This is a genomic window from Roseibium sp., from assembly GCF_048260565.1.
Lineage (GTDB): Bacteria > Pseudomonadota > Alphaproteobacteria > Rhizobiales > Stappiaceae > Roseibium.
This window is the reverse complement of the sequence record NZ_JBLXGP010000006.1, coordinates 113396-171066: the sequence shown is the minus strand read 5'-3', so window position 1 is coordinate 171066 and position 57671 is coordinate 113396. Positions and strand designations below refer to the sequence as shown.

48 protein-coding genes (2 of these 48 running past the window's edge) are annotated in these 57671 nt (G+C 63.1%); 27 read left to right on the top strand and 21 right to left on the bottom strand.

All coding sequences use genetic code 11. The features are described 5' to 3' along the window. Positions 1-601 carry the 5' portion of an acetamidase/formamidase family protein gene (locus tag ACN0SO_RS15045; RefSeq protein ID WP_417679110.1) on the bottom strand. The gene continues 353 nt to the left of window position 1, outside the view, so 601 of the gene's 954 nt are visible here — the first part of the coding sequence; the start codon lies at positions 599-601; the stop codon falls past the left edge of the window. 457 nt (positions 602-1058) lie between these two features. Here ACN0SO_RS15045 and ACN0SO_RS15040 point away from each other — a divergent pair, with 457 nt between their 5' ends. The 8 genes from ACN0SO_RS15040 to ACN0SO_RS15005 all read left to right on the top strand — a co-directional run bounded on the left by ACN0SO_RS15040 (position 1059) and on the right by ACN0SO_RS15005 (position 9920). Further along, positions 1059-1775: a FadR/GntR family transcriptional regulator gene (locus ACN0SO_RS15040; protein WP_417679108.1), complete on the top strand. Its 717-nt coding sequence runs from the start codon at positions 1059-1061 to the stop codon at positions 1773-1775. Next, positions 1765-2790, top strand: coding sequence for an ABC transporter ATP-binding protein (locus ACN0SO_RS15035; RefSeq protein WP_417679106.1), 1026 nt, complete (start codon positions 1765-1767; stop codon positions 2788-2790). Before ACN0SO_RS15040 ends, ACN0SO_RS15035 begins: the two co-directional genes overlap by 11 nt. Continuing rightward, positions 2787-3923: an ABC transporter ATP-binding protein gene (locus ACN0SO_RS15030; RefSeq protein ID WP_417679104.1), complete on the top strand. Its 1137-nt coding sequence runs from the start codon at positions 2787-2789 to the stop codon at positions 3921-3923. Before ACN0SO_RS15035 ends, ACN0SO_RS15030 begins: the two co-directional genes overlap by 4 nt. Next, a complete protein-coding gene (locus ACN0SO_RS15025; RefSeq protein WP_417679102.1) occupies positions 3910-5421 on the top strand; it encodes an ABC transporter substrate-binding protein in 1512 nt (503 codons plus the stop codon). Before ACN0SO_RS15030 ends, ACN0SO_RS15025 begins: the two co-directional genes overlap by 14 nt. Before the next feature lie 63 nt (positions 5422-5484). Continuing rightward, the gene (locus ACN0SO_RS15020) at positions 5485-6432 is read left to right on the top strand and encodes an ABC transporter permease (RefSeq protein ID WP_417679100.1); all 948 of its coding nucleotides are present in this window, start codon (positions 5485-5487) and stop codon (positions 6430-6432) included. After that, a complete protein-coding gene (locus tag ACN0SO_RS15015; protein ID WP_417679097.1) occupies positions 6429-7307 on the top strand; it encodes an ABC transporter permease in 879 nt (292 codons plus the stop codon). The genes ACN0SO_RS15020 and ACN0SO_RS15015 overlap by 4 nt, the downstream gene beginning before the upstream one ends. A 45-nt stretch (positions 7308-7352) precedes the next feature. After that, positions 7353-9140, top strand: coding sequence for a gamma-glutamyltransferase family protein (locus tag ACN0SO_RS15010; protein WP_417679095.1), 1788 nt, complete (start codon positions 7353-7355; stop codon positions 9138-9140). An 18-nt stretch (positions 9141-9158) separates the two neighbouring features. Next, positions 9159-9920: a DUF1028 domain-containing protein gene (locus ACN0SO_RS15005; protein ID WP_417679093.1), complete on the top strand. Its 762-nt coding sequence runs from the start codon at positions 9159-9161 to the stop codon at positions 9918-9920. Positions 9921-9938: 18 nt separating this feature from the next. Here ACN0SO_RS15005 and ACN0SO_RS15000 read toward each other — a convergent pair whose 3' ends face one another. The 3 genes from ACN0SO_RS15000 to ACN0SO_RS14990 all read right to left on the bottom strand — a co-directional run bounded on the left by ACN0SO_RS15000 (position 9939) and on the right by ACN0SO_RS14990 (position 14940). Beyond that, positions 9939-10673: a hypothetical protein gene (locus ACN0SO_RS15000; RefSeq protein WP_417679091.1), complete on the bottom strand. Its 735-nt coding sequence runs from the start codon at positions 10671-10673 to the stop codon at positions 9939-9941. A 72-nt stretch (positions 10674-10745) separates the two neighbouring features. After that, positions 10746-12764, bottom strand: a complete 2019-nt coding sequence (locus ACN0SO_RS14995) for a CHASE2 domain-containing protein (protein WP_417679089.1) — start codon at positions 12762-12764, stop codon at positions 10746-10748. Beyond that, a complete protein-coding gene (locus ACN0SO_RS14990) occupies positions 12751-14940 on the bottom strand; it encodes a caspase family protein (RefSeq protein WP_417679087.1) in 2190 nt (729 codons plus the stop codon). The genes ACN0SO_RS14995 and ACN0SO_RS14990 overlap by 14 nt, the downstream gene beginning before the upstream one ends. 258 nt (positions 14941-15198) lie before the next feature. Between ACN0SO_RS14990 and ACN0SO_RS14985 the strand changes: the two genes are divergently transcribed. Continuing rightward, positions 15199-15651 carry a methyltransferase family protein gene (locus ACN0SO_RS14985; protein ID WP_417679085.1) on the top strand — a complete coding sequence of 151 codons (453 nt, stop codon included), beginning with the start codon at positions 15199-15201 and terminating at the stop codon, positions 15649-15651. 11 nt (positions 15652-15662) lie between these two features. Continuing rightward, a complete protein-coding gene (locus tag ACN0SO_RS14980; RefSeq protein ID WP_417679083.1) occupies positions 15663-15869 on the top strand; it encodes a hypothetical protein in 207 nt (68 codons plus the stop codon). A gap of 31 nt (positions 15870-15900) precedes the next feature. Here ACN0SO_RS14980 and ACN0SO_RS14975 read toward each other — a convergent pair whose 3' ends face one another. The 3 genes from ACN0SO_RS14975 to ACN0SO_RS14965 form a co-directional block, all read right to left on the bottom strand. Further along, positions 15901-17604: a thiamine pyrophosphate-requiring protein gene (locus tag ACN0SO_RS14975; RefSeq protein WP_417679081.1), complete on the bottom strand. Its 1704-nt coding sequence runs from the start codon at positions 17602-17604 to the stop codon at positions 15901-15903. A 169-nt stretch (positions 17605-17773) separates the two neighbouring features. Then, positions 17774-18685, bottom strand: coding sequence for a lipid kinase YegS (gene yegS, locus ACN0SO_RS14970; protein ID WP_417679079.1), 912 nt, complete (start codon positions 18683-18685; stop codon positions 17774-17776). Between the two features lie 18 nt (positions 18686-18703). Next, positions 18704-19627 carry a LysR substrate-binding domain-containing protein gene (locus ACN0SO_RS14965; RefSeq protein ID WP_417679077.1) on the bottom strand — a complete coding sequence of 308 codons (924 nt, stop codon included), beginning with the start codon at positions 19625-19627 and terminating at the stop codon, positions 18704-18706. Positions 19628-19806: 179 nt separating this feature from the next. Here ACN0SO_RS14965 and ACN0SO_RS14960 point away from each other — a divergent pair, with 179 nt between their 5' ends. Continuing rightward, entirely contained in the window at positions 19807-21024 is a 1218-nt protein-coding gene (locus tag ACN0SO_RS14960) for an acyl-CoA dehydrogenase (RefSeq protein ID WP_417679075.1), read from the top strand. Between the two features lie 62 nt (positions 21025-21086). Then, a complete protein-coding gene (locus ACN0SO_RS14955) occupies positions 21087-22268 on the top strand; it encodes an NAD(P)/FAD-dependent oxidoreductase (protein ID WP_417679073.1) in 1182 nt (393 codons plus the stop codon). 25 nt (positions 22269-22293) lie between these two features. Here ACN0SO_RS14955 and ACN0SO_RS14950 read toward each other — a convergent pair whose 3' ends face one another. Both ACN0SO_RS14950 and ACN0SO_RS14945 read right to left on the bottom strand, forming a co-directional pair. Then, on the bottom strand, positions 22294-23133 hold the full coding sequence (locus ACN0SO_RS14950; RefSeq protein WP_417679071.1) for an N-formylglutamate amidohydrolase: 840 nt from the start codon (positions 23131-23133) through the stop codon (positions 22294-22296). Positions 23134-23302: 169 nt separating this feature from the next. Further along, positions 23303-24295, bottom strand: a complete 993-nt coding sequence (locus ACN0SO_RS14945; RefSeq protein ID WP_417679069.1) for an NAD(P)H-binding protein — start codon at positions 24293-24295, stop codon at positions 23303-23305. 111 nt (positions 24296-24406) lie between these two features. On the opposite strand from ACN0SO_RS14945, the gene ACN0SO_RS14940 reads away from it, so the two are divergent. Both ACN0SO_RS14940 and ACN0SO_RS14935 read left to right on the top strand, forming a co-directional pair. After that, a complete protein-coding gene (locus tag ACN0SO_RS14940; RefSeq protein ID WP_417679067.1) occupies positions 24407-25306 on the top strand; it encodes a LysR family transcriptional regulator in 900 nt (299 codons plus the stop codon). A gap of 130 nt (positions 25307-25436) precedes the next feature. Continuing rightward, a complete protein-coding gene (locus ACN0SO_RS14935; RefSeq protein ID WP_417679065.1) occupies positions 25437-26615 on the top strand; it encodes a pyridoxal-phosphate-dependent aminotransferase family protein in 1179 nt (392 codons plus the stop codon). A gap of 24 nt (positions 26616-26639) precedes the next feature. Here ACN0SO_RS14935 and pap read toward each other — a convergent pair whose 3' ends face one another. Next, entirely contained in the window at positions 26640-28133 is a 1494-nt protein-coding gene (gene pap, locus ACN0SO_RS14930; protein ID WP_417679063.1) for a polyphosphate:AMP phosphotransferase, read from the bottom strand. Positions 28134-28291: 158 nt separating this feature from the next. Here pap and ACN0SO_RS14925 point away from each other — a divergent pair, with 158 nt between their 5' ends. Next, positions 28292-30352: a VTT domain-containing protein gene (locus ACN0SO_RS14925; RefSeq protein ID WP_417679061.1), complete on the top strand. Its 2061-nt coding sequence runs from the start codon at positions 28292-28294 to the stop codon at positions 30350-30352. Here ACN0SO_RS14925 and ACN0SO_RS14920 read toward each other — a convergent pair. Further along, positions 30309-31442: a DUF1176 domain-containing protein gene (locus tag ACN0SO_RS14920; RefSeq protein ID WP_417679059.1), complete on the bottom strand. Its 1134-nt coding sequence runs from the start codon at positions 31440-31442 to the stop codon at positions 30309-30311. The genes ACN0SO_RS14925 and ACN0SO_RS14920 overlap by 44 nt on opposite strands. A 235-nt stretch (positions 31443-31677) precedes the next feature. On the opposite strand from ACN0SO_RS14920, the gene ACN0SO_RS14915 reads away from it, so the two are divergent. The 6 genes from ACN0SO_RS14915 to ACN0SO_RS14890 all read left to right on the top strand — a co-directional run bounded on the left by ACN0SO_RS14915 (position 31678) and on the right by ACN0SO_RS14890 (position 38208). Next, positions 31678-32106 carry a YeeE/YedE family protein gene (locus tag ACN0SO_RS14915; protein ID WP_417679057.1) on the top strand — a complete coding sequence of 143 codons (429 nt, stop codon included), beginning with the start codon at positions 31678-31680 and terminating at the stop codon, positions 32104-32106. A gap of 3 nt (positions 32107-32109) precedes the next feature. Then, the gene (locus tag ACN0SO_RS14910; protein WP_417679055.1) at positions 32110-32553 is read left to right on the top strand and encodes a DUF6691 family protein; all 444 of its coding nucleotides are present in this window, start codon (positions 32110-32112) and stop codon (positions 32551-32553) included. Positions 32554-32613: 60 nt separating this feature from the next. Beyond that, a complete protein-coding gene (locus ACN0SO_RS14905; RefSeq protein WP_417679053.1) occupies positions 32614-33507 on the top strand; it encodes an MBL fold metallo-hydrolase in 894 nt (297 codons plus the stop codon). A 44-nt stretch (positions 33508-33551) separates the two neighbouring features. After that, positions 33552-35228, top strand: a complete 1677-nt coding sequence (locus ACN0SO_RS14900; RefSeq protein WP_417679051.1) for a TIGR01244 family sulfur transferase — start codon at positions 33552-33554, stop codon at positions 35226-35228. Positions 35229-35310: 82 nt separating this feature from the next. Next, positions 35311-37068 (top strand): SulP family inorganic anion transporter, encoded by a 1758-nt coding sequence (locus tag ACN0SO_RS14895; protein ID WP_417679048.1) that lies wholly within the window; start codon positions 35311-35313, stop codon positions 37066-37068. 60 nt (positions 37069-37128) lie between these two features. Further along, positions 37129-38208 (top strand): hypothetical protein, encoded by a 1080-nt coding sequence (locus tag ACN0SO_RS14890; RefSeq protein WP_417679046.1) that lies wholly within the window; start codon positions 37129-37131, stop codon positions 38206-38208. Here the strand turns inward: ACN0SO_RS14890 and ACN0SO_RS14885 are convergent. Next, positions 38186-38686, bottom strand: a complete 501-nt coding sequence (locus tag ACN0SO_RS14885) for a hypothetical protein (protein WP_417679044.1) — start codon at positions 38684-38686, stop codon at positions 38186-38188. The genes ACN0SO_RS14890 and ACN0SO_RS14885 overlap by 23 nt on opposite strands. A 252-nt stretch (positions 38687-38938) precedes the next feature. Between ACN0SO_RS14885 and ACN0SO_RS14880 the strand changes: the two genes are divergently transcribed. After that, positions 38939-39448, top strand: a complete 510-nt coding sequence (locus ACN0SO_RS14880; protein ID WP_417679042.1) for an MmcB family DNA repair protein — start codon at positions 38939-38941, stop codon at positions 39446-39448. Between the two features lie 79 nt (positions 39449-39527). Here the strand turns inward: ACN0SO_RS14880 and ACN0SO_RS14875 are convergent, their stop codons facing one another. The 8 genes from ACN0SO_RS14875 to xylF all read right to left on the bottom strand — a co-directional run bounded on the left by ACN0SO_RS14875 (position 39528) and on the right by xylF (position 49803). Next, positions 39528-40913, bottom strand: a complete 1386-nt coding sequence (locus ACN0SO_RS14875) for an alpha,alpha-trehalose-phosphate synthase (UDP-forming) (RefSeq protein ID WP_417679040.1) — start codon at positions 40911-40913, stop codon at positions 39528-39530. Positions 40914-40957: 44 nt separating this feature from the next. After that, complete coding sequence (locus tag ACN0SO_RS14870; RefSeq protein ID WP_417679038.1) at positions 40958-42766, bottom strand: glycoside hydrolase family 15 protein; 1809 nt, start codon at positions 42764-42766, stop codon at positions 40958-40960. Between the two features lie 3 nt (positions 42767-42769). Further along, on the bottom strand, positions 42770-43507 hold the full coding sequence (otsB, locus tag ACN0SO_RS14865; RefSeq protein ID WP_417679036.1) for a trehalose-phosphatase: 738 nt from the start codon (positions 43505-43507) through the stop codon (positions 42770-42772). Positions 43508-43657: 150 nt separating this feature from the next. After that, complete coding sequence (gene xylA, locus ACN0SO_RS14860; RefSeq protein WP_417679034.1) at positions 43658-44977, bottom strand: xylose isomerase; 1320 nt, start codon at positions 44975-44977, stop codon at positions 43658-43660. A 14-nt stretch (positions 44978-44991) separates the two neighbouring features. Further along, positions 44992-46443, bottom strand: a complete 1452-nt coding sequence (gene xylB, locus ACN0SO_RS14855; protein ID WP_417679032.1) for a xylulokinase — start codon at positions 46441-46443, stop codon at positions 44992-44994. Positions 46444-46553: 110 nt separating this feature from the next. Beyond that, complete coding sequence (locus ACN0SO_RS14850; RefSeq protein WP_417679030.1) at positions 46554-47342, bottom strand: ATP-binding cassette domain-containing protein; 789 nt, start codon at positions 47340-47342, stop codon at positions 46554-46556. Positions 47343-47347: 5 nt separating this feature from the next. After that, positions 47348-48643 (bottom strand): sugar ABC transporter permease, encoded by a 1296-nt coding sequence (locus tag ACN0SO_RS14845; protein WP_417679028.1) that lies wholly within the window; start codon positions 48641-48643, stop codon positions 47348-47350. A 128-nt stretch (positions 48644-48771) separates the two neighbouring features. Then, on the bottom strand, positions 48772-49803 hold the full coding sequence (xylF, locus tag ACN0SO_RS14840) for a D-xylose ABC transporter substrate-binding protein (protein WP_417679025.1): 1032 nt from the start codon (positions 49801-49803) through the stop codon (positions 48772-48774). Between the two features lie 271 nt (positions 49804-50074). On the opposite strand from xylF, the gene ACN0SO_RS14835 reads away from it, so the two are divergent. The 5 genes from ACN0SO_RS14835 to preA all read left to right on the top strand — a co-directional run bounded on the left by ACN0SO_RS14835 (position 50075) and on the right by preA (position 57331). Further along, the gene (locus ACN0SO_RS14835; protein WP_417679023.1) at positions 50075-51331 is read left to right on the top strand and encodes an ROK family protein; all 1257 of its coding nucleotides are present in this window, start codon (positions 50075-50077) and stop codon (positions 51329-51331) included. After that, the gene (locus ACN0SO_RS14830; protein WP_417679021.1) at positions 51328-52746 is read left to right on the top strand and encodes a di-heme oxidoredictase family protein; all 1419 of its coding nucleotides are present in this window, start codon (positions 51328-51330) and stop codon (positions 52744-52746) included. The genes ACN0SO_RS14835 and ACN0SO_RS14830 overlap by 4 nt, the downstream gene beginning before the upstream one ends. Then, a complete protein-coding gene (locus tag ACN0SO_RS14825; protein ID WP_417679019.1) occupies positions 52743-54401 on the top strand; it encodes a CRTAC1 family protein in 1659 nt (552 codons plus the stop codon). Before ACN0SO_RS14830 ends, ACN0SO_RS14825 begins: the two co-directional genes overlap by 4 nt. Positions 54402-54661: 260 nt before the next feature. After that, positions 54662-55999, top strand: coding sequence for an NAD(P)-dependent oxidoreductase (locus ACN0SO_RS14820; RefSeq protein ID WP_417679017.1), 1338 nt, complete (start codon positions 54662-54664; stop codon positions 55997-55999). A 21-nt stretch (positions 56000-56020) separates the two neighbouring features. After that, the gene (preA, locus tag ACN0SO_RS14815; protein WP_417679015.1) at positions 56021-57331 is read left to right on the top strand and encodes an NAD-dependent dihydropyrimidine dehydrogenase subunit PreA; all 1311 of its coding nucleotides are present in this window, start codon (positions 56021-56023) and stop codon (positions 57329-57331) included. Between the two features lie 110 nt (positions 57332-57441). On the opposite strand, the gene ACN0SO_RS14810 is transcribed toward preA, so the two are convergent. Beyond that, positions 57442-57671, bottom strand: partial view of a LysE family translocator gene (locus ACN0SO_RS14810; protein ID WP_417679013.1) — the 3' portion only. It continues 391 nt past the right edge of the window; 230 of the gene's 621 nt are visible here — the last part of the coding sequence; the start codon falls outside the window, past its right edge — the gene reads right to left on this strand; it ends in the stop codon at positions 57442-57444.

Genomic DNA, 57671 nt, shown 5'->3' with positions numbered 1-57671 from the left:
CCTGGGCCGCATGGGTGTCGCCGATGGAAAACAACGCGCCCGCCACTTCGACAGGCAGATAAAGCGTCGTCCCGGCGGCCAGGTCGCGGATATCCATGTTGCCGCCGACACGGCGTGGCGGGATGACCGAATGACGGCCGGCCTCCGCCGGCGCAACGCCGATGGTGCCCGCGAACGGTTTCAGCGGAACCTTTCCGAACGGGGAGAAGGCCGACAAGACGGGATTGTCCTTGTCGTAGGACCAGATATGCAGCGCCGGGTCCTTGAACTGGTCCGCCAGCAATCCGAAGCCCGGGATGTTCGCGGTCCAGCCGAAGCCGGAGGGCTTGTAGTCGAGTATCTTCACAACCAGCGCATCGCCAGGCTCGGCCCCGTCCACATGGATCGGGCCTGTGACCGGATTGATCTTGCCAGGATCCATTGAGGCAAGGTCATTCGCGGTGCTATCGGGCGTCAGCTGGCCGGCGGAACTGTCAATGCATTCGAATTCCAGCACCTTCCCCGGGGCCACTTTTTCGACCGGGGCAATGGAGTTGTCCCAACCGAAATGGTGCTGCGCCGCATGGATCGTATAGCTCGCGGTTCTGCAATTCACGCACATCGTTCGTCCAAACATGGTCGTCGTTGACAGGATGACGGGCCTATTCCGCCCCGCCGCCGGCTTTGGAAGCAAGCATAGGAATTTCCCTGCCGGAGGACCAGTGCCGGATCGAATCCGCAACCAATATGAATCCAATTTCGCAATGGCCCCTCAGCGAGAAACGATTGAACGTTCCGATGCAAGGTCGCCGGAACCCGCGCCCACGCCTTGCGCAGCCCGCCCAAAACAAAGGCAGGCGAGCTCCCTGGAAAGTGCCGGATTGCCAACGGAAACCCAAGCCTATGATGCGTCAAGGTATTTGGAATCAACCGCTTTTCCGAACACTGCAAACCGCGGCTGATCATGACCCGCTCCCATCTCTCCAAAAAAGGAACATTGCCTAAATCAGGATCTTGCCCCTTTTCGGATCATGCTCCAATAATGTGACCAATAGAAATTGGTTCCGCAAAGATTGGCCATGACCGGAAACGACAGACCCGCACAGAGAAATTCCAGTCTTGCGCTGGAGCGCCTGAGGATCATCGTCGATCAGTTGCAGATGGACGGGCGCGACCAGCTTCCGACCGAGCGGGAGCTGGCCGAGGAGATCGGCGTCGGCCGGCGCGCCGTCCGCCGGGCGCTCGAGGTCATGGAAACGGAAGGCCGCATCTGGCGGCGGCAGGGCTCCGGCACGTTTATCGGGCCAGAGCCGACCCATCCGGAACGCCAGATCCGGAAGCTTCCGGAAGTCAGCAACATGCTCGAGGTGATGGAAGTCCGCCTGCGGATCGAGCCGGTGCTGGCGCAACTTGCCGCGCTCCGGGCGACGCCGTCGGACGTGGCCGCCATGCGCGACCTGGCCGAAAAGGTCGCAAGCGCCGACGACCTGGACAGCCGCGAACTCTGGGACGGTGCCCTGCACCGGGCGATTGCGAGTGCGGCCGGCAACACGCTGTTTCTCGCCCTGTTCGATGTGGTCGACCGGGTTCGCCAGAACGACGCCTGGCGCCACGTGCGCGAAGCCATTCGCACCAGCGATGCCCTGTCTCTCTACAAGTCGCAGCATATCCAGGTGATCGACGCAATCGAACGCCGCGATCCGATCGCCGCGGAAAAGACCATGCGCCAGCATCTGCTCGCCCTGCAGGAGCGCCTGCTGTTCCAGTCGTCCGCGGAGCTGACCGATGCCGTCTGACGAGAACGCTGGCCGCGAAGCGGAGACCGCCGACCTATTGCAGGTCCGGGACCTTGCGGTGCGCTTCAAGGGATCGAAAGCCAACGTGGTCGACGGCGTTTCCTTTTCGGTCGCACCCGGATCGACGCTTTGCATTGTCGGTGAAAGCGGCTGCGGCAAGTCGGTGACCGCCCTGTCGCTGATGGGCCTTCTGCCCATGCCGCCGGCCGAAATCGTCTCGGGCACAGCACTTTTCGACGGCATGGATCTGCTGTCCCTTCCGCGCCGGGAAATGGGGGACATCCGCGGCAACCGGATGGCGATGATCTTTCAGGAGCCGATGACCTCGCTCAATCCGGCCTACCGGATCGGCGACCAGATCGCCGAGGTCGTGCTGCGCCACAAGCCGGTCTCCCGTAGCCAAGCCCGCGCCCGGGCCCTTGAAATGCTGGACCGGGTCAAAATCCCGGCGGCAGCCCAGCGGCTCGACGATTACCCGCACCAGCTTTCCGGTGGCATGCGCCAGCGCGTCATGATCGCCATGGCCCTTGCCAACGATCCCGCCCTCCTGATTGCCGACGAGCCGACCACGGCGCTCGACGTCACCATCCAGGCGCAGATCATTGACCTGATCCGGGAGCTGCAATCCGAAACCGGCACGGCGCTGGTCATGATCACCCACGACCTCGGCGTGGTCGCGGAAATCGCCGACAAGGTGGCGGTCATGTATGCCGGGCGCATCGTCGAGGAAGGCACGGCCGAAATGATCTTCGACGATCCGCAGCACCCTTACACCATCGGCCTGATGAGCTCGATCCCCTCCATCGGCAAGCGCTCCGGCCGCCTGACCACGATCACCGGCATGGTGCCGACCATCGACACCATGCCGGCCGGATGCCGGTTCGCGCCGCGCTGCCCCTTTGCGGATACGGCCTGCACCGCGGCCCCGCCGCCGCTGCAGACGGTCGAAGGCGGTCACCGGGTCGCCTGCGTGCATGCGCCGCTTGAGGCCACATTCGCGGAGGCCTGCGCATGAGCGTTCCGACAAAAGACAGGATCCTGGAAACCCGCGCCGTCGCCCGGCACTTCACCAGCGGCGGCAGCCTGTTTGCCGAAAAGAAGGTCGTCCGGGCCGTGGACGGGGTCAGCCTGACCGTCCGGCGCGGTGAGACCCTGTCCATCGTCGGCGAAAGCGGCTGCGGCAAGTCGACCCTGGCGCGCCTTTTGGTCCGGCTGATCAAGCCGACGTCCGGTGAAGTGCTCTATGACGGCAACGACATTTCCACCCTGTCGGAACGGGAAATGCGGCGCCTGCGCGGCGAGCTGCAGTTCGTGTTCCAGGACCCGTTTTCCTCGCTCAACCCGCGCATGACCGTCGGCGCCATCATCGAGGAACCGATGAAGGTGCACACGCGTCTGCCACGCACTGAGCGGCGGCGCAAGGTCGCCGATCTCCTGCAGAAGGTCGGCTTGCGGCCGGAATTTTCCAACCGCTACCCGCACGAGTTTTCCGGCGGACAGCGCCAGCGCATCGGCATTGCCCGGGCGCTCGCCAGCGGTCCGAAGGTGATCATCGGCGACGAGCCGGTGTCCGCGCTCGACGTTTCAGTCCAGGCCCAGGTCATCAACCTCTTGGAAGACCTGAAGGACGAGTTCGAACTGACCCTGATCCTGATTGCCCATGACCTGGCCGTGATCCGCCACATGAGCGACCGGGTGGCGGTCATGTATCTGGGCGAGATCGTGGAACTGGCCGACACGGATGCGCTTTATGACGCGCCGCTGCATCCCTACACGCAGGCGCTGATGCAGGCGATCCCGATCCCCTCGCCCCACAGCCGCGGCATGCTGGCCGATCTGAAGGGTGACGTACCTTCGCCGCTGGCGCCGCCCACCGGGTGCCGGTTCCACACAAGGTGCCCCCATGCGACCGCGATCTGCGGCACCGAAAAACCTCTTTTGAGCGCGGCCGGCGAAGACCGCCAGGTGGCCTGCCACCATTGGCACTCCCTCGCCGGCACCGCGCAAAGCCAGAATAGCGAACCGCCAAGAACCGCAGCGGCGGACCGGCGTTTCGCTCTTTATCGGGACTGGAGTCAAAAAAAGCACAAAGCCCCATCGACGGGCTCCCGGCCTCGAAACACCCAGAGGAGAAGTGAAAATGCGTAAACAACTGCTCGCCGCGCTCTTGCTCGGCGCAAGCTCCGTGTTGACCCCTGCGCTGGCGGCGGACCTCCGCATCGGCCTGCAGGAAGATCCGGACGTTCTCGACCCGGATCAGTCCCGGACGTTTGTCGGACGTATCGTCTATGCGTCGCTGTGCGACAAGCTGGTCGACATCACCCCTGACCTGGAAATCATTCCGCAGCTCGCCACGGACTGGAGCTGGTCCGACGACGGCATGACGCTGACCATGAACCTGCGCGAAGACGCAAGCTTCCATGACGGCACGCCGTTCAACGCGGAAGCGGTGAAGGCGAACATCGACCGCTCCCAGAACCTGCCGGAAAGCCGCCGCAAGAGCGAAGTGAAGTCGATCGCAGGCGTCGAGGTTACCGGCCCCTACCAGGTCAAGTTCACGCTGAAGGCGCCGGATGCGACCCTGCTTGCCCAGTTCGCCGACCGTTCCGGCATGATGCTGTCGCCGACCGCCGCTGCGGCTGCCGGCGCCGACCTTGGTGCCAACCCGGTCTGCTCCGGCCCGTTCAAGTTCGTCGAACGTGTCGCGCAGGACCGGATCGTGCTTGAGAAGTTCGCCGACTACTGGAACAAGGACGCGATCCATTTCGACAAGGTGACCTTCCTGCCGATCCCGGACACCACCGTGCGCCTGGCCAACCTGCGCTCCGGCGATCTGGACATGCTGGAACGCCTGGCGGCAACGGATGCGGCTTCGGTCAAATCGGACAGCGGCCTGCAATATGCGGAAGCCGTCAGCCTCGGCTACCAGGGCATCACCGTGAACCTCAACAACGGCGAGCGCGGCGACAACCCGTTCGGCAACGACCCGAAGATCCGCCAGGCCTTCAGCCTGTCGCTGGACCGTGATGCCATCAACCAGGTCGTCTTCGAAGGCGTGTTTGCGCCGGGCAACCAGCCGTTCCCGCCGACGAGCCCCTGGTATGACAAGGACTACCCGGTCCCCGCCCGCGACGTGGAAAAGGCAAAGGCGCTCCTCAAGGAAGCCGGCTACGACAGCCTGGACGTGGAAGTGCAGGTCGCCAACAATCCCGTCCAGACCCAGCTGATGCAGGTGGTTCAGGCCATGGCCGCCGAGGCGGGCTTCAACGTCAAGCTGAAGTCGATGGAATTCGCCAGCCTGCTCGCCGACCAGTCGGCCGGCAACTACCAGGCAAGCCAGGTGGGCTGGTCGGGCCGCGTGGATCCGGACGGCAACATCCACCAGTTCATGACCTGCAAGGGCGGTATCAACGACAGCAAATACTGCAACCCGGACGTCGACAAGCTGCTCGACGAAGCCCGCCGCAGCACCGACAACGCTGTCCGCAAGGCGAAGTATGATGCGGCAAGGGACATCCTGATCCAGGATATGCCGATCATCTATCTTTACCATCAGACCTGGATCTGGGCCCTGTCCGACAAGATGGAAGGCTTCACCGCCTATCCGGACGGCATGATCCGGCTTGAGAACGTGAAGTTCAAATAACCCACACGAAACAGCCATTGGGACCCGGCTCCGGCCGGGTTCCACTCCATCGGATGTGAGCCCATGCTTTCCTACATCGCCCGCCGGCTGGCGATTGCGATCCCGACCCTGATCCTCGTGTCGATCTTCGTGTTCGTGCTGCAGAAGCTGCTGCCCGGAGACCCGGCGCTGGTGCTTGCCGGTGAGGAACGGGATCCGCAGATGCTGGAGTTCATCCGCCAGAAATATCATCTGACCGAGCCGATCCTTTACCAGTATTTCTATTGGGTCGAGGCCATGCTCCATGGCGATCTCGGCGTTTCGCTGCGCACCAACCAGCCGGTGCTCGACCTGATCGCGGACAAGCTTCCGGTCACGATCCAGCTTGCGATCATGGCGATGATCATCGCCTTCCTGATCGGCATTCCGGCCGGCATCCTGTCCGCGGCGAAGAAAGGCACGCCGGTCGACTACATCGCCAATATCGTCGCGCTGTCCGGTCTTTCCATTCCCAATTTCTGGCTCGGCATCATGCTGATCATGCTCGTCTCGGTGAACCTGGGGTGGCTGCCGGCCTCCGGCTACGAATCGCCCTTCGTCGATCCCGTCCGGTCCTTCCAGACCATGATCATGCCGGCCTTCGTTCTCGGCACCGCGCAGGCCGCCACCTTGATGCGCCACACCCGCTCCGCCATGCTCGGCGTCCTGAAAGCGGATTACGTGCGCACCGCCCGTGCCAAGGGCCTGGGCGAGCGGGTCGTCATCATCAAGCATGCCTTCCGCAATGCCCTGCTGCCCATCGTGACCCTGAGCGCGCTCCTGTTCGGCGAGCTCCTGGCCGGCGCCGTCCTGACCGAGCAGATCTTCACCATTCCCGGCTTCGGCAAGCTGATCGTCGATGCGGTCTTTACCCGTGACTACGCGGTCGTCCAGGGCATCGTCCTGTGCACCGCGGCCGGGTTCATCCTGATGAACCTGATCGCCGATATCCTGTATTTCCTGCTCAACCCGCGCATGAGGAGTGCCCTGTGAGCGTCACGACCGATCATGCCGTCCCGGGCGAGGAAACCATCCGCCGCGAAAGCCGCGCCTGGAAGAAGCTCAAGGCCAACAAGAGTGCGCTTGTCGGCTTCGTCATCGTTGCCTTCTTCATCGTCATCGCCGTGGCCGCTCCCCTGCTGCCGATCGCAGATCCGTCCGCGACGAGCTGGAGCGCGATCCGCAAGGCGCCGTCCGCCGCCCACTGGCTCGGCACCGACGAAATCGGCCGGGATATCCTGTCCCGCATGATCTGGGGGGCGCAGGCCTCCCTTATGGCGGGGGTGGTTTCGGTCTTCATCGCCGTGCTGATCGGCGTGCCCTTCGGGCTGCTCTCCGGCTATTTCGGCGGCTGGATCGACCAGGGGATTTCAAGGGTGACGGATGCGCTGCTGGCAACGCCGTTCCTGATCCTCGCCATCGCGCTTGCCGCCTTCCTGGGTCCGAGCCTGACCAATGCCATGCTCGCCATCGGCCTGTCCGCCATGCCGATTTTCGTGCGCCTGACCCGCGGACAGGTGCTTTCGGTCAAGACGGAAGACTATGTGGAGGGCGCGCGCGCCATCGGCCTGACGGATCTTGCGATCATGACCCGCTACGTGCTGCCGAACGTGTTCGCGCCGGTGCTGGTGCAGGCGACCCTGACGGTGGCGACCGCCATCATTGCCGAAGCCAGTCTTTCGTTCCTCGGACTTGGACAACAGCCGCCCGATCCGAGCTGGGGGTCCATGCTGAACGTTGCCAAGAATTTCATGACACAGGCGCCGTGGATGGCCTGGTGGCCGGGTGCGGCCATCTTCCTTGTCGTCCTCGGCTTCAATCTACTGGGAGACGGCCTTCGCGACGCGCTCGACCCGCGCGAAGGCTGATAATGCAAACAGGTTTCGACAGAGACCGATAATCAAGAGAACACCATGACCGCTTTCACCACCCGTCCCGAAATCAAAGGCACCTTCGGCGTCGTGACATCCACCCACTGGATCGCCACCGCCGTCGGAATGAGCATCCTGGAAAAGGGCGGCAACGCCTTCGATGCGGCGGTCGCAACCGGCTTCGTACTGCAGGTGGTCGAGCCGCAACTGAACGGCTTCGGCGGCGACCTGCCGGCGATCTTCCACGACGCGCGGACAAGCGAAACCAAAGTGCTCTGCGCGCAAGGGACGGCGCCGGCTGGGGCCACCATCGATCATTACAAGAGCGAAGGCATCGACTTCATTCCGGGCAACGGCTTGCTTGCCACGGTCATCCCGGGCGCCTTCGACGGCTGGATGCAGCTTCTGCGCGACCACGGCACCATGGCGCTCCGCGACGTACTGGAACCGGCGATCTATTACGCCGAACACGGCCAGCCGATCCTGCCGATCACCTGCAAGGCGATCGACGGACTGAAGGAGTTCTTCGAGACCGAATGGCCGACGTCCCATCAGACCTGGCTGCCCGGCGGGCAGGTTCCGGAAGCCAATTCCCTGTTCCAGCAGCCGGTGCTGGCGGCGACCTGGAAACGCCTCTTGAGCGAAGCGGAAAGCAAGACCGGCCGCGAAGCCCAGATCGAGGCTGCGCGCGACTGCTTCTATCGCGGCTTCATTGCCGAGGAGATCGAAGCCTATCTGAAGACCGCCGAGGTAATGGACGGTTCCGGCAGCGCCCACAAGGGCGTGCTGACCGCCGACGATCTCGCCGGCTGGTCCGCCTCTTACGAAGATCCGCTTACCGACGACTATCACGACTGGACCGTCGCCAAGACCGGCCCGTGGGGCCAGGGTCCGGTGCTGCTGCAGGCACTTGCGATCCTGCGCGGGTTCGATATCGCGAGCCTCGATCCGGCCGGAGCCGATTTCGTCCACCTCGTCGCCGAGGCGATGAAACTCGCCTATGCGGACCGGGAGGCCTATTACGGCGACCCGGACTTCATGGACATTCCGATGGCGGCCCTGCTTTCGGAAGATTACAATGCGCAACGCCGGGCACTCATTTCCGATCGGGCGTCCTTCGACCTGCGTCCGGGCGTCCTGCCGGGTTTCGAGGCCCAGGTGGAAAAGACGCTTGCCGTGATCGACAGCGCAGGGATTACCAAGACCGGCGTTTATGAGCCGACCATGGGGCACCTGTCGGAACGGCGCGGCGACACGGTCCACATCGACATCATCGACCGCTGGGGCAACCTGTTCTCCGCCACGCCGTCCGGCGGCTGGCTGCAGTCCTCGCCAGTCATTCCGAACCTCGGCTTCTGCCTGAATTCGCGCGCGCAGATGTTCTGGCTGGAAGACGGATTGCCGTCGTCGCTGGCGCCGGGCAAGCGGCCGCGCACGACGCTGACGCCGAGCCTCGCGTTTCACAACGGCCGGCCGACACTGGCCTTCGGCACGCCGGGCGGCGACCAGCAGGACCAGTGGCAGCTGCAGCTGTTCCTGCGCTATGTCCACCACGGGCTGGACCTGCAGCACTGCATCGACCTGCCGCTGTTCCACACCACCCATTTTCCCGCGTCGTTCCATCCGCGCCAGCGCCAGCCGGGCCATATTATGGTTGAGGAAAGCATCGGTGCGGACGTGCTGGCCTCCTTACGCGCCAGGGGCCACGCGATCACCGAGGCGCCAGCCTGGTCCGTCGGCCGCCTGACCGCGGCCAAGCGGGAGGAAAACGGCCTGTTGCGCGCCGCCGCCACGCCACGCCTGATGCAGGCCTATGCGGTCGGCCGATAAACGTCCGGGAGACATGAGATGACCTATTCCATCGTTGCCCGGGACGTCAGAACGGGAGAGTTCGGTATTGCGGTTGCCAGCCGTTTCTTCGCGGTGGGCGCCATCGTTCCCTATATGGCGGGCGGCATCGGGGCCATTGCGACCCAGGCCTTCATCAGTCCGCTCTACGGCACGGACGGGCTGCAAATGTTGAGGGACGGCAAACCCGCGGACGAAGTCCTGGAAGCCGTCGTCGGACGCGACGAGGGCAGCCATTCACGCCAGCTTCACCTGATCGATGCGCAGGGGCGATCCGCCGCCTTCACCGGCGAAAAATGCATCGACTGGGCAGGGCATCTCGTGGAAGAGAATGTGTCTGTCGCCGGAAACATGCTTGCCGGGCCGGGCGTGATCGCGGAAACCCTGGAGAGCTACCTGAAACATGCCGACCTGCCGCTGGTCGAACGGCTTCTGACGGCAATGGAAGCGGGCGAGAAGGCCGGCGGCGACAAGCGCGGCAAGCAATCGGCCGCTCTCAGGATCGTCCGGAGCGAGGCCTTCCCGTGGCTGGATATCCGCACCGACGATCACGCCGATCCGCTGTCGGAACTCCGCCGGCTGCATGACGTCGCCCGGGAGCGGTTTCTTCATGTTGCGGAGACATTGCCGACCACGGACAATGTCTCCGGCATGCTCGACCGGTCCGTGATCGACCGCAGGATCAGCGAACTGGAAGCGGAAAGGCTTGCCAGCGGCCGACCGTCGGCCTCCTTCGCATCGCCTCCGGCAACAGCCCCGTAAAGCGGACTGAGGCCGCGCTTACCTGATCTCGGTCCGGGCATGCACATGGGCGATCAGCGCCTGGGCCTGACGCGCGCATTTGTTGTCGACGAGCCAGACAAGAAGCTGGCCCGGTGCGGCATTTTCCAGCTCTTTCGGCAGAACCTTGACCGACAGTTCGCGCAGATTGCCATCGAGGGAGACGACCATACGGCCGTCTTCCGGGGCAAAGGTCTCAGGCAGGGCGAGCGCGTTATCCCCTTTCGGCCAGTCCAGGTCGGTGACACGGACGCCCGGTCCCCGGACCGAGACGGTCAGAGGCAGCGTCGGGTTCTTGCGCCACAGAACCAGCCCGGAGGCTCGGGTGCAGCGCGGACCCGAACTGTCGACGCTGACGTCCCAGATGCTGGAGGGCGCTGCAAACAGATCGACCTTTGCGCTCCTCGACGCGCCGACGACTTCCGTTCGGGCATCCGGATCGCCGAGAAACGTCTTGACCGCGTCCCATTGAGCCACCGCGGTCCCTCCCTTGGGTGCCTCGTCCTGAGCGTCGACCGGCCCGGAATAAGGACCGTCGATGACCCGCATGGCGCCTGTCTTCGACAGGGTCGTTATACGTGCGCCCTGCTGCAGCGAGATCTGATCCGCCGGATCGAGCTTCTGTCCAGCCTGCAAGCCGACGTCACCGCTCGTTGCCACAACGATGATCTCCGCCATGGCGGGGCTGACGAGAAATCCAAGAACGAGTGCCGTTATCAAACTCAGTTTACGCATCGGAACGTCTCCTGGTGCTGTCGATACCGGCCTGGGGAACACCTCTGCCGATAACAATTTGGGATGTTGCCGTTATTTTTCCGAAAAGACCACTTTTGCGCCGATGGCGCCCTCCTGCAGGCGCTTCAGATGCAATCGTGTCGGCCCGTCTTCGGGATTGAGTTTCGCTGCCTGTTCGAATTCGGCGATGGCCTGTGTGCTGCCGTCCGCCATGTGCCGGTATGCCTCAAGATAACATGTCATCCAACCCGCCGAGGCGTCCTCGGCCGGCATCGGCTCGTAGCAGGTCAGCGGGGCCGCACGCCCCTTCAGGACGATGTCGCCGACCGGCCGGAATGCGACGGTGTCGCAGTCTTCCACCACGTTCCGGCTGATACAAATCCGGGTTCCGAGATATCGGTTCGCCCCTTCAAGCCGCGCTGCCGTGTTCACCGTGTCGCCAATGCCTGTGTAATCGAAAAAGCGCCGTCCGCCGAAATTTCCGATCACCGCCTCGCCCCGGTGGACGCCGATGCGGGTGGCCCCGAGCGGGATGCCCCGGCGAACCGCGTCCGCGCGATAGGCTTCACAGGCGGCGTCCAGCGCCATCGCGAGTTTTACCGCGCGCGCCGACTGGTCGGGCATGTCTTCCGGTGCGCCGAAAAAACCGACGACGGCGTCGCCGATGATCTTGTCGATCGTCGCCCCGTGCTCTGTCATCAGGTCGCACATCCGGTCGAGATACCCGTTCAGAAGCTCCGCGACCTGATCCGGCGGCAAGGATTCCGACAGAGTCGTGAAGCCTTCCAGATCGGTGAAGAGATAGGTCACGGTCCGTTTCTGGCCGCCGAGCGCCAGGCTGATGTCGCCGCTGGACAGGCGCTTGACGACGGCGGGGCTGACATACCGGGAAAAGGCCGTCTTCAGGAAGGCCCGCTCCGACCGGTCCGCCCGCCAGCGCACGACCGCGAGGAGAAAGGCGCAGACGAGGGCCGCGGCCGGAGGTCCGAGGACCGGTGGCATGAGGATATCGTTGCTGACCAGAAACCAGACACCGAACGCATAGACGGCAATGGCCCCGGCGAGAAAGAGCGCGAACCGGCCGGGCCGCCGCGTGCGGCCGAATATCAGCGCGACGGCAAGGGCGGCGGCTGCCATCAGGAGCAGCGTTTGCGTCAGGGACAGGGTCCCGATCATGCGGCCGGACAGAACCTGCGCCAGGATATGGGCGTGGATCACGATCCCGGGCAGGGTCCCTGCGGCCGAGCCGGCAATGGAAACAAGAGGCGTCGGGTGCCGATCGATATTCGGCAGGTCGGTGCCTATGAGGACGTATTTGTCCGCAAACCAGTCCGGAGGCAGGAACGCGACGGTTTGCGCCGGATATTTTGGAAAGGCCGGCGCGCCATCCTGTTCCGGCGGATGATAAAGGATCCGTCCGCTGACGGGATTTGACCCGTTGCCGGCTGCGGCCAGGGCGCTCGTGAACGTCAGGACCGGTTCGCCGTTCCGGTCACCGGGCTGCGGCAGATGGCGCAGGATACCGTCGGTGTCGTCACGCTGGAGAATAACGGAGCCGTGCTTGCGGTTCGCGACAACCTCCTGGAGATAGGTGTACTGCCGGTCCGTCAACAACGCTGCCCCCTTTGCCACCGCGAGGATCACGGGGCTGGAGGCCCGGTCGATCGCGTCGAACAGCCGGCGGTCCTTATCGGGGTCGCTCGGGCTGTCGAGCAGGATGTCGAGCCCGATGGCCTTCGGACCGGCCGCGTCGAGCGTGCCGATCAGATCAGCCAGAAACCCACGATCGATGGGCGAGCGGTAGGGAAACTGGGCGAGCGTGTCTTCGGTGAGGGTGACGATCACGATGTCGTCCCGCTTGGTCGCACTGACGTCGGCAAAGCGGAACAGCAGCAGATCGCCGATCACCGGATCGAGCCGTGTCGCAAGCGGCAAGGCAATCGCCACGGCCAGAACGCTGGCGATGAGCGCTATCGCCAGCCGCCGCCACGGGCCGGCCGCGCGCGGCGCAAAGGGAGGGGCCTGTGTCGCGCGCGCCGGGCGGTCTTCCCGCTCGCCGATGCGCGTGACTGCGAGATCATCTGGGCGCATCGAACCGTTTCACCTCGGACCGGGTGCCGTCCGCGTAGGAGAGCTGAACCGAAATGTATCCGGTGGGTTTGGGGATAGCCGTATAGACAAGCGATCCTGGCCCATCGTTCGGGATCGCATGGGGATTGTCCGGATCGCATTCACCGATCTCGAACTCCGTGTTCGGCGTATCGGTATCGACACCGTAGAGCACGGTGTCGATGGCGCAGCGATAGCTGATCAGCTGCGTGAAATAGACCAGCCGTTTGCCGTTCCAGTCACGGTAGCTGACCCAGGCGTTGGACAGGCGTTCCAGAATGTCCTTCTGGCCGGCGACAAGGGCGGCACCAGGGCGGAAATTCACCGTGAAAGGCCCCTGGGTTTCACCCCGGATATCGGTGTATTTCACGTCGATGTCCGTATCCCCCGCCGTTCCGGGCAGCTCGAACGACGGATAGGGGATCGGCTGGCCGGTGGTCGGGTCGACCGCGCCATTGACGAAACCGGTGGATCGGAAATCCCCGCCGGGCAGGCGGACAAAGATTTCCCGCGTGCGGTCGGCAATCGACAGGTTGAGCATCCAGCCCTGATTGGAGCGCATGGGGATGACCTTGACCGGATTGGCGAGCGCCGTCGTGTTCAGGAGAGACAGGGCCGCCAGCCGCGTTTTGGCATCCTCGACGCGTTCGGCCGCCATCTGCTGGTCGATGAAATAGCGCAGGTAATGACCGTCCTCGACGCCCGTCATGAAGCGTTTCAGGAGGTCGAGTTCCTTCGTCTTGTCCGCAAGCGACTGCTGGCCGAGCCGGACCTGGGAGTAGTCCAGGCTGAGTTCGTAAAGGGCCGGTGCGAAATCGGGATAGGCGTCGATGAAGGCGCTCAGGCGGCGCACCCGCTCGTCGCGGTCTTCCAGCATGATTTCCGCAAACAGGGTGGTCGGGTCGCGCCGGCCCTGTGAAAGAGCCCGGTAGACCTCGCGCGCGCCGGCCCGGCCTTCCTGAACCTTGAGAACCGCCTGGAAGCGCAGATGCGGATCGACCTGGGGCTCGCCGAAGGCGAAATACTTCAGGTAATCCTGTCGGGCTTTCGGATAGTCGCCCTTGAGTTCGCGCAGGCGCGCATTGGCGTAAAATTCGTGCGGACGCGTGGGGTTCTCTACCAGCAGGGACCGGCTCTGAAGCTTTGCGAACAACTTCTCGATATCGCCGGAGCCACCGCTTCCGACCTGCTCCAGCCGCTTGCGGGCGAGTTCGGCGAAGGCCCCTTGCGGGAACCGGTCCAGATAGGCCTGGATCTCGGCCGTGTCGGTGCTGTCCTTCACGTCGTTCCAGAACTGCAGCTCAAGCTGAATGGCGCCGTTGGCGCCCGATCCGCTTGCGACCGTATTGCCGCCGGGCTGGCCGGCTCCTGGAACCAGCACGATATCGGTGGTCAGGGACGAATGGTCCCAGGGAACCTGATCGCCGCCGGTCGCCTCGACCACCTGCTGACGAACGCGCTTGAAGACGGCTTCGATGGTGGCACCGGGTACGAGAATTTCCCGGGCGATGGCAGCGCTGTAGGGACTGTTGATGCCTTGTCCGTCGGCAGCCGTGCTGCCCGGCGCCGTGGCGAAGGAAATGAAACTCCCGCGCGGCGTGCTGGACAGGAGGGTGAAGCCGCCTGCGGTACCGCCCGCCGACCGCTTGAGCGCGGTGTTGCGGCAGGCATCGAGGATGACGATGTTCGCGCCGTCATGGGCGTCTTCGACGGCAGAAAGAACCCAGTCCACCGACAGGGCCTCGAATTCCGCGTCGACCTCGTCACGCAGGTCGGCCTTCAGGGGCGCAAGGTAATTGTGCCCGCCCGCCTCGAAGCCGTGACCGGAGTAGTAGACGGCGGCGATCGATCCGGTTCCCGCCTGTTTGAGCTTGTCGGTAAAGTCGCGGACGGACCGCTTCATGGTGCGCAGGTCCGCATTCAGGACGAGATCGACGTTAAAGCCCGCGGTTTTCAGGCTGTCGGCGATCAGCGCCGCATCATTGGCCGGGTTCTTGAGCGGCGTGAGAGTCTTGCTTCCGTAATCGGCGTTGCCGATGACCAGGGCGAGGCGTTCGCCGGCGAACGCCTTGTCCGACAGGCCGCATACCAGTACCAGGCCTGCGAGGAGATATGCCGCAACGAAAGAATGTGTCCGCCGGGCTGGCCTTCTGTTCATGGTCGCATCCCCCAATTAATCGTTCCTGATTTGACCGTGTCCGCATCCTGGCGTCAATTGCTTCAAAATCCGTTGCAGAAGCATGAAAGGTCTTCGGTCATCTTCGACGAAGATCTAGCAGCACCAGGAAAAAAGCGATGTGATTTCCGTCACGTAGTGGCGATTGCGCCGTACGCACTTCCGCCGGGGCTTTCCGGTGCTGCCATCCGTAAATATATAAATGCCCTAAAGGTCCGGAATCCTTGAGGTCACGGTTTGATGCGCCCGATTATACCGCCGCCGATTGTCGGCCTTGCTGCCGCCGGAGCGCTCTGGTGCGCGGCCGCGTATCTGCCTGCCCTGACGATCGCCTTTCCCGGCCGGATGGTTCTGGCGGCGGTCTGCGCGGGGGCCGGCGTGCTGATCGAGGGCATAGGCGTTCTCGCCTTCCTGCGGAAAAGAACCACGATCAATCCCCTGAGGCCGGAACGGGCCGGAAGCCTGGTCGTCTCCGGGCTCTACCGGATTTCACGCAACCCGATGTATCTCGGCATGGCCACCCTCCTGACCGGCTGGTCGCTCTATCTCGGGACGCTGGCGGCCCTTTTGATCGTTCCCGCTTTCGTCTGGCTTCTGACCGAGATTCAGATCAAGCCGGAGGAAGCTGCGCTTGAGTCCGTCTTCGGCGCGGACTATCAATCCTACAAGGCGCGGGTGCGCCGCTGGATTTGAACGGTTCCGCCATGTTTCCCATCGCAAAGATCATACCCACCCTCTTGAGCGCAGGCCTCCTGGCCGGTTGCGTCTCCGTTTCCGCGGGCGGCGCGGTGGTCGGGTCAAGGACCACGGTGTCCGGCAATTCGGTGGAAACCGCGACGACGGTCAAAAGCGCATCGGTCGGGGTGGCGTTGCCTCCCCGACCCGAACAGAACGCGCCCACTCCGCAATGACCCGGGTCGCTTGCCATCTGCCTGTCGCGGGTTAACCCGTGATCTTTATTTCCACGAGTGCCTGGGTCCGGTTTGCATCGATGTGCCGGATGGCTTGCGCCAGCACGCCGGGCAGGTCCTTGCCGTCGGCGACGCTTGCCGTCCAGGCGCGGCTTGCTTCCGCCACCTTGGTGAAATCCGGGCTGGGGGCAAGGCCGACCAGCGGCATGTCATTGGATTTCGCCGCGTAGCCGTCCGGATAGATGCCGGTCACCGAGTGGCGCACCGCGCCCCATTCGGCATTGTTCAAGACCAGAATCAGGATCGGCAGGCCGAGGGATTCCGCGATCTGGTGGCAGGTCACCGGATTTGAGAACATATAGGAGCCGTCGCCCATGGTGGCGACCACCAGCCGGTTCCGGTCCGCAAGCTGAAATCCGAGACCACAGGGGAACGACCAGCCGAGACCGCCGGAATGCGGTTCCTGGAACCAGGTGTTGTGGTCCTTCAGGTCGATCTGGGCGAGCGGGCAGCCGAGTTCGGAGAGAACCGTGGCCGGCCTGTTCGCGATCGCGTCCGAAAGGCATCTGGAAACGTACGCCTTGGTCATCGGCGCGCCGCTGCCGGCGTCGGCCGCGGCCAGGGCCTTGTCGCGCGTCGCCTTGGTGCGGTTCACGACCTTGTCCCGGCGGGCAGCGCATTTGTCGGCCTGAGCCGCCTGATGGGCCTTCATGGCCTCGGCAAGCGCAAGCACCGCATCGGCCGTGTCCGCCATGATCGACACGTCGGAGCGGAAGTTGCGGACCGGAAACCGCGAATAAAGCGGGTTCTGGCCGATCTGGACGATCTTGCAGTCCGCGCGCGGCTTGTGGACATCCGGTGCCCAGGGCGCCAGGCAGTCGAGCACGACGATGGCGTCGGCCTCGCTGATATAAGGCTCCAGATCCGCACCCGCGTTCATGGAATGGAACGTCGGTAATGCGAGCTGAACCGCCCAGTACTGTGAAACCGGAATGGCCCAGGTGTCGACCATCTCGGCAAAGGCGGCGAAGGCCTCAGCCGATCCGGTGCCGCGCTGCGCGACGATGAGCGGCTTTTCCGCCTCCGCCAGGATGCGGGCGGCCTCGGCGATGGCCTCCGCATGAACGCCGATCTTATGCGCGCTCATGGTCGGCGCCGGCTCCAGTTCGGAGACCGGACAGGGCTCGCACAGCACCTCGCGCGGCAGGCTCATGTAGACCGGCCCCTTGGGCAGGGAGGTGGCGACCGCATAGGCGCGGTCGGCCATTTCGGCGACCTGTTCGGGGAAGCGCAGTTCATAGTCCCACTTGGTGGCCTCACGGACGAGCGCGGTCTGGTCGCGCATTTCCTGGCCCCAGCCGATCGGCACGGTGCGGGCGCCGAGGCGGTCACGCTCGACCACCGGGGTCCGGCCGGAAAACAGCAGCACGGGCACGTGATCGGTCGCCGCGTTGATCGCGCCGATGGCGCAGTTGGCCAGCCCGACGTTGGTATGCGCCATGACCGCCTGGGCCTTGCCGGTTGCGAAGTAATAACCGTGGGCCATGCCCATGGCGGCATTTTCGTGGGGCATGATCAGGGCTTCAGGCAGATCGATCTGTTTGGCGCGTGCTTCCGCCAGACCCTCGATGATCGGCGGAAAGTCGGTTCCCGAGTTGGCGAAAATGTAATCCACGCCCAAGGTCTTCAGACGGGCGAGCAGCGCGCCGCCCGCGGTCATGGTCTCTTTTGTCATCGTTTCGCATCCGCCCCTAATCATGACCTCGAAGGCCATTTGAATTCTATCGCGCCGATTAAACCCATGGGCTTCAGACGCGCAACCATTCCGGAGTTTTAGCGTGTTGATAGTTTGATTTCAAACCAATTACTGGAACCCCACCAAATTAGCCGCTTCTTGGCCCAGATCAGGGGCGTCTCATGTCAATACGGCCTTGCAGCGCTTTCACTTCGATATCCGCAGCATGCAGCGGCTCGCCGTCGAGATTGATCTGCAAGGGCTGATCCGCGTGGATGGTCAGTTCCGCCAGCTGTTTCTTCACGACGGCGCCGCGCAGGCCTTCAAGCCCCCCCTGAAGAAGACGGCCCAGTATGTCCGGCACATCCGCAGCCTGAGGTGCGGGAATGATGGAGAGATCCAGCTTGCCGTCATTGAGATCCGCATCCGGGCAAAGCTGAAACCCGCCTCCGGCCTGACGTCCGTTGCCGATGGCAAGAGCGAGAAAGGGACCTTCCCAGGAAAAGCCGTCGCCTTCGATCCGTCCTTCACAGGCATCGAGTTCCGCAAACCGGTTCAGACCGGTGAAGAGATAGGCAGCCCCGCCAAGGGTATTCTTCAGACGTGGATCCGTCTCCGTGGTCACGCCGGCTCCGAAACCGCCGGTCGCCATATTGATGAATGCCCGTCCGTTGACCAGGCCGATATCGGTCGGCTTCGCCTCCGCCTCGGCCGCGATCTTCAGACAGGCGGCCAGATCCCGCGGGTTCATCCCCATGCCGGCCGCAAAATCGTTTGCGGTTCCCAGCGGCAGAACGGCCAGGGAGAACGGCGGCTTTTCATCCTTTGGCAGTTCCGCATGGAGCGTGGCGACGAGCGCGTTCACGGTGCCGTCGCCGCCGCCTGCGACCAGACAATCGATTCCGTCTTCGGCCGCACGCGCAAGCGCCTCACGGGTCAGGCGTTCCGTGTCGCCGTCTTCCCAGGTCACGCGGACCGACACCTCATGGCCGGCATCGCGCACTTTACCGACCGCGGCGCGCACATCTTCGCGCTGCGCGGCCTTACCGTTGAGAATAAGACGCAAATGGCTTTGGCTCATATCGGTTTCCTTCACATCTTATCCCGGCAGCATCTCTTCCCGGTCCGCCCTTGCGGCCCGGGCTTCTTCCATCAGCCAACTCCGGAAGGCCCGGACCACCGGACGCAGGGTCCGGTTTTCCGGATAAACGAAATGATAGGCGGTTTCCTGCGGCATGGGCATATCGAACAGACGAACCAGCCGGCCGGAGGAAAGTTCCTCCTCGATGAAGAATTTCGGAATGAGCGCAGCACCGGCATGGTGGACGGCGGCTTCCGAGATCATGACGAATTGTTCGAAACGCGCGCCCTGGAAGGCCGCGTCGGTTTCCACCCCGGCAATGTCGAACCACCGCCGCCAGGCAAGCGGCCGCGTCGCCAGCTGCAAGCGCGGAACATCTACCAGATCCACCGGCTTGCGAATGCCGTGGCGGTCGCGGAACGCGCGCGATGCGACCGGCACCACCTCTTCGGGAAACAGCGGCTCGGCAATGGCCCCGGCCCAGACCGGGTCGCCATGATGGATGGCGCCATCGAACGGCTCGTTATCGAAGTCGAAGGGCTGCAGGCGCACGCTCAGGTTCAGGCCGGCACTCGGATAGCGGCGCTGGAATCCCGCCAGGCGCGGGGCGAGCCATCGGGTACCGAATGTGGGCAGGACCGCGAGATTGAGCACATCCTCGCTGCCAGCGTAAGACATGACCTGGCGGGTCGCCGTCGTCATCTGCTCCAGAGCGCCCCGGATATCATGGAGGTAAAGCCGGCCGGCGTCGGTCAGAACGATCCTCTGCCGGACCCGGCGGAACAGTTCGACTCCGAGCCGGTCCTCCAGATGGCGCACCTGTTTCGACACCGCCCCCTGGGTCAGATGCAGTTCCTCGGCAGCGCGGGTAAAACTCAGGTGGCGCGCGGCGCATTCGAAAGCAATCAGGGCATCGGCCGGCGGCAGAAAGGCGCGTTTCATGTCGTTCGCATCTTCAAAGGAGGGAGTTCATTCCAGTTCGGCATGAACAATGGAGGAGAAATCGCTTTTCCGCAATTGCCGCACGGGGCAGATTGTGCCGAATTTGACGAGACGCCGCGCGATCGTGGCAGGTATACTGACAATCACAAGCCCGGCAGGCGGGCACGAGGAGAAACCCCATGAATGCTCCGGTAAAAGGAAAGGCCTCCCCGGCGGGCGGCGGCGTGTTTGACTGGCAAGACCCGTTCATGATGCGCGATCAGCTGAATGAAGACGAAGTGCTGATCATGGAAACCGCCCATGCCTTCGCCCAGGAAAAGCTGCAGCCGCGCGTGATCGACGCCTACCGGGAAGAAAAGACCGACCGGGAAATCTTCAACGAGATGGGCGAACTCGGCCTCCTCGGCATCACCCTGCCGGAAGACTACGGCTGCGCGGCCGCGTCCTATGTCTCCTACGGCCTTGTCGCCCGTGAAGTCGAGCGCGTCGATTCCGGCTACCGCTCCATGATGAGCGTGCAGTCCTCGCTGGTCATGCACCCGATCTACGCCTATGGCAGCGAGGAACAGCGGAAAAAATACCTGCCGAAGCTCGCGACCGGCGAATGGGTGGGCTGTTTCGGCCTGACCGAGCCGGACGCCGGTTCCGATCCGGCAGGCATGCGCACCCGCGCCGAAAAGATCGACGGCGGCTACAAGCTGACCGGCTCGAAAATGTGGATTTCCAACTCCCCGATCGCCGACGTGTTCGTGGTCTGGGCCAAGTCGGAAGCCCATGACGGCGCCATCCGCGGCTTCGTTCTGGAAAAAGGCATGAAGGGCCTCTCGGCTCCGAAGATCGGCGGCAAGCTCTCCCTGCGCGCCTCGATCACCGGCGAAATCGTCATGGACAATGTGGAAGTCTCCGAGGACGCCCTGCTACCGAACGTCTCCGGACTGAAGGGGCCGTTCGGCTGCCTCAACCGCGCCCGCTACGGCATCGCCTGGGGCTCCATGGGAGCGGCGGAAGACTGCTGGATGCGCGCGCGCCAGTATGGTCTCGAGCGCGTCCAGTTCGGCCGTCCGCTTGCCCAGACCCAGCTTTTCCAGAAGAAGCTTGCCGACATGCAGACGGAAATCACGCTCGGCCTTCAGGCAGCATTGCGCGTCGGCCGCCTGTTCGACGACGGCAAGGTCGCCCCGGAAATGATTTCGCTCATCAAGCGCAACAACTGCGGCAAGGCGCTGGACATCGCCCGGCAGGCCCGGGACATGCACGGCGGCAACGGCATTCAGGAGGAATACCATGTCATGCGCCATGCCCAGAACCTGGAGACGGTCAACACCTACGAGGGCACGCATGACGTCCATGCGCTGATCCTCGGCCGGGCACAGACCGGCCTGCAGGCCTTTTTCTAAGAAAAACACAGTCTCAATAGTGCCGGGGGCCTCCGCCTCCGGCCCTTTCCTGGCGGTGCCGGATGGCTCAATCGACTGCAGACGTCGCAATCATCGGCGGAGCCGTGATGGGCTCCTCCATCGCCTGCCAGCTTGCCGGCCGCGATGACTTTTCCGGCCGGATCGTCGTGATCGAGGCCGATCCGTCCTACCAGGTCTGCGCCTCGGCACGCTCCGCCGCCTCGATCCGGCAACAGTTTTCCAGCGCAATCAATATCGAGATCTCCCTGTTCGGCATTCAGTTCCTGCGGGAGATCGGCGACCGGCTCGCGGTCAACGGCGACCGGCCGGTCATCGATCTCAACGAGGGCGGCTACCTCTTCCTGGCCACGCCGGACAAGCAGGACATTCTCACCGAAAACCATGCCCTGCAGACGCGCCTCGGCGCCGATATCGCCTTTTTCGACACGGACGGCCTCAAGGCGAAATTCCCCTGGCTTAACGTCGACGACCTTGCCGCCGGCTGCCACGGGTTGTCCGGCGAAGGCTGGTTCGACGGCTACGGTCTGATGCAAGCCTTCCGCAAGAAGGCCCGCTCACTCGGCGTCGACTATATTGCCGCGAGGGCGGACGATCTGGTGCGGGAGGGCTCCCGCTGGCGGATCGACCTTTCAAATGGCGACAGCCTTTCGGTGCCGGCGGTCGTCAATGCGGCGGGCGCGTCGGGCGGGGCGGAGATCTGCCGCAAGGCCGGGCTCGACATTCCGATCCACAGCCGGAAACGCTGCGTCTTCACCTTCGAATGCCGCGATGTCCTTCCCCGGTTCCCGCTGCTGATCGATCCGAACGGCACCTATGTCCGGCCGGAAGGCACCGGCTACATCTGCGGCTCCGCGCCCGATGCCGCCGACGACCCGGACTGCAACGACTTCGAGGTCGATTACGCACTGTTCGAGGAACATATCTGGCCGACGCTGGCCGCCCGCGTCCCGGCCTTCGAGGCGATCAGACCGGGAACTGCCTGGGCCGGTTCCTACGACATGAACCTGTTCGACCACAACGCCTTCGTCGGCGCCGTACCGGATCTGGACGGATTTTATCTCGCGCTCGGATTTTCCGGCCACGGCCTGCAGCAGTCGCCCGCGGTGGGCCGCGGGATGGCCGAACTGATCGCCTGCGGCCGCTATGAGACGCTTGATCTCACACCGCTTTCCATCGAGCGGTTCGGGCAGAACAGGCCCCTGATCGAGCGCAACGTCGTCTGAGGCCGGCGTTTCGCGGTCAGGGCGGTCAAGAGACCGCAGCATCCTTGTCGAAAAGCTGATCCGCCGGATCCGGCTCAAATCCCTCTGCCCATTCGCTTACCCTGCCCAACGCCTGGGCAAGAAGCGTCTTCAGGCGGGCGGACCCGGTCCGATCCGGCTCGAAAGGCGGCGATTCATGGCGGAGATATGCCCTTTGCGCGATGACCAGCGTCATCGCATGGACCCCGATATCGGGCAGACCGTAGGTCCGGGTGATATAGCCGCCCCGGAAGACGTCATCGACGGCCACGGTTATTCCGTCCACGCCCTGGAACGTGGCGGCGAACGTCCGGGCCAGATCGGGATGGCAGGCCGTATGTTCCGCCGTGCCCAGATTGAGCACCGCGAGTTCCTGGTCGATAAAGCCCTTGATCTTCGAGCGAACCGAGCGGCAATCGATCAGGACCACCGTATCGTGGATTTTTTTCAGCCGCTCCACTTCGCGGCGAAGGGCGTCGTGAAACGGGTAGTAGAACAGGAGCGCGCGTTGCTCCGTTTCGGTGGGGCCCGGTTCCTCGTCGAGCTGGTAGATCCGTTTGTTGTCGAGGGTGGTCACCGGACACAGCGCGTTCAACGGATCGGTCTCGGGATCCTGCTGCAACTCGGGAGGCTGGTCCACGTCGATCACGTAACGCGAGGCGGTGGAGCGCAGCAAAGTAGCGCCCAGGCCCGAAGCCACGTCGAAAATCGTTTCCAGCCGCCAGGAAATATCCGTCTGCAGCCGACCCGTAGCGTTCATCCGGTTTTCAATAGCCGGAGGAATCTGCGTCCCGCTGTGCGGCAGGCAGAGGATCAAAGGACTTTCGCCTTTATCGACCAGAATCATGCTTTTACGCCAATACGGGAGACTCAAACAGAACAGCAGTTTGAGTCTCTTACCCAACGGAAACAAGACAATTGACAACCTGCCCACGAAAAGTTTGTGCGCTGCAAGCTTGAAGCTTCTGAACGGAGGCAGGTGTCCAGCCGGAATCGGAGAGATCAGGCTTCAGTGGTTATGACAAATCGGACGCCAATGCTCCATTGTCGGCAATTTTAAGCTGTTGATTATTTTCCGATGTGCGCTGTCCGGTCAGGTTTTCAGCGACAACGGTCATGACCTCGTCGACCGACGTCATCCGCAAGTCCGGGAGGACCAGGGCCAGTTTGCTGCCGTCGATTCGGTGCGGCACCTTCCACAGATAGGCCATTTCGGCAACTTCGCGCATGAGCGGGCTGAAAAGCCCGGCGGCCCGAACCAGCGGCCACGGCATGCGCGTGACCTTCAGGATCCGGCCCACGGCCTGTTCCGCAGCCGCGATCAGTTCGCGGCCGGTCAGGGCATACCCTGGAAAGCCGAATTCCTCGAAATCGGCAAACTCGTGACGCTTGTCGGCCAGCCCCGCCATGGCAGCGGCCATATCGGGCAGATAGGCCCAGGCATGGACCCGGTCGAGCGGGCCGGGATACATGATCTTTCCCTTTGGCAAATCGGCAAGAATGTAATCTTCCAGCCAATTGCCGGTCTTTCGCCCGTCGATGAAATCGCCGGCCCGAAGAAGAATGGTGCGGATGCCGCACCCGGCGTAGCTCTGTTCCATCTCTTCGCGCAAATGTCCCTTGCGGGCCGTCGGCCTGTGAGGCGTTTCCTCGCTCAGGACGGACGGCATGCCGGTGCCGTAATTATAGACGTTTCCAGGCAACATCACCGTCGCGCCCGACCGCCAGGCCGCCGCGATCACGTTCCTGGTAAACACCGGAAGATCTCGCCGCCACAAGGGATAGGGCGGATTGAGCGCGTTGACGATCACGTCACAGCCCTCTGCGGCATTGATCACGCTGTCCCGGTCATGTGCGTCGCCGGTCATCCACTCCTGTGCATCCGCCGGGCGCGGATCGGGGGTCGACCGGGAAAATCCGCGGACCGTCCATCCCGAAGCCCTGAAGGCCGTGATTGCCGCCCGGCCGAACCGGCCGGTCGCTCCGAGAACCACAACTTTCTTCTGCATGAGCCTGTCCTTCCTTGCTGCATAGGTCATGAGCCGGAACATGGGATATTCATACCAGGAACAAAATCGGCTAATAATGAAGCATTGGTATTCAAATATGAATAGATCTCGATGAAACCACCTCTCGACTGGAGCTTGTTGCAATCCTTTGCCGCGGTCGCCTCGAGCGGCTCTCTGTCCGCCGCAGCACGCAAACTCGGCAGCAGTCAGCCGACGCTCAGCCGGCATGTCGCGGCCCTGGAAATGCAGACCGAAACCAGGCTGTTCGAACGGACGCCGGGCGGACTGGACCTCACGGAGGCCGGCGCCGAACTTTATGATTATGCCCTCAGGATGGCCGACGCTGCGGAAGACCTGCGGCTGGCGCGCGAAGGCCGCGCCCAATCGCTCGCCGGAACGGTCCGGCTGACCGCCAGCGCGGTCATGGCAACTTACGTCCTGCCCGACATCCTCACCGACCTGCGGCGGGACGAGCCGGAGATCGACATCGAGCTGGTCGCCTCGGACCGTACGGAGAACCTGCTGCAGCGGGAAGCGGATATCGCCGTTCGCATGTACCGGCCGACCCAGATCGACGTGATTACCCGCAAGATAACCGACCTCAGCTCCGGCGCCTTCGCGACCCCCGGATACCTTAACGCTCGCGGCACTCCCGAAACGATCAAGGACCTGCGCTTCCATGACGTTGTCGGTTATGATCGCAGCGATCTCATCATCAAGGGGTTCGAGGCGGCCGGGCTGAAGGTCGGCCGCGGATTTTTCCCGTTCCGCTCGGACAACCAGGCGGTCTGCTGGCAAATGGTGGTGGCCGGTTACGGCATCGGCTTCGTGCTGAAGGTCGTTGGCGCGACCGAACCGGCCGTGGTTCCGATCCTGGAGAACGCGGCCATCCCGAAACTGCCGGTCTGGCTGACCGCCCATCGGGAGCTGAAGGTCAGCCGACGCGTGCGTAGGGTTTACGATTTTCTGGCCGACCGACTGGAACGATTGGAAACGGGCTCATCAGAGTAAGCCCGCAGGCGGCATGCCTTTTTCCAATTCGGCATCTTTCCGATTGGCGGATAATGCGCGGCCATTTATACAATTGGGACCGGATACACATCCCGCCCCATTTTGTTCACCGCCCAAGGATTCACCCGAAATGACTCTGCGAAACGGCAAGGAATTCCTTATGATTCCGGGTCCGACCAATGTGCCGGACGAAGTCCTGCGCGCCATGCACCGGCCTGCCGTCGATATTTATGAAGGCCCGCTGCTGGAGACGACGGATATCTGTCTCAAAGGCCTCAAGACGCTCTTTCGCACCGAGCATCAGACCTACATCTATGCCGCCAACGGTCACGGCGCCTGGGATGCGGCGCTGACGAACACGCTGCGCCGTGGCGACAAGGTCCTCGTGCTGGAATCCGGCCGCTTCGCGCTTGGCTGGGGCGAGGCCGGAGGGATTGCCGGCCTCGACACGGAAGTGCTCGCCGGCGACTGGAAAAAAGCGGTCGACCCGGCCGCCGTCGAAGCGCGTCTGAAGCAGGACACCACAGGCGAGATCAAAGCCGTCCTGGTGGTTCAGGTCGACACGGCGTCGGGGGCCTGGAACGACATCAAGGCCATCCGCAAGGCCATGGATGCCGCCAACCACGGCGCCCTGCTGATGGTCGACACGATCGCATCGCTCGGCTGCCTGCCGTTCGAAATGGATGCCTGGGGGGTGGATGTCGCACTGACAGGATCGCAGAAGGGCCTGATGACGCCGCCGGGACTTTCCTTTGTCGCAGCCGGTCCGAAAGCAGTGAAGGCGCACGAAACCGCGGATTTGCGCAACAATTACATGGACTGGACGTTCCGCAACGGTCCCGAGCATTACCAAAAATACTGCGGCACGCCGCCGGAACATATGCTTTTCGGCTTCCGCGCAGCGCTGGGTCTGATCGAGGAAGAAGGCCTTGAAAACGTCTGGCGGCGACACGCATTGCTGGCGGAAGCCACCCGCCGGGCGGTGACCGTCTGGGCGGAAGGCGGCGCGCTGGAGTTCAATATCCTCGCCCCGGAAAACAGATCCGACAGCGTCACAGTGGTCCGGCTGAACGGCCATGATCCGGCGGCCTTGCGCAGCTTCACCAAGGAAGTCTGCGGTGTCACCATCGGCGGAACCATCGGCGCGCTGAGCGGACAGGGCATCCGGATCGCCCACATGGGCCACTGCAACGGCGTCATGGTGCTCGGCACCCTGTCGGCGATCGAGCTCGGTCTTGCGAAACTCGGCATTCCGCACAAGCCGGGTGGCGTTCAGGCCGCGATCGGCTATCTGCAGGACGCTCTCTGATATTCCGGCCGGCTTGAGAGGTTTTCAGAGCACCTTTTCAAGCCGGTCGCAGATGGTCTTGAGAACCTCGATGCGCGCATGGCGCTTATCCTCCGAGGAGATCATCGTCCAGGGGGCATAATGGGTCGACGTGCGATCGATCATGTCACCCGCGGCCACCTCGTACTGCTCCCACTTGAGCCGGTTGCGCCAGTCATCGTCCGTGATCTTGTGCTGCTTGTATTCGGTTTCCTCGCGCTCCTTGAACCGGTGCAACTGCTCCTCCTCACTGATGGCAAGCCAGAACTTGCAGACAACGTAGCCGAACTCGGTCAGCTCCGCCTCGAAATCGTTGATTTCGCTATAAGCCCGCAGCCAGTCCTCGTGACCGGCATAGCCCTCCACCCGCTCCACCAGGACGCGCTCGTACCAGGAGCGGTCGAAAATCGCGATCTGCCCCCGGCGCGGCAGGCGCCGCCAGAACCGCCACAGATAGGGCCTGGCCTTTTCCTCGTCCGTCGGCGCCGAAATGGGATAGACCTTGTAAATGCGCGGATCGAGCGGCTTGATCACCCGGCGGATCGCTCCGCCCTTTCCGGCGGCATCGTTTCCCTGGAACACGAGCACCATCCCTGAGTCCGAGAACGCCTTGCTGTCCGACATGTCGGACAGACGGGACTGCAGCTTGTCCAGCTGCTTTTCGTAATCCGACTTGCCGAGTTTCGCCGTCAGGTCGACCGCATCCACCGCGGTGTTGCGTTTCAGTCCGCCGACGACCGGCGGCGCGGCCATGCTCTGGGGTTCGCCATCGGCCAACTTCCGCTTCATTTCCCGCGCGACGGTCTGGGCAAGGGCCGCATCCCGGTATTCCGGGTCCTGGGAGGGAATGACGAACCAGGGCGCATGGCCCTTGCTGGTCTCCAGAATGATCCGATCGCCGACTTCGACGGCCTTGTCATAGTTCTTGAATGCCGCCCAGTCGGACAGGACATGGCGCGCCGCATTTTTCTTGTCGATCTTCTTCAGACGCCGTTCCTGGTCCTTCTTGGGCAGGATGAACCAGAATTTCAGGATCAGGACATCCTCATTGGCGAGCATTTCCTCGAACCGTTCGATCCGCGCCAGGTCCTTCTCGAATTCATTGTCATCGATCTCGCCGTAGATACGTCCGCGGACCGGATTCTGATACCAGCTGCCGAAAACGATGGCGGTTTCTCCCTTGGCCGGCAGACCCCGCCAGTAGCGCCACAAGGGCGGATGCAGGCGTGCATCGTCCAGCGGCTCGCCATAGGCGTTGCAGACCAGATGGCGCGCATCCATCCAGTCGTAGAGCCGCGCGACCGCCTCGCCCTTGCCGGCGCCATCCAGTCCATCCACGACGATCAGGGTCGAAAATGTCTTCTTTTCGATCATCTCCAGCTGCGCCGACAGAAGTTCGGAGCGAAGCTGAGGCTTCAGTTTCCGGAACGTCTCCTTGTCCATTTTCTGGGGCAGCTGTGCGGATTCAAACATACGTCCGACCTCGGGTTCGAAAGACATTCACTATAGCCGAGAAACCAATTGGTCGCAGGCACGGCACCGCAATCATTGCCTCAGCTTTCCCTTTTTTCTGTTAAGTCACGCCACGCTTGCCTATATGAGTGCCATTCGATGGCAGCCTCGGGCCAGACTCCGCCCAGAAAACGAGCTTTCACTTCGTGACCGATATCCTTGGACAGATCGTTGCCTTCATTGGAGACAACCCTTCCCTCGCGGGCCTGATCTGCTTCATCGTGGCCATGGGCGAGGCCCTGTTCATCATCGGCCTGGTGGTTCCGAGCACGGTCGTTCTGGTCGGGGCGGGAACCCTGGTCGGCCTCGGCAAACTCGACGGCGTTTCGATCTTCATATGGACGGTCCTTGGCGCCACGGCCGGCGATGCCCTTTCCTACTGGTTCGGCCATTTCTACAAGGACAAGGTCCGCGGGCTCTGGCCCCTGTCTCGCTACTCCAGCCTGATGGACCGGGGCGAGGAGTTCTTCCGCGCACACGGCGGCAAAAGCATCTTCATCGGACGTTTCGTGCCCGGCGTAAAATCGGTGGTTCCGGGCATTGCCGGCATGGTCGGCATGAATGCGACACGGTTCACGATCATCAACGTGACCTCGGCCATTGCCTGGAGCGCGGCGCATCTGGGACCGGGCATTCTGGCCGGTACCGCGCTGGAAGCGATCGGCCAGATCAGTTCGCGGCTGGCCTTCGTCATCGGCGGCCTGTGCGTCATCCTGTTCCTGGCGGTCATGCTGGGCCGCTGGCTGATCCTGATCATCATCCCGCTGTTCCCCGGCGCCCATGTCGCGATCGTCAACTGGTTCGCCAAGCGACCCGGCCGGGCGTCCCAATGGATCGCGGCGACCTTCGACCCCGATCATCCCCGCTCCATCGGCATGCTGGTGTCCGCACTCCTGCTGCTGATCACCATGCCGGCGTTTTTCTTCTTTATCGGCGAGGTTGCTCCGGGCGAGCCGATGGTCCGGGCCGATGTGGCGATCCTGAACCTGTTCTCGTCGATGCGGACCCCGATCGGCGACACGATCATGGTTTTCTTCACCTCGCTCGGCGATGGCATCGTGGTGACCGTCGTGACGGCCGCCGCAGCACTCTACCTGTTTTTCAGGCGGGCGTGGCGCCGGGCCACGGGTTTTCTGATCGCCATCGGCAGCACGGCGATCTTCGTGCCGCTGTTCAAGGCGCTTCTGGAACGCTCCCGGCCGATGGCGCTTTACTCGGGCGCGGATTCCTTCAGCTTTCCGAGCGGTCATGCGACCCTGAATGCGGTCCTTTTCGGCATATGCGCCGTTCTGATCGCCCATGACCGCAACCGATGGATCAAGGCCGGCATCTTCACGGTCACAGCCATCTACGTGATCACCATCGGGTTTTCGCGCGTCTACCTCGCCGCCCATTGGATGTCCGATGTGCTTGCCGGCTTCCTGTTCGGCCTCGCGATCGTATCGGCTTTCGCCTTCGTCTTCGGCCCGATCCACAACGAGAAGATCGGACGCAACACGCTGGCCGCGATCGTGGTCGGCACTCTCACCGTCTTCGGCGGCTGGCACGTGACGACCCATCTGGACCAGGCGATCGCCACCTACGAGCCGCGCAACCGGTTTCAGATCCTGACCCAAACGGAATGGCAGGCAAGCGGCTGGACCGAGTTGCCCCAGAACCGCATCGAGCTCAGCGGCGGCACGAAGGAGCCGCTAGTCATTCAGTATGCGGGCGATCCGTCCCGGCTCGCGCCCGTGCTTGCAGCCCATGGCTGGTCACGGCCACCGAAATGGTCCCTAAGCACCGCATCTGGCTTTGTCGAGGGCCAGACGCCGGCGGACAAGCTGCCGATCCTGCCCCGAACCCAGAACGGCCGGACGCCGGCCCTTGTTCTCATCCACAAGGACGAGACGTCGGATCCCAACGGCGGCCGGTGGGTGCTGCGCCTGTGGCCGAGCCGCTTCCAGATCCTGGCAGACGGCAGTCTCAAGCGGCTTTACGTGGGCAGCATCCTGCATGAATCGATCCTGCGACCGATGGGCGAGTTCTCCGGACCGAAGACGGACCAGGAAGCACCGGCGCTCAGCACCAATCCCGCCCGCCTGCTGCCGGGCGCGCTCGTCCGGAAATGGCCGAACGGCATGGAAGTCGTGCTATGCGAGGAGCCGACGGCACCCGCGGCGTCTAATACGACCGGAAAACCAGGGGCCAGATCTCGGGCAAATTAGCCGTCCCGTTGCAGTCGATCTTCTCGCGGTATTCGAGAAGTTCGAGTTCGATCTCCTCGCCCGGACCATCCGTCAGGCGAAAGACCTTGTAGATGCCGCAGTCTCCGAGCCCGCGGCCGAACTCGGTCGCAGTGATCAGGCCTTTGTCGTTGAACACCTGCGCATTCATCACGCCGTAGCTCTCGTCGGCCAGGTTTCCAGGCAGCGTGGGCAGCACCAGAACGTTGGCCCAGTCGCCGGGGGGATTTTGCGTCACACCGAAAGCGCTGGAGCCCTGATACGCCCCGGTAAAACAGGGCAGCTCCCAGAGAAGGTAGTTGTTGTTGACCACATAGCTGGCGCCGTTCCAGGCACTCGGGGCGGCCAGATCGCATTCCTGGTAGGCGTATTTGAACAGGGCCTGGCGCAGCGGGACCGGAATGTCATCCGCGCTCGCCAACAAGCGCTGCGGCCCGAGCGGGAGACCGGTCGGACCGGTCCAACGTGCCATGTCCGGCAGCTTTATCGCATCCGAATTTTCCGACCGTTCTTCGGCTGGGGGTTCAGCGGGAGGCGGCGCCTGAAGGTTCATCGGCCCCTTGCCCGGGCAGCCGTATTCTCCCCTGGCGCCCGCAAGAAACGGAAACTTCTTCGACCGGACGACGTAGATGTCGGCCTCGGTAACCGGTGCCATCGAACCGCCATCGCCAACCTTGAGCAATTCGACCAGAACACGGTATCTCGGATTGTCGGAGCGGTAGGCAAAATGTCGCGGCAGGCCGCCGACAGTCTGTTCCTGACTCTGTGCGATTTCATAGAGTTCAATGAATTCATCGCCGATCTTCATCCGCGCCTTGAGCGGCGCACCGTCTTCGGAAAAGGGCAGGTAGAACAGGTAAGCGTATTTGTCGGTTGCCGGGTCACGGTTCGCCTGCCACAGGGCAAAATGACATCCGGTCGGGTTCGACGGCAGATCCTTCGTGCCGAACAGTTTCAGATCGATATCCGTCCCGTCCTCCTGCGCGTGCGCTGGCGTTACCGGTCCCGAAACCAACACGGCGGATATCGCCAACGCGGCCCAAACGGCCAACCTCCCCATTTTGAAACCCATTCCTTCTTTCCCCCACCCGTCTCATGAATCATGGCGCCACTTCAGCCTTGTCAGCATGATCCGCTTTGCCGTCGAATGCCAGTGTCGAAGCGATTAATGAGGGTAACCCTGCCCCGCCACCGGCCCGCGCACTTCCCAAATTACCGTTACGTTCAACAAAGCCTGGAATCAGACTTGAAACTTCGGGCGGGCAACCACTATATTCAAAATATTGAATATAAGGATGGGCTCTCAAATGACGGAATTCACCCCCGTGCTGTCGCTGATCGGCGGCGCGATCATAGGTTTGGCCACGGTGGCACTCATGGCCTTTCATGGACGAATTGCCGGGATCAACGGCATTGCCGCCGGCCTTCTTGCCCGGCCGGGAACGGGCGATTGGGCATGGCGGGCCGCGTTTATCGCAGGCATGATCGCAAGTCCGATGGCGATCCTGTTCGCCACCGGGCAAATGCCGCAGATCACGGTTCCGGTCGAACCGATCTTCCTCGTCATCGGCGGTTTCCTGGTCGGCATCGGAGCCTCACTCGGTTCCGGCTGCACCAGCGGCCATGGCGTCTGCGGCATGTCGCGCCTGTCTGTGCGTTCGATCGTCGCCACCCTGACCTTCATGACAACGGGCCTGATCACGGTCTATGTCATGCGCCACGTGATTGGAGGCTGATCCATGCTGAGAATCCTTTCCGCATTCGCGATCGGCCTCGTGTTCGGCGTCGGCATACTTCTGTCCGGCATGGCCGATCCGGCAAAGGTGCTGAACTTTTTCGATATTTTCGGTACCTGGGATCCGAGCCTGATCTTCGTCATGGGCGGCGCGCTGATCGTCACCGGCATTGGCTACCGGCTCGTTTTCCGCATGCCGGCCCCTGTCCTTTCGACCGTCTTTCATGTACCGACCCGCAAGGACATCGACATGAAACTGGTCGGCGGATCCGCGATTTTCGGCATCGGCTGGGGCCTGAGCGGCTTTTGTCCGGGCGGGCTCGTCCCGGCCATGGGTCTGGGGGTTTCCGAGCCGATTCTCACGGCGGCGGCAATTCTGGCCGGAATGATCACCCTTCGTGTCGTTGCCGGCATCCGTGTCCGCCAGTCGGCACCCTCTTCTACCTGAGATCGGCCTGGCCGATAATGAACCACAACAGCCGGGGCTCCGGCTAATAGGGAGACCAGAATGAGTACTGCAGAATATCCGGTCGACATGTCGGTCAAACCCGATGTCAAAGCCTTCTTCGATCCGGCGACGAACACGATCAGCTATGTGGTCAAGGATCCGGACAGCAATGCCTGCGCCGTCGTCGACAGCGTCATGGACATCGACTACGCCGCCGGACGCATCACCTACGATCATGCCGACGAGATCATCGCCTATATCGAGCAGAACGGCCTCAAGCTGGAATGGCTGATCGAGACCCATGTGCATGCAGATCACCTGTCGGCTGCGCCCTATATCCAGAGCAAGCTTGGCGGCAAGCTGGGCATCGGCGACAAGATCACCGTCGTCCAGGACACCTTCGGCAAGGTCTTCAACGAAGGCACCGAGTTCCAGCGCGACGGCAGCCAGTTCGACCGGTTGTTCTCCGACGGCGATACCTACAAGATCGGCGGGATGACGGCCTTTGCCATGTACACCCCGGGTCATACCCCGGCCTGCATGGTGCATGTGATCGGAAATGCCGCCTTCGTCGGGGACACCCTGTTCATGCCGGACGGCGGATCGGCACGCGCGGACTTCCCCGGCGGCGATGCCGGCACACTGTATGATTCCATCCAGAAGCTTCTCGCCCTGCCGGACGACATGCGCCTGTTCATGTGCCACGACTACGGCCCGAACGGCCGCGACATCAAGTGGGAAACCACTGTCGGCGAGGAGAAGAAGCACAACATCCATGTGGGCGGCGGCAAGACCCGCGAGGAATTCATCAAGTTCCGGACCGAACGCGATGCCGAACTGGACATGCCGAAACTGATCATCCCGTCGCTGCAGGTCAACATGCGCGCCGGCAAGCTTCCGCCAGCGGATGAATCCGGCAAACGGTTCCTGAAAGTGCCCGTGAACGGGCTTTGAAAAAGCAAAACAGACAATAACAAGGCAAGGAATGGGAGACCCGCATGGAGACCAGGGCGATTAACGAGCAACTGGCGGTCAGTCCGCAGATTGACCCCAAGGATATCCCCGAGATCGCGATGCTCGGTTTCCGGTCGGTAATCTGCAACCGGCCGGACGGGGAAGGTGCGGATCAGCCGACGTTCGAGGAAGTCGAGGCGGCGGCGAAGAAAGCCGGGCTTGAGGCCCGCTACCTGCCGGTCGTCTCCGGCAAGGTACAGGACGAAGATGCCAAGGCCTTCAAGGCCGCGCTCGACGAACTGCCGAAACCGGTCTTCGCCTATTGCCGGACGGGAACCCGCTCGGCGACCCTGTGGTCCCTGGCCCAGGCAGGCACCATGCCTGTTGCCGACATCCTGGCGAGCGCCAAGAACGCCGGCTACGACATGGCCGGTGTGGTCCGGCGCATCGTCAACGGCGGCAGGACTCCGACCGAAACGGCGGAAGACGCGCGCTTCGACGTGGTCATCGTCGGCGGCGGCGCGGCGGGCATCTCGGTTGCCTCCAGCCTTGCAGCGCGCAAACACGGCCTCAACATCGCCATCATCGATCCGGCCGACGTCCATTATTACCAGCCCGGCTGGACCATGGTCGGCGGCGGCATTTTCCAGGCGCCGGAAACCGCCAAGACCATGGCCTCGCTCATTCCCGCGGGCGTCCACTGGATCAAGTCCGCGGTTGCCGCCTTCGAGCCCAAGGACAACGCGGTCGTCCTCGACGGCTGCCGCGTAGTCAAATACGACCGGCTGGTGGTGTGCCCGGGCCTGAAGCTCGACTGGCACAAGGTCGACGGCCTGGTGGACACGCTCGGCCGCAACGGCGTGACCTCGAACTACCGCTACGACCTGGCGCCCTACACCTGGCAACTGGTGCAGAACATGAGAGAGGGCCGCGCGCTGTTCACCCAGCCGCCCATGCCGATCAAATGCGCCGGGGCGCCACAGAAAGCGCTTTACCTGTCCGCCGACCACTGGACCCGGTCAGGCACCATCGGCAACATCGACATCCAGTTCATGAATGCCGGCGGCGTTCTCTTCGGGGTGAAGGACTACGTGCCGGCCCTGATGAAATACATCGAGCGCTACAACGCCAACCTGAACTACTTCCACAATCTGGTGGCCATCGACGGCCAGGCGAAAAAGGCAACCTTCGAGGTCAAGGAGCCTGAGAAGGACGCCCGCCGGGTTGAGGTCGAGTTCGACATGATCCACGTGACACCGCCGCAGACGGCACCGGATTTCATCCGGGTCTCGCCGCTGGCGGATGCAGCCGGCTGGGTTGACGTGGACCAAGCGACGCTGCGCCACAAAACTTTCGACAACATCTGGTCGCTCGGCGACGTGATGAACGCGCCGAACGCGAAGACGGCGGCAGCTGCCCGCAAGCAGGCGCCGGTGGTGGCCGAAAACATCGTCTCGGACATCGACGGTCACAGCGCCGTTGCCCAATATGACGGCTACGGCTCGTGCCCGCTGACCGTGGAAAGGGGCAAGATCGTGCTTGCCGAATTCGGCTACGGCGGCGCGCTGCTGCCGAGCTTCCCGCGCTGGCTGATCGACGGTACCAAGCCGAGCCACACGGCCTGGCTCCTCAAGGAGCGTATCCTGCCGCCGATCTACTGGAAGGCGATGCTGCGCGGCAAGGAATGGATGGCCAAACCGGAAAAAGTATCGGCTGCCTGATTCCTGCCGATCCCGCATTTCGCGGCGGGCCGGACCACCGGCCCGCCTCCCCTATTCGACCAGACCGACAAGCCGGGCGGACATGAAATATCTTCAGCGCTATTTGCCGATTCTCACCTGGGGTCGCGCCTATAACAAGGAAACGGCGACCAGCGATCTCGTGGCCGCGGTGATCGTGACCATCATGCTGATCCCCCAGTCGCTGGCCTATGCGATGCTCGCCGGCCTGCCGCCGGAGGTCGGGCTTTACGCCTCGATCCTGCCATTGGTCGCCTATGCGGTCTTCGGCACCAGCCGGGCGCTCGCTGTCGGACCGGTCGCAGTCGTCTCCCTGCTCACGGCTGCCACCGTCGGCGAAATAGCCAAGGGCGGAACGCCGGAATACCTCGGCGCGGCGATCGCGCTCGCATTCATTTCCGGCCTGATGCTCATGGCCCTGGGCTTCTTGCGTCTCGGCTTCCTGGCCAATCTGCTCAGCCATCCGGTCATTTCCGGATTCATCACCGCCTCGGGGCTGCTGATCGCCTCCAGCCAGCTCAAACATATTCTCGGCGTATCGGCATCGGGACGAACGCTCTACGACATCTTCGTGTCGATCGGTTCGCAAATCGGCGAAACCAACCTGATCACCCTTGCGATCGGCGCCGGCAGCACCGTCTTTCTGTTCTGGGTGCGCAAGGGCCTTAAAAAGGCGCTGCTTGGCATAGGCTTCAAACCGTTTCCGGCCGACCTTCTGACCAAGGCAGGCCCGGTGGCCGCCGTTGCGGTCACGACCCTTCTCGCCGGCGTCTTCAACCTCGCAGACCATGGCGTCCGGCTGGTCGGGGAAATCCCCTCCGGCCTGCCCGTGCCGCAATTGCCCCCGTTCGATGCGGAGCTGTGGCTGCAACTGGCCGGATCCGCGCTGCTGATTTCGGTCATCGGCTTCGTGGAATCGGTTTCGGTGGCGCAGACGCTTGCCGCCAAGAAGCGCCAGCGCATCGAGCCGGACCAGGAACTGATCGGCCTGGGCGCCGCCAATGTGGCCTCCGCCATTTCCGGCGGCTATCCCGTCACCGGCGGCTTCGCGCGCTCGGTGGTGAATTTCGATGCCGGCGCAGCAACGCCGGCGGCCGGCGCCTTTACCGCCGTCGGCATTGCCGTCGCCACCTTGTTCCTGACCCCGCTGCTGACCCATCTGCCGACGGCAACCCTGGCGGCAACCATCATCGTTGCGGTTCTCTCCCTGGTCGACTTCGGTGCGATCAAACGCACTTATGCCTATTCAAAGAGCGATTTTGCCGCCATGGCGGCGACGATCCTGATCACCCTTTTCTTCGGCGTCGAGCAGGGGGTCGTGACCGGCGTGGCGCTGTCGATCGGGCTTTATCTCTACCGCAACAGCCGTCCGCATATGGCGATCGTCGGCGTCGTACCGGGCACCGAACATTTCCGCAACATCGACCGGCACAAGGTCGTGACCGGCGAAAAGGTGCTGACGCTCCGCGTGGACGAAAGCCTGTTCTTCGCCAACAGCCGGTACCTGGAAGACAAGATCTATGCGCTTGTCGCGGACCGGCCGAACATCAAGCATGTGGTGCTGATGTGCCCGGCGGTGAACGAGATCGACGCCAGCGCACTGGAGAGCCTGGAGGAAATCAATCACCGCCTGTCGGACTCCGGCGTTTCCTTCCACCTGTCTGAGGTCAAGGGCCCGGTCATGGACCGGTTGCAGAAAACGGATCTCCTGAAACATCTGAGCGGCAAGGTCTTCCTCAGCCAGTATCAGGCGCTGTGCGAGCTCGATCCGCAAACGGCACATTGTTCGGAAGCCCGGACGACGACCAAAGTCGCGGAATAACCGGATCGTCCGTCATCGGGATGCTTGCGGAAACACCCGTTTCGCTCCAGTGTCCGGCACATGACGGCCCTTTCCGACACCACCTTGCCGAACCGCCTGCAGCACCGGCTTGCCGAAGGCTCCGGCGATACGATTGCGATCGTCTTTTCGCAGGTACGGGTTCCGGCGGGAAAATTCGGCCTGGAACGCCTGTTCGCCCGCACGAGGCATGCCTGCCTGTTCCTGAACGACATCGAAAACGGCTGGTACCTGGGCCTGGAACGCGGGATCCATACGACCATCGACAGCGCGCTTGCCCGAACCGGCGCGCGGAAAGTCGTCTACTACGGTTCCTCCATGGGCGGATACGGCGCTCTCATGACCGGACTCTCCCGGCAGGACGGCGACATTCACGCCTTCGGACCGGAGCTCAGGACCGGATGCCCGGGCAGCCAGAGCCGCGACTATGGCATTCCCGCCAACGATCCACGCCTGTTCGACTGGCAAAAGGCGCCGCGCCCGGCGTTTCCCGCCCATCTTTATTTCGGGGTCTATGATCCGGTCGACGCGGTCAATGCGGCCAAGGCCGCACGGGTGCTGCCGGACGCGCGGATTCACCTTCTGCGCTCGTGTCACGCAAGCCACGATCATCTCTACAGCCTCAACCTGATCCGCAGGATCATCACCACCTTTCAGCGCGATCCGGAGACGGAACTTGCCTCGAAAGGTCTGCTCGCAGCTGTGGAGATAGAAGATCTGGAGGCGTTCGGCCTGCTTGGCGAACGGCTGGCCGCAGGGGAACCTGTCCGACCGGAAGAGGTCTTCGCCCTGACAGGATTTGCGCAAAATCCGGGCATGATCCGGCTGGCCGCGGAAGCGGCCGCCTCATCCGGCGACATGTTTGGAGCCATTGCCCTTCTGGGGCAGGCAGAAGATCTGATCGCGGCCGACCCCGTCGTCCGCACGATGCCGAAACGCTGGCGCAAGGAATTTCCGCTGCGGCGGGTCGAATGGCTGATGGGCACCGGCGCGCTGACGGACGCTCGGGAGCTTCTGACCAGAACCTTTGAGACCTTCCCGACCGACGACCGGATGATCGAACTGGCACAGGATCTGGATAGGCTTCAGGCTGAGAACGCTAGCGTTCCGCCTGCTGGCTGACCGGCAGCAGCAACGGCGCAATGGCGCGGCAGAAGCGGTAGGGAACCGGCTGATGATCGCCGAACTGAACGGAGAGCCCGGAAGGGCCGAGTTGCCGGACAGTCACGAGACCGAGTGTCTCTGAACCGCTCCACAGATGGCAGTTCATGGCGGCGCGTTGCGATTCGACGCCCGCCCGTTCCGCACCGTAGACCTGGCAGATCTCTTCGGGGGTCTCCATCAGGCTGCGGAAGATCGCGATCACCCCGCCGGGCCGGCCCCGGTCGACAGTCGTGAACGCGTCGCAGTCGCTTGCTTCCCGCGTCCAGACCCCTTGCGCGAAACTCGAAAATTTCAAATCGAGAATGCGTCCCTCGAGAATTGGCGAGGAGCGGTGGACAGCGACCTTCATATCGCCCTTTGCCGCTTCCGCGCGAAGCGCGGCGGCGGCAAGCGCTGATCCCCCCAGCAAGAAGACGGCAATCAACCGGATGAGCACCCAGCATCCTCCTACGCCAACGCTCCCACAAAAGTCTCCGTAACGTAGTGGCGATCCGAACGCCACTGCAATGCATAAGCTGGTTAAATGACCTATTCTTGAGAACGACCGTGACATTTGCATCACGCAACATGGGTCTGCCTCCGAAAAATTGCCAAATTTGTTAGCAAAATCGAGAAAATCCCAACGCTCGCATTAGGATTTTTCCATGCCGATCTTGATCGATCCGAACAAATGAGGAACATTGCCGGTATGAATGAGGAAATCGGTCCAGGCGCCAACCGCATCCGGCTCGACGATCCGTTAACGGACGGACGGCAGTCGGAAACGGCTTTGAAGGTCTGGCGGGGCGCAGCGCGGCTGCTTCGGATCATGGATTACGCCTGTCTGCCGGAAGTCTCCCTGGCTTCCGGTCGGCGCGCCGACCTGCTCGCGCTCGGGCCGAAGCAGGAGCTCTGGATCATCGAGGTGAAGTCGTCAATTGCCGACTTCCGGGCCGATACGAAGTGGCCCGATTACCGCCAGCATTGCGACCGGTTCTTCTTCGCCACCCATCCCGACGTGCCGCTCGATATTTTTCCTGAAGAAGCCGGACTGATCCTTTCGGACGGGTTCGGCGCCGAAATCATCCGGGAGGCACCGGAGCACAAGGTTGCCGCCGCCACGCGTAAAGCGGTCACCCTGCGCTTTGCCCGCAACGCCGCCCAGCGGCTTCACGACCTGAGCGATCCGGACGGCAGGCGGTTCTACCGGGGGATTTAGAACCAAACGGTCAGAGCGTTTTCCGGTCAATTTGGGGCCAGCGCCCGGCAGCCATTGTTTCAATCAACCCTGAGAATTTTTAACGCGAATTGCGCTTGCCGGCTTCCACATCCGCCATGATCTTTCCGGACCAGGCGACCGCATCGTTGACGCACAAGCGGTCGAACATGGCCTGCCAGCGGTCGCGGCGTTCTTCCAAAGGCATGGTGATCGCGGTCTGCAAGGCTGCCGCTACTTCTTCGGCGGAATGGGGATTGACGATCATCGCCTCCTGCATTTCCTCGGCGGCGCCGGCAAAACGGGACAGGACGAGGACGCCCGGATCTTCCGAGCGCTGTGCCGCGACATATTCCTTGGCCACCAGGTTCATGCCGTCGCGCAGGGGTGTGACCAGGCCGACGCGGCTTGCCCGGTAGATGCCGGCGAGCGCCCGGCGCGGGAAAGATTTTGTCATAAAGCGGATCGGCGTCCAGTCGAGTTCCGCGAACTTGCCGTTCACATGGCCCGTCAGTTCATCCAGTTCCCGGCGAATGTCGATATAGGCATCCAGTTCCGCGCGCGATGGCGGCGCGACCTGCATCAGAGCCACCCGCCCGCGGTTTTCCGGATAGTCTTCCAGGAGGCGCTCGAAGGCCTTGAACCGTTCCGGCAGGCCCTTGGAATAGTCGATCCGGTCGACCCCGATGATCTGCTGGCGCCCGCCGAGCAACTTTTCCAGCCGCGAGATGTTGCGCCGCGCGTCCGGCGACATGGCGAATTTCGAAAAGGCTTCGGCGTCGATCCCGATCGGGTAGGCGCGGGCGATCACCTCGTGCCCGCCGACCTTCATCCTGCCGTCGCCCAGGTCCTCGCCCCCGAGTTCCTCCCGCACGAAGCGGCGGAAATTGCTTGCATCCCGTTTGGTCTGAAAGCCGATCAGATCATAGGCGAGCATCGCCCGGACGATGGAGCCGGCGTTGGGAAGGGCCGCCAGGATTTCCGGAGCCGGAAACGGGATATGCAGGAAGAACGCGATCGGGTTGGTCACCTCCATCACCCGCAGGTTGGAGGCCATTGTGAGAAAATGATAGTCGTGGATCCAGATGATGTCGTCCGGCTTGAGCATCGGCCGGAGCCGGGTCGCGAACCGGTCGTTGACGTGGCGATAGCCCTGCTCGAAGCGCCGGTCGAACACCGCCAGGTCGAGCCGGTAATGGAGGACCGGCCAAAGCGTGCGGTTGGCATATCCCGCATAGAAGTCGTCGTAGTCGGCCTGGGTCATGTCGACCTGCACCAGCTGGACCGACTTCGTTTTCTGCTTCTTGAGCTGACCGAAGGTGCCTTCTTCGGAAACGTCGCCACTCCAGCCGAACCAGATGCCACCGGTTTTGGTCAGGGCATCGACGAGGGCCACGGCCAGTCCGCCTGCCCGTCCTGTATCCTTCAGCGGTCCCACGCGATTCGATACGACGACGAGCCGTCCCATTTGATCCTCCAGTTTATCTGTTTCTGTCCGCCGGGAATGGCGGGTCAGGTCACGCTTTCCCATCCGGCGCTCAAACGCACGGCACCGTTGATGATGCCGACCATCGAATAGGTCTGCGGGAAGTTGCCCCACAATTCGCCTGTCGAAGGTGTGGTATCCTCAGACAGCAATCCGACATGGTTCCGGCAGGAGAGCATAGTCTCGTAGATTTCGCGCGCCTCATCCTTGCGGCCGATCCGCGCAAGCGCGTCAATGTACCAGAAAGTGCAGATGTTGAAGGCATTTTCCGGTGCGCCGAAATCGTCGGCCGCATGATAGCGGAACAGATGATTGCCGTGGCGCAGGTTCGCGCCGATCTTGTCGACAGTAGCGATGAACCTCGGGTCATTGGCAGGCAGAAATCCGACCTCCGCCATCAGCAGCAGTCCCGCATCGAGATCGGAGCCTTCGAAGCTTTCCACGAAGGCGCCCCGTTCCTTGTTCCAGCCGCGCTCGCAAATCGCGCCGTGGATGACCATGGCGCGGTCGCGCCAGTAGGCCGTGCGTTCCTCCAGGCCGAAGCGGCGGGCAATCTTGGCCAGCCGGTCGCAGGCCGCCCAGCACATGAGCGCCGACGACGTGTGCACCCTGGCGCGCGTACGCAATTCCCACATGCCGGCATCCGGCTGGTCGTACATGGCGAAGGCCCGTTCGCCCACCTGTTCCAGGCGCCGGAAATCCTCCAGGCCCGGCTGGTGCAGCAAGCGCTTGTCGAAATAGGCCTGGGCGGCTCCCAGCACGATGTTGCCGTAAACATCATGCTGGAAATGCTCATAGGCCTGATTGCCGATCCGCACCGGTCCGTTGCCTCGATAGCCGGGGAGATCGACGAATTCCTCGACCAGCTTTTCTTCCAAACCGATGCCGAACAGCGGCTGGACGTGACCGCCGTTGGAGACCGCGGCAATGTTGTTCAGATAGCGCAGGTAGTTTTCCATCGTCTCCATTTCGGAGAGGGAATTCAGCGCGCGGATCACAAAAAAGGCATCCCGCAGCCAGCAGTAACGGTAGTCCCAGTTGCGCTCTGTGTTGTCGGCTTCGGGAATGGAGGTGGTCGCCGCCGCAATGATCGCGCCGGTTTCCTCATAGGTGCACAGCTTCAGCGTGATCGCCGCCCGGATGACCGCTTCCTGGTATTCCAGTGGCAGGCCGAGCCGGCGCGTCCAGCGGCGCCAGTACCGTTCCGTGTTTTCCTCGAAATCACGGCACAGCCATTCCGGATGTTCGGTCAGCGACTCGTCAGGGCCGAGATAGAACGACAACGGGCCGTCAACCAGGAAGGGGGTTTCTTCCCTGATATAGGTGACGGAAGCATTGGTGGTCATCCGCAAGGTGGTGCCGTCACCGACCCAGCGGATATGATTGGACCCGAAGGTCATGTCGGGCACGCGCTTGCCCCAGGCGAACCGCGGCCGGCAGCGGACCTTGATGCGCGGATGACCCGACAGCGGCCGGACGCGGCGCACGATGCTGTTGGGACGGAACATTCGGCCCTTGCGGGTAAAGCGCGGCGCGAAGTCGGTGATTTCGATGGCATTGCCCTGGCCATCGAACAGGCGTGTCTTCACGATCGCGGTATTGGGCACATATTCCTGTTCGGACCGGAGCGCACCGTTCAGCTCGATGGTGAATTCCCCGTCGCCCTCTTCTCCGCGCGTGCCGAGCAGACTGTGAAACACCGGGTCGCCGTCGAACCGCGGCAGGCAGCACCAGACCACCGACCCCATCCTGTCGATCAGCCCCGCGAGGGAACAATTGCCGATCATCGCCAGATCGAGCGAGGGAGCGAGTTTTACAGGCGGTGTCCAAACCATCAATCAGGTCTCCGAAACTGTAGTTTTTCCTGCAAGCCAGTCGTGCACCGCGGCAACATCATTCAGCCGGTAGCGCGCGCAGGTTTCGCCGTCGCCTACCTTGATGCCGATCCCGCCGGCGTCCTGCGCGGCCGCGATGCCGTCTTCATCGGTTACATCATCCCCGACAAAGACAGGCTTGCGTCCCTTGAACGGCGCGTGTTCGAGAAACGACCGGACCGCGCTGCCCTTGTCGCTGGCGTAGGGCTTGGCCTCGACCACCATCTTGCCCCGGATGATATGAAGAGCGGGAAGCGCTTCGAGGGCTTCGCTCATCAGCCTGACCACCGCCTCTTCCATAGCCGGAACGGAGCGGTAGTGAAGGGCGAGCGTGGCGCCCTTGTCTTCCAGGTAGACGCCCTTTTCCAGGAGGCCGGAGTTGCGGACGACACCTTTCAGGGCCCGGATTTCCGGGCCGGGTTTCGTCCGCTCGATATCGGCGTCGACCGTATGACGGTGTTCCAACCCGTGAAGCCCGGCAGCGGGCAGATGCAAGGGTGCAAGAAAGGCATCGATCTGGGCGATCGGCCGGCCGGAGACAACGGCCAGCGCCCCATCGAGACGGTCCTGCAGGTGGGAGAGGGCCACGATGACGCCATCCGACACCCGGACATCTTCCGGGCGCGGCGCCAAATCGACCAGTGTCCCGTCGAAATCGAGAAAGAGGGCCTCATTCGGCCCGATCGGCGGCAAATCCTTCATGCCTTCTTCTTAGGAGGTGTGCATGACGGAGAAAAGGTGACGCTGCCGTTTTTCGGCGCAAACCGAGCACAAACTTGTGGCAGACCAAGTTCATGGCGGCGCAAGGGCAGGAAGAAGCCGTGCGCAACAGGTTGTGCGCACGGCGGTTTTTCAGACGTAGAGATTGACCAGGCTTTCCAGATATTCCTGTCGGCCGGACTTCGGCCGCGGCTCCAGGTTTTCGCCATGGACGCGGTCCGCAAGCGCTTCCAGCGAGCTTTCGCCCTTGAGGATCGCGGCGTTTTCCGGCTTCTCCCAGCCGGCATAACGCTCCTCGACATGAGCCTTCAGACGACCGTCCTCCAGCATCCGGGCGGCGGCCTTGAGGCCCCGCGCGATTGCGTCGGCGGATCCCACGTGAGCCTGGATCAGATCGACCGGATCGATCGACTGGCGACGCAGCTTGGCATCGAAGTTGGTGCCACCGGTGGTGAAGCCGCCCGCTTTCAGGATCTCGTAATAGGCGAGCGCCAGCTCGGGGACATTCATGGCGAACTGATCCGTGTCCCATCCGGACTGGTAGTCGTTCCGGTTCATGTCGACGGAGCCGAAGATGCCGAGCGCATTGGCAAGCGCCAGTTCATGTTCGAAGGAATGGCCGGCCAGGATCGCGTGACCCTGCTCGATGTTGACCTTCACCTCGTTTTCCAGGCCGTATTTCTTGAGGAACCCAAAGACGGTGGCGACGTCGAAGTCGTACTGGTGCTTGGTCGGCTCCTGCGGCTTGGGCTCGATCAGGATCGTGCCGGTAAAGCCGATCTTGTGCTTGTAGTCGACGACCATGGAGAGGAAGCGGCCGAGCTGATCCAGCTCGCGGGACAGATCCGTGTTGAGCAGGGTCTCATAACCCTCGCGGCCGCCCCACAGCACGTAGTTCTCGCCCTTGAGCCGGTACGTGGCGTCCATGACGTTCTTCACCTGGGCGGCGGCATAGGCAAAGACATCCGGATCCGGATTGGTGGCAGCCCCGCCCATGAAGCGCCGGTTGGAGAACAGGTTCGCCGTGCCCCAGAGAAGCTTCATGCCCGACTTCGCCATCTTGTCTTCGAAGATGTCGGCGATCGCGTTCACATTGGCATTGCTCTCGGCCAGTGTCGCCCCTTCCGGTGCGATGTCGCGGTCGTGGAAGGTGAAGAACGGCATGCCGAGGATGTCGAACATCTCGAAGGCCACGTCCGCCTTCAGGCGCGCCTGCGCCATCGGGTCGCCGTCCGCCGCCATCCAGGCGCGCTGGAAGGTGTCGCCGCCGAAGGGATCGGTGCCGGGCCAGCAGAAGCTGTGCCAGTAACATACGGCCAGGCGCAGGTGGTCTTCCATGCGCTTTCCGAGAACCACTTCGTCCTTGTTGTAGAAGCGGTAGCCGAGCGGATCGGTGCTTTCGGGGCCGGTGTAACGGATCGGTTCGAGATCGCCGAAAAATCCGGTGCTCATTTTCAATCTACTCCTTAAAAGCCAGCCTGCTTCAAAGCAGGATAAAGGGACCGCCAACGCTCGTAGGCGTGACGGTAATCGTCCTGAATGTCGTGCCTGGGCTCGATCTGCATCTGCATGGGTGGCGGCGCGAATATACCGCTTGTCCGGCCTTCCGCAGCCGCCTGGCCGAGGCGGGCCGCGCCCAGGGAGGCCCCGAAATCGCCATCGGCGGGCACATCGACGGGCACATCCAGAAGGGTGGCGATGATTTCCAGCCAGGCGGTCGAGCGCGAGCCGCCGCCGACGGCCGTGACCCGGTTCACCTTTGTTCCGGCGGCGCTCAGGGCTTCCATACAGTCCTTCAGGGCAAAGGCAACCCCATCCAGCACCGCATGGGTCAGCGCCGTTCGATCGGTCTCGTGACCGATGCCGGCAAAGCCCGCCCGGATCCGGACATCGTTGTGAGGCGTGCGCTCGCCGCCGAGATAGGGCAGGAACATCACGTCGGCCGGGCCGGACACGGTGCCCAGCGCCCCGGTCAGGCTTTCCGGTTCAGTCCCTAAGGTCCGGGCCAGCCAGTTGAGACTGTCGGTCGCCGACAGGATCACGCCCATCTGGTGCCAGGTATCGGGCACCGCATGACAGAAGGCATGGACGGCGCTTTCCACATTGGGCGAGAAACGGTCGTTGGTGACGAACAGAACACCCGACGTGCCGAGAGAGACGAAGGCCGAGCCCGGTTCGACCGCGCCGACGCCACAGGCAGACGCGGCATTGTCGCCGCCGCCACCGGCGACGACCGGAGCCTGCGCCATGCCCCAGCGGTCGCACAGGTCCTTGCGCAATTGCCCGGAGCTTTCCGAGCCTTCGACCAGCTGCGGCATGTGTTGCCGCGAAAGACCGGTGGCGGCAAGCAGATCGTCGGACCAGTCGCGGGCGGCCACATCGAGCCAGAGCGTGCCTGCGCTGTCGGACATGTCGCCGACATGATCGCCGGTCAGCTTCAGGCGGACGTAATCCTTCGGCAGCAGAACCTTCGCCACCTTCGCGAAGACATCCGGTTCGTTTTCGCGCACCCACTGAAGCTTGGGCGCGGTGAAGCCCGGCATGACCCGGTTGCCGCCAAGGGTCAGGAACTTCGGCTCCGCCCGCTCCAGCTCCTCGCATTGTTTCGCCGACCGGCCGTCGTTCCACAGGATGCAGGGGCGCAGCGGCCGGTCGTCGGCGCCAAGCAGCGTGGCCCCGTGCATGTGGCCGGAAAGGCCGATGCCGCGGACTGCGCCCATCCCGGCCGGAAACCGGACAGCCAGTTCGTCCATGACCTTCTCGCAGGCGGTCCACCAGCTGTCCGGATCCTGTTCGGACCAGGAGGGATGGGGCCGTTCCACGCTCAGGCCGGAGGTGGCCGAGCCGATGTGCGACTGGTTTTCATCCAGCAGAACGGCCTTGACCGAACTTGTTCCAATGTCGAGACCGACAAACATGAGGGACGCACCTCAAAAAAAGACAGAAAAGATACGTGCCAGCCGGACAGCCGGCACGATTGCGGGAAGCGGCACCGGCGGTCCCTGTCGGGAACCGCCGCAATGGACACTCAGGCTGCGGCGATCTCCGGATTGATCGCCCCGGGACCGGGGATCGCACCCGGCGGACATTTTCCGAGAATGATCATTCCCAGGAGATCGTCTTCGGTGACCTGATCGACCTTCACGGTCCCGACCACCTTGCCGTTTTTCATAACGGCGGCGCGGTCGCAGGTCTGCATGACCGAATGAATGTCGTGGTCGATCAGGAAGATGCCGAGACCCTGTTTCTTCAGCTCATGGATCAGTTCCGTCACCATGGCCGTTTCCTGCACCCCGAGGGCGGCGGTCGGCTCGTCCATGATCAGGATACGGGCGTTGAAATAGACCGCCCGGGCGATCGCGACCGACTGGCGCTGCCCGCCGGAAAGCGCTTTCACCGGCGCCTTGAACTTGCGGAAGTTCGGATTGAGCCGGCCCATGATCTTGCGGGTTTCCGCTTCCATGGCATCGTCGTCGACAAAGCCAAGCCGCGTGACGAGCTCGCGGCCGAGGAACAGGTTGGAGGCCGCATCGAGATTGTCCGCCAGCGCCAGGGTCTGGTAGATGGTCTCGATGTTGTACCTGCGGGCATCACGGGGGCTTTGAATGTTGGCCTTTTCGCCGTTGATGCGGATTTCGCCGCTGTCGGCCCTGTAGGCGCCGGAAAGGCACTTGATCAGGGTGGACTTGCCGGCCCCGTTGTGGCCGAGAAGTCCGACCACTTCGCCGGGATAAAGCTCCACCGAAGCGTGATCGACCGCATGCACACCGCCGAAGGCGATGCTGATTTCCTTCATTTCAACCAGGGGAGTAGCCATTTCGATCAGTCTCCCGTGCGCTTGCGGTACTGGATATCGATCCAGACTGCGAATACCAACACCGCGCCCACGACGATGTTCTGCAACGGCGCATCGACGCCGACCATGGCCATGCCCGACTGCAGCGACTGCATGATCAGGGCACCCAGAATGGCGCCGTAAATCGTGCCGACACCGCCGGACAGAGCCGTGCCCCCAATGACGGCCGCCGCGATGACCCGAAGCTCGTCGAGGGTGCCGATATCATTCGTGTGATTGGTAAGCCGTGCCGATGCGACAACCGCGGAAATCGCACAAAGCGCGCCCATGATCGCAAAGACCTTGACGGTCAGCAGCCGGGTGTTGACGCCCGACAGCTCGGTCGCGTCGGGATTTCCGCCGGCGGCAAAGATATAGCGGCCAAGCCTCGTTCGGCGGGCGACAATTGTCATGACGATTGCCACGGCAATCAACACGACCACCGAGACCGGCAATCCGTATGATGCGGTAAAGCCTTCCGGCATTTCCATGCCGAGTGCCCGGAAGTCCCGCTGCAGGGCTCTCTCCGGAATCTCGTAGGCATTGAGAATGGCGACAAAGCCCAGGATGGCAACGACAGCCAGCAGGGCCACCAGGCATTCCGCCCACAACGGCTTTACGGGGAACTCATGGGAGATCTTGCGGCGCCGCGCGGAGAATATGCTCACCGCCGCCGCAAGTGCAGCGATTCCGCCCAGAATCCAGGACCAGGTCACACCCAGGGTGCCATTTGTACCGCCGAAAATCTGGAAGACCTGATCGAGTGGTCCTATCGTCTGACCGTTGGTGAGATACCACGCCACATACCGCCACACGAGCAGGCCGCCGAGGGTCACAATGAACGCCGGTATGCCCTGATATCCGATCAGCCAGCCGTTGAACGCTCCAATCGCCACGCCTGCGACAAGGCCCGCGAGGATCGAGATCCAGGGGATCAACGGATGCCCGAGGCCCAGACCCAGCATGTCAGGCAGGATGGATGTCTGCGTCATCGCCATGACGGCCGAACACGTGGCCAGCAGCGAGCCGACCGACAGGTCGATGTTGCGGGTGACGATGACGAACACCATGCCGGTCGCCATGATCGCGACCGAGACGGTCTGGATGGACAGGTTGAAGATGTTCCGGGGCGTCAGGAACCGGCCGTCGGTGACGAAATTGAACACAAGGCACAGCACGACGAAGGCGCCGATCATTCCCAGAAGGCGCGTATCGAGCTGAAGCACGGAAAAGAAATTGCGTGCTGCCGGGGCCTTGGGCCCGGACACGGCGGTATCGGACATCGGTTTCCTCCCACTTGGAGACCAGACGCTCAGTCGCCGGGGCGTCCATCCCCGCCGGCGCGCGTAATACGATCAAACCACGTCCGCGGCCCCGGCGCAAAACCGAGACCGCGAAGCGCTTGGTGCTGTCAGTTGCAGGGAGCCGGACCGTTGGTCACGCCCTGGCAGAGCGCATCCTTGGTAATCCAGCCGGCATCGACCACGACATTGAGGTTGTCCTTGGTGATCGGGACCGGCTTCAGGAAGCGCGCCGTCAGCTCGGTGCCGGCCGGGGAGGTCCAGGCAGCGGCATCGTCGACTTCCGACATTTTCTTGCCACCAGCCATTGCGACCGCGATTTCACCGGCGGCCTTGCCGAGTTCACGGGCATCCTTCCAGACGGAAACGGTCTGGGTCCCCTTGGCGACGCGGTTCAGGGCCGCATGGTCGCCGTCCTGGCCGGACACCGGAATGCCTTCCATGCCCTGCGCGGTGAGTGCCGCGACAACGCCGCCGGCGGTGCCGTCGTTGGAGGCCACAACCGCATCGACCTTGTTGTCGGTGGCGGTCAGGATCTGTTCCATGTTGCGCTGAGCGTTCGCCGGCAGCCAGCCGTCGGTATAGGCTTCGCCCACGATCTTGATCTTGCCGCTGTCGATGGCGGACTGCAGGATTTCCTGCTGGCCGCCGCGCAGGAAGTCGGCGTTCGGATCGGTCGGCGAGCCCTTGATCATGACATAGTTGCCTTCCGGCGCGACCTTGTAGACCGCGCGGGCCTGCATGCGGCCGACTTCGACGTTGTCGAAGGTCAGGTAGAAGGCGCGCGGATCCTCGATCAGCCGGTCGTAGCCGACCACCGGGATGCCTTCGTCGGCGGCGGCCTGAACGGCCGGGCCGATCGCCTGGGAATCCTGCGCGAGAATGATCAGCGCGGTGGCGCCCTGGGCGATCAGAGCCTCGACATCCGACAGTTGCTTGGCAGACGACGACTGGGCATCGGCCGAAATATACTTGGCGCCGGCGGCTTCAAGAGCGCCCTTGATGGCGGCTTCGTCGGTCTTCCAGCGTTCTTCCTGGAAGTTGGACCAGCTCACGCCGACGACGATATCGGCGGCATGGGCAGCAGAAATTGCACTGGCGGACATAAGTGCGCCAACCAAAAGAACTTTTACTTTACGCATCGCGGTGTTTCCTCCGTCAGGCACAACCTGGAATTGCTCGGTCATGCCGCTTCACATCCCATAAAGCGAGGTTCCCGCCTGAGGCGGAAACGCGGGCGACGTCTGGTATTTATTTTTTTTGACGTCCGAAAAAAAGTTGCTCCAAAGCGCCGCTCCTGTCAACATGGTTTTGCAAAACATTGTTCTGCGCCGCAAAATTGGCGAGACTGCACAAAACAAGACCGGATAAACCGGCTGTTGGGGAAACACGTCAGGGAAGAACCGTCAGCGCATGACACGGAAAGCGGACCGGGATCAGATCCGGCGACAGAATCGAAGCATCATCCTGAAGGCGCTGCGCCGGCAAGGGCCCATGGCCCGGATCGACCTTGGCCAGATCACCCGGCTGAGCCCGGCGACGGTCACGGCGATCACCTCGGACCTGCTTGCTCAAGGATTGATCGAGGGCATTGAAAGCGACGAGCCGAAAGCGCCCCAATCCCGCGGTCGCCCCCGGTCACTGCTGCAGCTCAATCCGGCAGCGGCCTGCGTGGTTGCGATCCGTCTTTCAGTCAATGCGATCGACATGTCGCTTGCGAACTTCGCCGGCGAGACCTTCCTGAACAAGCGCGTCCCCTTCGACAGCGCATCGGCGGATGCGGGTAGCTTTCCCATGCTCCTGATCGAAACCATCGAAACATTCGTCAGGGAAGCCGCCCTCCGGCCGGACAGCATCCGCGAAATCGGTGTGGCCGCGCAGGGCGTTGTCGACAAGGGTGCGGGCATGGTGGTCTGGAGCCCTGCCTTCGCCGGGCGCAACATTCCGATCGTTGCCCCGCTGACAAAGGCCTTCGATGCGGAATGCATCCTGTCCAACGACACCAACATGATCACCGAGGCCCTGCACTGGATCGATCCGGCGCGATACAGCGATACCTTCGCGGTGGTCATGCTCGACTACGGCGTCGGCATGGGCCTTTACCTCGACAATCGCCTGTTCGAAGGCGCCAACGGCATGGCGGCCGAGTTCGGCCATTCCAACCACATTCCCGGCGGGGCGCTGTGCCGCTGCGGCAAACGGGGCTGCATAGAGGCCTATCTGTCCGACTACGCGCTGGTGCGGGCGGCCACCCATCTGCCGGAAACGTCAGACCCGAAGGAAATCAATGCCGGCGTGGCCGGTCTGGCCGCCCTGATCGCACGCGCCGACGAAGGCGACGAGGACGCCCTGACCGCCTTTGCCAGTGCCGGCCGGGTCCTTGGCTACGGATTGGCCCGCCTGCTTGCCATTCTGGACCCCAAGCGCATCGTGCTCACCGGAGCTGCCATGCGGGCTTTCCGGTTCATGGAAGCCAGCATGTACCAGGGATTGGAAGAAGCCCTGGTCGAGGATCTCAGGCAGAATTTCGAGCTCGACGTGATGCCGTGGAACGAGGACTTTATCCGCAGGGGTCTCGTCGCCCAGGCCATGGACCGGCTCGACAAGGATTACCTTGGCGCGGCGACGCGCAAGACGGCCCCTCCGCGCAACCGGGGGGCGGCGGCATGAAACGGCGGTCGGCATCGCTGATCCTTCTCGCCGGCATCTGGCCGGCACAGGGATTTGCTGCCGATGCCGTTCCGCCCTGGTCGGAGCGGGGCATTACCGCAGATTTCGATTTCGACGCGCTCGCCAACGGGAACAAGGATCCTCTGCCCGATTTGGTGGAGCTGGGCGAAAAGCTGTTCAAGGCGAAGTTCGTCACCGAGGACGGCGCGGGCCGGCCGGAGGCGACACAGGCCATCGTGCCGACCAAACGACGCCGTCCTTCCGCCCTTGCCTTTCAGCGCATGGCGGGTCCGGACGCCAACTCCTGCGCCTCCTGCCACAACGAACCGGGGATCGGCGGCGCCGGCGCCTTTACCGCAAACGTCTTCGTCTCCGAGGGGTTCGAAAGCGCGGATTTCGATTCCATCGATCCGCAGTTTTCCAACGAGCGCGGTACGGTTGCCCTCGAAGGGGCCGGCCTGATCGAACTGCTCGGCCGGGAAATGACGGCAGACCTGCGCGCCCAGCGCCGCGCCGCGCTTCAGCAGGCGAGGCAAACCGGAAACCCGGTGACGGTGGCGCTTGAAACCAAGGGCGTCGGCTTCGGCAAGCTGACGGCGGAACCGGACGGGTCGCTCGATGTCTCCGGGCTGGAGGGGATAGACGACGACCTGACCCTGCGCCCCTTTGGCCAGAAGGGCGTCTTTGCGTCGCTACGCCAGTTCACAGTCAACGCCATGAACGACCACCACGGCATCCAGGCGCAGGAGCGTTTTGGCAAGACCTGGACGGGAACCGACGATTTCGACGGCGACGGAGTGAAAGACGAGATGAGCGTCGGCCAGATCTCCGCCCTTGTCGCCTGGCAGGCGACCCGTCCCGCCCCCGGGCGCATGGCGGATCTGCCCGCGGACTGGCAAAAGGCCGCCACGCGCGGCGAGAGCCTGTTTTCGGAAATCGGCTGCGCCGAGTGCCACCGCCCGGCCCTGCCGCTTGAAAGCCTGCGTTTCGAGGACCCTTCCCCGTTCGAAGGTGCCGGCACCTTGCGCCGGGCCGACGTGGCAAAGCCCATCGTGCTCGATCTCGCTGAACTGGACTGGGTCAGGGCGCTGCCGAGAGACGACGAGGGCCGGGTCCTGGTACCTCTGTTCGGCGACCTGAAACGGCACAAGATTACCGACGCGGCCCGCGACACGCTCGGCAACGAGTTGCTCAGCCAGCGCTTCGTCGCCCGCGACGTCTTCATGACGTCGGAACTCTGGGGCGTCGGCACCACCGCGCCCTACGGCCACCGGGGCGATATCACCACCTTGCACGAGGTGATCGAGGCCCATGGCGGGGAAGCCGCCGACGCAACCAAGGCCTATACGGGGCTTGAGGAGGCGGACAGGCAATCGATCATCGCCTTCCTGCGCAGCCTGGAGATCCCCGAATGAGCCGGCATGCAATCCATCTTGTCCTGGCCATGGCCGCACTCGCGCTTCCCGCGGCAGCGATTGCAGAAAACGCGCCGCGCCCTGTGTCGGCCGCCCCCCTTCCGCATTTTATCGAGGAGGCCGCAGAGGCAGGCATTGACCACACCTATGACGGCGCCTGGGAATTCTTCGTCGGCGGCGGCGTGGCGATCTTCGACTGCAACGGCGACCGGCGGCCGGACCTGTTCCTGGCCGGCGGCAAGAACCCGGCGCAGCTCTTCGAAAACCGGAGCCCGACCGGCGGCACGCTTGCCTTCAAGGCACGCGACATCGGCCTGCCGGACCGCCAGATCACAAAGGTGCTCGGCGCCTATCCGCTCGACTTCGACAATGACGGCATCGTTGACCTCGCCGTCCTGCGCCTGGGCGAGAACCTGCTGCTCAAGGGCAAGGGCAACTGCCGGTTCGAGGAGGCCAACCGGGCACTGGCCTTCGACGGCGGACGGGAGTGGACCACCGGCTTTTCCGCCGTCTGGGAACAGGGGCAGACCTATCCGACCCTTGCCTTCGGCAACTATGTCGACCGGTCGAAGCCGGGGTCGCCATGGGGGACGTGTCACGACAATTTCCTGTTCCGGCCGAACGAAGCAGACACGCTGCGCTATGATGAGGCCACCCGGCTGACGCCCGGCTATTGTGCCCTGTCGATGCTGTTCACCGACTGGAACCGGTCCGGCGAGCCTTCGTTGCGCATTTCCAACGACCGCCAGTATTACCGCGGCGGCGAAGAGCAGCTCTGGGCCGTGCCGCCCGGGCGGCCGCCGCGCGCCTATCGCCGCGCCGACGGATGGCGACACCTGAAAATCTGGGGCATGGGCATCGCCTCCATCGATCTCAACAGCGACGGCTATCCGGAATACGCCCTGACCAGCATGGGCGATACCAAGCTGCAGACGCTGGATGCGGAAGCGGACGAGACCGTGCCGGTCTACCGGGATATCGCCTTCGACCGGGGCGCCACGGCCCACAGGCCCTACACGGGCGACGACCTGCGCCCGTCGACTGGCTGGCACTCGGAATTCCAGGACGTGAACAACGACACCCTGTGGGACCTGTTCATCGCCAAGGGGAACGTGGAGGCCATGCCGGATTTCGCCGCCTTCGATCCGGACGACCTGCTGCTCGGTCAGTGGGACGAGAAATTCGTCGAAGTGGGCGACAAGGCCGGGATCGCGCTCAACCGGCGCGGCCGGGGCGCGGGGCTTGCCGATTTCAACATGGACGGGCTTCTGGATCTGGTCGTGGTCAACCGGGCCGGACCGGTCAGCCTGTTCCGCAACGTCGGCGCCGGTACGGCCGAAGAGCCAAGGCCCCTGGGCAACTGGCTGGCGGTTGAGATCCGGCAAGAGAAACACCAGCCGAATCGCTACGGCGTCGGCGCAAAAATCAGCGTGAAGATCGGCAACCGCAGCATCGTGCGTGACGTGCAGATCGGCGCGGGCCACGCCTCGGGCCAGCTCGGCTTCGTCCATTTCGGGCTCGGCGTCTCGGAACGGGCCCAGGTCCGCATCCGCTGGCCGGACGGCGACTGGAGCCACGGCTACCGGGTTTTCGCGAACTCTCACGTGATCATCGAGCGCGGCTCCGAAAAGGCCCGGCTCTGGTATCCGGAATAGGAACCCGACGGTTTGTTCGCCGGATAACGGCCTGAACTGCCCGTTCGGCGCGCCTGCCTTACTTTTTTGCATATGCCCATTCTGGCGATAACCGATTGAAATATCGCACTCTTATTTCATGAGTTTTTTTCTCATATTTTCAAGGACTTGGAAAATATTTGACTATTTGTTCAAATTTTTTTCCAATGCCGGATGACAGCCTCTTCACCCAATGAAAGAGGCGGCAAATTGAACGATCGCCACTCCTTCCGGAGATCAATATGACCGAGACGACTTCCGCGCCGGACATCGCCGCAGGGCGACTGTCAAAGGACGCACTGGACCAGAATTTTTGCGACCTGCACCCACTGCTCGACCCGCATGAAGCCCAGGTCGAGGCCGACCGTTGTTACTTCTGTTACGACGCGCCGTGCATGAACGCCTGCCCGACCGGCATCGATATCCCGCAATTCATCCGCCAGATCTCGACCGGCAATCCGACCGGATCGGCGAAGACGATTTTCGAACAGAACATCCTGGGCGGCATGTGCGCCCGCGTCTGCCCGACGGAAACCCTTTGCGAACAGGCCTGCGTGCGCAATGACGCGGAAGGCAAGCCGGTGAAGATCGGCGAGTTGCAGCGCTACGCCACCGACACCTACATGCACCGGGGTCTGCCGCAGCCGTTCAGCCGGGCTGCCGCGACCGGCAAGAAGATCGCCGTCGTCGGCGCCGGCCCGGCCGGTCTGTCCTGCGCCCATCGCCTCGCCGCCCATGGCCATGACGTCGTGGTTTACGAAGCGCGCGAAAAACCGGGCGGCCTGAATGAATTCGGTATTGCCGCCTATAAGGCGACCGAGGATTTCGCCCAGCGCGAAATCAACTGGCTGATGGATATCGGCGGCATCGAACTGCGCCTCGGCCAGATGCTTGGCCGTGACATTACGGTCGACGGTCTCCGCCAGGAATATGACGCCGTCTTCATCGGCATCGGCCTGCCGGCGGCTTCCAAGCTGTCCATTCCGGGGGCCGACCTGCCGGGCGTCGAATCCGCAATCGACTTCATCGCACGCCTCCGCCAGTCGAAAGACCTTTCCGGCCTGCCCATCGGACAGGATGTTGTCGTGATCGGCGGCGGCATGACCGCGGTCGACGCCGCGGTTCAGTCGAAACTCCTCGGCGCCCGCACAGTCTCGCTGGTCTATCGGCGCGGCCGCGAGCAGATGGCCGCCAGCCGTTACGAGCAGGACCTCGCGGCAAGCCACGGGGTTCATCTCGTCTTCAACGCCCGTCCCGCCGAGATCAGAGGCGACAATGCGGCGGAAGCGATCGTTTTCGAATACACGCGCCAGGAAGGGTCCAATCTGGTGCCGACCGGCGAAACCCTGGAAATCGCGGCCGACCAGGTGTTCGTCGCCATCGGTCAATGGATGGATGCCGAAACGGAAGACCTCGAACTCGACGGCACGACGCTTGCCCGCTTCGACGGCAACAAAAGCTCCGTTTCAAATGTCTGGGTCGGGGGCGATTGCGCACACGGTGGCGAGGACCTGACGGTCACGGCAGTCGAGGACGGCAAGATCGCCGCCGAATCGATCCACCGCGCCCTTTCCGCTTAAGTTCTTTTTGGAGATCCCGTCATGGTTGATCTGAGATCCGAATTCGTTGGCATCAAATCGCCGAACCCGTTCTGGCTGGCCTCCGCGCCGCCGACCGACAAGGAATACAACGTCGTCCGCGCCTTCAAGGCCGGCTGGGGCGGCGTCGTCTGGAAAACGCTTGGCGACGGCGACCCCATCGTCAACGTCAACGGCCCGCGCTACGGGGCCGTCCACGGCAAGGACCGGCAGCTCATCGGCCTGAACAACATCGAGCTGATCACCGACCGGCCGCTGGAGGTGAACCTCCAGGAAATCAAGCGCGTCAAGCGCGACTGGAAGGACCGAGCCCTGGTCGTCTCGCTCATGGTGCCTTGCGAGGAAGCCAACTGGGTCGCAATCCTGAAACAGGTCGAGGACACGGAAGCCGACGGCGTGGAACTCAACTTCGGCTGTCCGCACGGCATGAGCGAACGCGGCATGGGTTCCGCTGTCGGTCAGGTACCGGAATATATCGAGATGGTCACCCGCTGGTGCAAGAAGCACACGCGCATGCCGGTGATCGTCAAGCTGACGCCGAACATCACCGATATCCGTAAGCCCGCCCAGGCTGCCAAGGACGGCGGCGCGGACGCGGTGTCGCTGATCAACACGATCAACTCCATCGTCTCCGTCGACCTCGACAACATGTGCCCGAGCCCGGTTATCGACGGCAAGGGCGCCCATGGCGGCTATTGCGGACCGGCGGTGAAGCCGATCGCGCTCAACATGGTCGCCGAAATCGCCCGCGATCCGGCGCTCGCCGACCTGCCGATCTCCGGCATCGGCGGGGTGACCACCTGGCGCGACGCGGCCGAGTTCATCTCCCTCGGCGCCGGCAACGTGCAGGTCTGCACCGCGGCGATGACCTATGGCTTCAAGGTCGTGGAAGACATGATCGAGGGCCTGAAGGACTGGATGGAAACCGCCGGTTATTCCTCCGTCTCGGAAGTGGTCGGAAGGGCCGTTCCGAACTGCTCCGACTGGCAGCATCTCAACCTCAACTACATCGCCAAGGCGAAGATCGATCAGGATCTGTGCATCAAGTGCGGCCGTTGCCACATCGCCTGCGAGGACACCTCGCACCAGGCGATCACCAACATGGTCGACGGCGTGCGCAAGTTCGAGGTGATGGACGACGAATGCGTCGGCTGTAACCTGTGCGTCAACGTCTGCCCGGTGGACAACTGCATCACCATGGAACCCATGGCCGCCGGCAGCACCGACCCGCGCACGGGCAAGACCGTCGATCCGAACTACGCCAACTGGACGACCCATCCGAACAACCCGATGGCCGTCCAGGCAGCCGAATAACCTCCCGCAAGACCCGGCTTCGACCGCTTGCCCGAAGCCGACTTCGGCCCTCCTCCCCCGCCACCGGGAGGAGGGCTTTTTCACGCCTGTCCGGCGGTTTTCACAGCCTGCTAACGTGTGGTCGCCATCAAGACGCTGCCGCCCAGCAGGAATGTGCCTCCGGCATAGCCGATTTTCCTTCGTGCCGCTCTGCTCTGGAAGGCCCGACGGGCGCGGGTGGCGATCATGGCGTAAGCCGAGAGCAGAACAGCCACCACAAGGGTGGATGTCACCGTCAGGATGACCACCTGCTGTGCGAAACTGCCCGCCGGGTCGATGAACTGCGCCAGGAAGGCCATGT

Excerpts from the sequence above, each read along its gene's own strand:
- ACN0SO_RS15040 (WP_417679108.1), top strand. The coding sequence starts at position 1,059 with ATGACCGGAAACGACAGACCCGCACAGAGAAATTCCAGTCTTGCGCTG.
- ACN0SO_RS15035 (WP_417679106.1), top strand. The coding sequence starts at position 1,765 with ATGCCGTCTGACGAGAACGCTGGCCGCGAAGCGGAGACCGCCGACCTA.
- ACN0SO_RS15030 (WP_417679104.1), top strand. The coding sequence starts at position 2,787 with ATGAGCGTTCCGACAAAAGACAGGATCCTGGAAACCCGCGCCGTCGCC.
- ACN0SO_RS15020 (WP_417679100.1), top strand. The coding sequence starts at position 5,485 with ATGCTTTCCTACATCGCCCGCCGGCTGGCGATTGCGATCCCGACCCTG.
- ACN0SO_RS15010 (WP_417679095.1), top strand. The coding sequence starts at position 7,353 with ATGACCGCTTTCACCACCCGTCCCGAAATCAAAGGCACCTTCGGCGTC.
- ACN0SO_RS15005 (WP_417679093.1), top strand. The coding sequence starts at position 9,159 with ATGACCTATTCCATCGTTGCCCGGGACGTCAGAACGGGAGAGTTCGGT.
- ACN0SO_RS15000 (WP_417679091.1), bottom strand. The coding sequence starts at position 10,673 with ATGCGTAAACTGAGTTTGATAACGGCACTCGTTCTTGGATTTCTCGTC.
- ACN0SO_RS14995 (WP_417679089.1), bottom strand. The coding sequence starts at position 12,764 with ATGCGCCCAGATGATCTCGCAGTCACGCGCATCGGCGAGCGGGAAGAC.
- ACN0SO_RS14990 (WP_417679087.1), bottom strand. The coding sequence starts at position 14,940 with ATGAACAGAAGGCCAGCCCGGCGGACACATTCTTTCGTTGCGGCATAT.
- ACN0SO_RS14985 (WP_417679085.1), top strand. The coding sequence starts at position 15,199 with ATGCGCCCGATTATACCGCCGCCGATTGTCGGCCTTGCTGCCGCCGGA.
- ACN0SO_RS14980 (WP_417679083.1), top strand. The coding sequence starts at position 15,663 with ATGTTTCCCATCGCAAAGATCATACCCACCCTCTTGAGCGCAGGCCTC.
- ACN0SO_RS14975 (WP_417679081.1), bottom strand. The coding sequence starts at position 17,604 with ATGACAAAAGAGACCATGACCGCGGGCGGCGCGCTGCTCGCCCGTCTG.
- yegS (WP_417679079.1), bottom strand. The coding sequence starts at position 18,685 with ATGAGCCAAAGCCATTTGCGTCTTATTCTCAACGGTAAGGCCGCGCAG.
- ACN0SO_RS14965 (WP_417679077.1), bottom strand. The coding sequence starts at position 19,627 with ATGAAACGCGCCTTTCTGCCGCCGGCCGATGCCCTGATTGCTTTCGAA.
- ACN0SO_RS14960 (WP_417679075.1), top strand. The coding sequence starts at position 19,807 with ATGAATGCTCCGGTAAAAGGAAAGGCCTCCCCGGCGGGCGGCGGCGTG.
- ACN0SO_RS14955 (WP_417679073.1), top strand. The coding sequence starts at position 21,087 with ATGGCTCAATCGACTGCAGACGTCGCAATCATCGGCGGAGCCGTGATG.
- ACN0SO_RS14950 (WP_417679071.1), bottom strand. The coding sequence starts at position 23,133 with ATGATTCTGGTCGATAAAGGCGAAAGTCCTTTGATCCTCTGCCTGCCG.
- ACN0SO_RS14945 (WP_417679069.1), bottom strand. The coding sequence starts at position 24,295 with ATGCAGAAGAAAGTTGTGGTTCTCGGAGCGACCGGCCGGTTCGGCCGG.
- ACN0SO_RS14940 (WP_417679067.1), top strand. The coding sequence starts at position 24,407 with ATGAAACCACCTCTCGACTGGAGCTTGTTGCAATCCTTTGCCGCGGTC.
- ACN0SO_RS14935 (WP_417679065.1), top strand. The coding sequence starts at position 25,437 with ATGACTCTGCGAAACGGCAAGGAATTCCTTATGATTCCGGGTCCGACC.
- pap (WP_417679063.1), bottom strand. The coding sequence starts at position 28,133 with ATGTCTTTCGAACCCGAGGTCGGACGTATGTTTGAATCCGCACAGCTG.
- ACN0SO_RS14920 (WP_417679059.1), bottom strand. The coding sequence starts at position 31,442 with ATGGGTTTCAAAATGGGGAGGTTGGCCGTTTGGGCCGCGTTGGCGATA.
- ACN0SO_RS14915 (WP_417679057.1), top strand. The coding sequence starts at position 31,678 with ATGACGGAATTCACCCCCGTGCTGTCGCTGATCGGCGGCGCGATCATA.
- ACN0SO_RS14910 (WP_417679055.1), top strand. The coding sequence starts at position 32,110 with ATGCTGAGAATCCTTTCCGCATTCGCGATCGGCCTCGTGTTCGGCGTC.
- ACN0SO_RS14905 (WP_417679053.1), top strand. The coding sequence starts at position 32,614 with ATGAGTACTGCAGAATATCCGGTCGACATGTCGGTCAAACCCGATGTC.
- ACN0SO_RS14900 (WP_417679051.1), top strand. The coding sequence starts at position 33,552 with ATGGAGACCAGGGCGATTAACGAGCAACTGGCGGTCAGTCCGCAGATT.
- ACN0SO_RS14895 (WP_417679048.1), top strand. The coding sequence starts at position 35,311 with ATGAAATATCTTCAGCGCTATTTGCCGATTCTCACCTGGGGTCGCGCC.
- ACN0SO_RS14890 (WP_417679046.1), top strand. The coding sequence starts at position 37,129 with ATGACGGCCCTTTCCGACACCACCTTGCCGAACCGCCTGCAGCACCGG.
- ACN0SO_RS14880 (WP_417679042.1), top strand. The coding sequence starts at position 38,939 with ATGAATGAGGAAATCGGTCCAGGCGCCAACCGCATCCGGCTCGACGAT.
- ACN0SO_RS14875 (WP_417679040.1), bottom strand. The coding sequence starts at position 40,913 with ATGGGACGGCTCGTCGTCGTATCGAATCGCGTGGGACCGCTGAAGGAT.
- ACN0SO_RS14870 (WP_417679038.1), bottom strand. The coding sequence starts at position 42,766 with ATGGTTTGGACACCGCCTGTAAAACTCGCTCCCTCGCTCGATCTGGCG.
- otsB (WP_417679036.1), bottom strand. The coding sequence starts at position 43,507 with ATGAAGGATTTGCCGCCGATCGGGCCGAATGAGGCCCTCTTTCTCGAT.
- xylA (WP_417679034.1), bottom strand. The coding sequence starts at position 44,977 with ATGAGCACCGGATTTTTCGGCGATCTCGAACCGATCCGTTACACCGGC.
- xylB (WP_417679032.1), bottom strand. The coding sequence starts at position 46,443 with ATGTTTGTCGGTCTCGACATTGGAACAAGTTCGGTCAAGGCCGTTCTG.
- ACN0SO_RS14850 (WP_417679030.1), bottom strand. The coding sequence starts at position 47,342 with ATGGCTACTCCCCTGGTTGAAATGAAGGAAATCAGCATCGCCTTCGGC.
- ACN0SO_RS14845 (WP_417679028.1), bottom strand. The coding sequence starts at position 48,643 with ATGTCCGATACCGCCGTGTCCGGGCCCAAGGCCCCGGCAGCACGCAAT.
- xylF (WP_417679025.1), bottom strand. The coding sequence starts at position 49,803 with ATGCGTAAAGTAAAAGTTCTTTTGGTTGGCGCACTTATGTCCGCCAGT.
- ACN0SO_RS14835 (WP_417679023.1), top strand. The coding sequence starts at position 50,075 with ATGACACGGAAAGCGGACCGGGATCAGATCCGGCGACAGAATCGAAGC.
- ACN0SO_RS14830 (WP_417679021.1), top strand. The coding sequence starts at position 51,328 with ATGAAACGGCGGTCGGCATCGCTGATCCTTCTCGCCGGCATCTGGCCG.
- ACN0SO_RS14825 (WP_417679019.1), top strand. The coding sequence starts at position 52,743 with ATGAGCCGGCATGCAATCCATCTTGTCCTGGCCATGGCCGCACTCGCG.
- ACN0SO_RS14820 (WP_417679017.1), top strand. The coding sequence starts at position 54,662 with ATGACCGAGACGACTTCCGCGCCGGACATCGCCGCAGGGCGACTGTCA.
- preA (WP_417679015.1), top strand. The coding sequence starts at position 56,021 with ATGGTTGATCTGAGATCCGAATTCGTTGGCATCAAATCGCCGAACCCG.